The organism is Spirulina sp. LEGE 11439, from assembly GCF_059821285.1.
In genome coordinates this window covers 1-50,950 of the sequence record NZ_JCAMRX010000046.1, presented here as the reverse complement: position 1 = coordinate 50,950, position 50,950 = coordinate 1, and the positions used below count along the sequence as shown (strand labels likewise).

Here is a 50,950-nt window from a genome sequence, read left to right as displayed (position 1 = left end):
CGATGAAGTGCGAACCGCTCCTGAATGGATTCAGTTGGATTTGTTCGGGGAATCCTCGTCTCTTTAGAGCGGGGAGGATGTCAATGGCTTTTTCTCGTATCCTAACGTAAGTTCGGGATAAGGAAGGGAGGATGGAGTACGCTGAACACGCAATAGTCTATTTTCAAGATTGTTTGTTCCCTTCAAACACCATCTTTTCTAATATGAAAATCAGCCCAAAAAGAATCCTCGCGATTAATATCCCAAAATAGGCTGGGTTGCCGATTTTGAAATATTTTGTCGTAGTAATGACAAACTTCAACGATCTCCTGGAGAGTTTGCCACCGTCCGAGGGTTTCTTCACTCAAAGACCCCGAACTCCCAAAAGCAAACGTCCAATTTCTGGCCGGTGTTGTTGGTAAAATCAGCGAGTGCAACCGTCTCCGTATCCAGCGATCGATGTGAAACTTCTTCAAGGCTCTTGCGATGAGATGATTGCCACCGACAAAAATATTAGCCATTTCAAAGTATTTTTGTGCTGCGATCGGCTTTACTTCTAAAGCGAGGTAATTAAATTGACTAATTAACTTAAAATCTGTATATCCAAGCTCGTTTAAATTAGGTAAAAAAGCGAATGTTTCTTTCCCTTTTTCAACTGAGATGTATTGAGGTAAATTATCTTTGTTTAATGCTTCTAAACATAAGCGATCGTAGCCTTCAATATCAATTTTTAAATAGTAGGGCGTGCCATATTCTTCAAGAATCGAAATAAAAGGGCGACAGGTCACGTCGATCGCGTGGTGAGGGCTACCATGACGAGACGCTGACTCGCGGCTAAAAGAACTCCATTCAGAATGAGATTCACAAATCCAAAAGGGAAGAATTCCTTCCTCTCGGGCGATCGCAACATTGAGAATGGTTAATTGACCTGTCGCAATTTCTCGACTAAATCGTTCTTGGGCGCGATCGACAAGGTCGGGATCGGCCTCGATCGCCAATACTTTAAAATTCCGGCTGAGATAATAGGCGGTATCTTCGCCTTTATTCATCCCAACATCATAAATTAAATTGGAAACCATCTTGACAAGTGAGCTGAGAACCTATGTTGAAGAGTATAACACTAACCAACAGTAAGACCTTTGCCTTTTGTCAAGAACATTGGTTCTAAGTTCCCTCTGTTTCCATCCGCAATCGTACCGACTCGGCATGGGAGTGCAGTCCTTCCGCATTGGCAAGGGTTTGAATTGCCCGAGACATCTTACTCAGTGCCGTCTCGGAATATTGAATAAGACTTGAATGTTTCATAAATGTTTCTACGCCTAACGCAGAGGCATATCGTGCCGCTCCCGAGGTGGGTAAAGTATGATTGGGTCCGGCTAAATAATCTCCTACGGCTTCCGGGGTGGAATTGCCCAAGAAAATTGCCCCCGCGTGACGAATGCGATCGATTAAACTCCAAGGATCGGCAATTTCTAGCTCTAAATGTTCCGGTGCAAAGAGATTGGAATAATAAGCCGCCGTTTCCAGAGAATCGACAATGACAATTAACCCATAATGAGCGATCGCCTTTTCCGTTAAAATCCGGCGGGGATGGTTTTTTAGCTGCTCTTCAACGGCTGATTTTACCTGTTGCGCCAACCCTTCATTGGGAGTGAGTAAAATTGCCGCCGCAAGGGGATCGTGTTCCGCTTGGGCCAACAAGTCTGCTGCCACGTGAACGGGGTTGGCATGGCGATCGGCAATAATTAACACTTCCGAAGGACCGGCTAAAGAATCAATGCCCACGGTCCCATAAACCATTTTTTTCGCGAGGGTAACATAGATATTCCCCGGCCCCGTAATGACATCTACCTTGGGGAGAGTTTGCGTGCCGTAAGCCAAGGCTGCGATCGCTTGTGCGCCCCCTACGCGATAAATTTCCGAGATCCCTGCTTCTTGTGCGGCCACTAAAACGGCGGGGGTAATTTTCCCGGCTGCGGCTGGGGGCGTGACCATAACAATACGGGGAACCTTGGCCACTTTGGCCGGGATTGCGTTCATCAGTACCGTACTCGGATAGGCCGCCCGCCCTCCCGGAATATATAAACCCGCCCGATCGACCGGATTGTAGCGTTTACCTAACACCACCTCATCATCCCCAAAATGAACCCAAGATTTGGGGATGCGCTGGCGATGAAAGGCCTCAATTTGACGGCTTGCCAAAGCGATCGCATCGAGTAACTCCTTCGAGACCTGTTGGTAAGCCGCATCCAGTTCCGAGCCACTGACTCGCAGTTCCTCTACACCGATAATTTGCTTATCGAATTTTTCCGTATAATCGAGCAAGGCGCGATCGCCATCCCGCCTCACAGTTTGAATAATTTCCCGTACTGCTGCTTCTTGGGGCAGTGTTCCGCCGTCAGAGGTACGGCGGCTAATGCGCTCCAATTCGGTTTTAGCCTCAGTTGGTTCGGTGATGATTCGCAGCATAGAATCCCAATGCCCTTGCGATTTGGTAAATGGGAGTTTGGATTCCGACACTATTCTCAAGACGCAGCCTCAGATTTGCCGGATTCCTCTTCCTTATTCTCTAGCTTAGCTTGGATTCCTTGTCGGTTGCCCGCTCCTCCCGCTAGATATTGAAAAACTTTTCCCAAGCAGCTCAGGTCAGATTTCTTGGCAATTGCTTGCGCGAGTCTTGATAATAATGTTATATTAATATGTCCACAGTCCATACCCAGACTGAATTCCCAAACTCAATCGCAATTAGCAGAAATTTTTCTCTAGTTTTTCTAGATTTTTCTAGATTTCTCTAGATTTTTCTAGCATAACGCGATCGTTCCGCAAAGATCACTTTCTTCTAAAGTCTAAGACAACCGTGGCTAACTCTAAATCTGCAATCAAACGCATACAAATCGCCGAGCGCAATCGGCTGAGAAACAAAGCATACAAATCTGCTGTCAAAACCTTAATGAAGCGCTACTTTACGGCAGTAGAAACTTATGTTGCTTCCCCCACGACAGAAGGGAAAGAACAGGTAGATATGGCGCTCTCAAAAGCCTACAGCAAAATTGACAAGGCCATAAAACGCGGTGTTTTGCATCGAAATAACGGCGCGAGGAAAAAATCTCGCTTGGTCAGATTTTGGCAGCGAGTCGGTCAAAACGTGCAAGCTTCACCCGCATCATCAGAAGCCGTTTCTTAAGCCATTTCTGATGTCTTGCGATCGAATGGGGCAAAAATTATTTTCCCCACCCTCATATTTTGATACTCGAGCGAATTAATCTCAAAAAGCGGGTTTCAATGCAATTAATCGATACCCACGTTCATCTCAATTTTGATACGTTTCGAGAAGATTTAGATGCCCTGCAAACCCGTTGGCAAGAAGCTGGGGTCGTAAGGCTCATTCATTCTTGCGTAGAACCCAGTGAATTTCCCAAAACGCGATCGCTCGCCGATCGTTTTGGGAATCTTTCCTTTTCCGTTGGTTTGCATCCCTTAGATGCCCATAAATGGAAAGCAAACTCGCAAGATGAAATTCGCAGCCTCGCGATTTCCGATCCGCGAGTTGTGGCCATCGGCGAACTGGGTTTGGACTTTTTCAAAGCCGAAAACCAACAACAACAAAAAGAAGTTTGCCAAGCTCAACTCGAACTTGCCGTAGAACTGGATCTCCCAGCGATCATTCATTGTCGCGATGCGGCGGCATCATTGCGAGAATTAATTGAGCAAACAAACCGAAAAAAAGGCATCGTAGGAGGGGTAATGCACTGCTGGAGCGGTACGCCAGAAGAAACGCAATGGTTTCTGGAACTGGGATTTTATGTGAGCTTTAGCGGCATTGTTACCTTTAAAAAAGCAGAAAACGTCAAACAATCTGCTCGTATCGTTCCCAGCGATCGCCTATTAATTGAAACCGACTGTCCTTTTCTGTCCCCCATTCCCCAACGCGGAAAGCGCAACGAACCCGCCTTCGTTCGCCATGTCGCCGAAGAACTGGCCAAACTCCGCGAGTGCGACCTCGAAACCCTAGCTCGACAAACCACCGAAAATGCTTGTCGGCTGTTTAACCTAACCATCTAAACCAAATATTTAAACATCCAGAAGTTACCGAGAACGAAATAACCCAATCCCCCAACCCAAATCTCAAATCCCCATGAGCGAACTCACCCATCACCTCCTGCCCGACTTTATTGCCATTCAACGGTCGAGTTTTCGTTGGTTCTTAGAAACCGGACTGATTGAAGAACTCAACAGTTTCTCCCCCATCACCGACTATACGGGCAAACTCGAACTCCACTTTATCGGTCACGAATATAAACTGCACTCCCCCAAATACGACGTTGATGAAGCCAAGCGTCGGGATGCTAGTTATTCCGTACAGATGTACGTCCCGACCCGCTTGCTCGATAAAGAAAACGGCACGATGAAAGAGCAAGAAGTCTTCATCGGCGACTTACCCTTAATGACCGATCGCGGAACCTTTATCATTAACGGCGCAGAACGAGTCATCGTCAATCAGATCGTGCGCTCCCCTGGGGTTTATTACAAATCAGAAACCGATAAAAATGGTCGCCGTACCTACTCGGCCTCCCTCATTCCCAACCGAGGGGCATGGTTGAAATTCGAAACCGATAAAAATGGCTTGGTGTGGGTTCGCATCGACAAAACTCGCAAACTTTCCGCCCAAGTTCTCCTCAAAGCGATCGGTTTATCCACAGGGGAAATTCTCGATGCCCTGCGCCACCCGGATTACTATCAGAAAACCCTCGATAAAGAAGGAGACCCCAGCGAAGAAGAAGCCTTAATGGAACTCTATAAAAAACTGCGTCCCGGTGAACCCCCCACGGTTAACGGCGGTAAGCAGTTACTAGAGTCTCGTTTCTTTGATAATAAGCGTTACGATCTCGGCAAAGTCGGGCGTTACAAACTCAACAAAAAATTGCGCCTGAATATTGCCGACAACATTCGCGTGTTGACCTCCCGGGATATTATGACCGCCATTGATTACTTGATTAACCTCGAGTTCGATATCGGTCAAACCGACGACATCGATCACTTAGGCAACCGTCGGGTGCGATCGGTAGGAGAACTCTTACAAAATCAAGTCCGCGTCGGTCTCAACCGCCTCGAGCGCATCATTCGCGAACGAATGACCGTCAGCGAAGCCAACGCCCTCACCCCAGCCTCTTTGGTCAATCCCAAACCTTTAGTTGCGGCCATTAAAGAATTCTTTGGTTCCTCGCAACTGTCCCAGTTTATGGATCAAACCAATCCCCTCGCGGAATTGACCCACAAGCGTCGCCTCAGCGCCCTCGGACCCGGAGGATTGACGCGAGAACGGGCAGGCTTTGCCGTGCGAGACATTCACCCCTCTCACTACGGGCGGATTTGTCCGGTGGAAACCCCAGAAGGTCCCAATGCCGGTTTAATTGGCTCTCTCGCCACCTATGCCCGAGTCAACGAATACGGCTTCATCGAAACCCCTTACTATAAAGTTGAAGATGGGCGCGTGCTGCTCGATCGCTCCCCTGAATACCTCACCGCCGACCAAGAAGACGATTTGCGGGTCGCCCCGGGAGATGTGGCCACAGACGAAGAAGGCTACATCATCAACGATCGCATCCCCGTGCGCTATCGTCAGGAATTCTCCACCACCACCCCCAAACAAGTCGATTACGTAGCCGTTTCCCCAGTCCAAATCGTTTCGGTCGCTACCTCTCTCATTCCTTTCTTAGAGCATGACGATGCCAACCGCGCCCTCATGGGATCGAATATGCAGCGTCAAGCCGTGCCATTATTGCGTCCGGAACGTCCCTTAGTCGGAACGGGTTTAGAAGCCCAAGCCGCCCGAGACTCCGGCATGGTCGTCGTCTGCCGCACCCCCGGGGTAGCCGTTTACGTCGAAGCCACTCGCATCATCGTAAAATCAAACGTTTCCGCCAATATTGACGGCGGTATTGTCGGGTCGGAAGATTACAAATTTGATATTCGCGAATACGACGAATTCAAACGCAAAGATCGCGCTAAATTTCGGGCAAAATATGGCGATTGCATCGAATACGAAATCCAAAAATATCAGCGTTCCAACCAAGATACCTGCTTAAATCAACGTCCTTTGGTTTATCAAGGGGAAGATGTTGTCCCCGGTCAAGTTTTAGCAGATGGTTCCGCCACAGAAGGGGGAGAAATTGCCCTCGGTCAGAATATCGTCGTTGCTTATATGCCTTGGGAAGGCTACAACTACGAAGATGCCATTCTCATCAGCGAGCGACTGGTAATCGATGATGTTTATACCAGCATCCACATTGAGAAATACGAAATCGAGGCACGACAAACCAAACTCGGCCCCGAAGAAATTACGCGAGAAATTCCCAACGTCGGCGAAGATTCCTTGCGTCAACTGGACGAACGCGGCATTATTCGCATTGGAGCTTGGGTGGAAGCCGGAGATATTCTCGTGGGGAAAGTCACTCCAAAAGGGGAATCCGATCAACCTCCCGAAGAAAAATTGCTGCGGGCGATTTTTGGCGAAAAAGCGCGGGACGTAAGGGATAATTCCCTGCGAGTTCCCAACGGTGAAAAAGGCCGAGTCGTTGACGTGCGGGTGTTTACACGAGAACAAGGAGATGAACTCCCCCCCGGTGCAAATATGGTGGTACGGGTATATGTTGCCCAGAAACGCAAAATTCAGGTGGGGGACAAAATGGCCGGTCGCCACGGCAATAAAGGTATTATTTCTCGGATTTTACCCGCCGAAGATATGCCCTATCTCCCCGATGGTCGCCCGGTTGATATTGTCTTAAATCCCTTGGGGGTTCCCTCGCGGATGAACGTCGGGCAAGTCTTTGAGTGCTTGTTAGGCTGGGCTGGGGAAAATTTAGGGCTGCGCTTTAAAACCACTCCTTTTGACGAGATGTACGGCGAGGAAAAATCCCGAGAATCCGTTCATGAAAAACTAAAAGAAGCCAGTAAGAAGCAAGGCAAAAGTTGGGCATTCAATGAAGATAGTCCAGGTAAAATCCAAGTTTATGACGGACGCACGGGGGAACCCTTCGATCGCCCAGTCACCGTAGGTATTGCCTATATGTTGAAACTGGTTCACCTCGTTGATGACAAGATTCACGCCCGTTCCACCGGACCCTATAGTTTAGTCACCCAGCAACCCCTCGGTGGTAAAGCACAACAAGGGGGACAGCGCTTCGGAGAAATGGAAGTTTGGGCCTTGGAAGCCTACGGAGCCGCCTATATTTTGCAAGAGTTGCTCACGGTGAAATCCGACGATATGCAAGGGCGTAATGAAGCCTTAAACGCGATCGTTAAAGGCAAACCCATTCCTCGTCCCGGCACGCCAGAATCCTTCAAAGTGTTAATGCGAGAACTGCAATCCTTGGGCTTAGATATTGCCGTTCACAAAGTCGAGTCTTCTACGGATGGGACAAGCAACGATTCAGAAGTGGACTTGATGTCCGATGGCGATCGCCGTCGCGCCCCTTCGCGCCCCACCTATGAATCTCTCAGCAACGAAACACTACACGAAGAAGAAGTGTGAAACAGTCACCAGCGATGCGACCCTGGCGAATCGCATTCGCCCAAGGAACGCGCATCGAACCAGTCACCAGTTAAGAATGGGTAACAAATAACAAAAATGAGTAGAAATCAAAACGAACAGCGTTTCGACTATGTTAAAATCGGTCTGGCTTCCCCAGAGCGCATTCGCGTCTGGGGAGAGCGGACTTTACCGAATTCCCAGATTGTGGGAGAAGTGACCAAACCGGAAACGATTAACTATCGTACTCTCAAGCCGGAAATGGATGGCTTATTCTGCGAGCGGATCTTTGGTCCGGCGAAAGATTGGGAGTGTCATTGCGGCAAATACAAGCGGGTGCGACATCGCGGTATCGTGTGCGAGCGTTGCGGTGTTGAAGTCACCGAATCTCGAGTTCGCCGCCATCGCATGGGCTTTATTAAGTTAGCCGCTCCAGTTACTCACGTTTGGTATCTAAAAGGGATTCCGAGTTACTTGAGTATCCTCTTGGATATGGCATTAAGAGATGTAGAACAGATTGTCTATTTTAATGCTTACGTGGTCTTAGAACCCGGTAATGCCAGCAATTTATCCAAGCGCCAACTCCTAACGGAAGATCAGTGGTTGGAGTTGGAAGAACAACTCTACGCCGAAGATGCAGAATTGACAGGCATTGAGGTGGGCATTGGCGCAGAAGCGATTCAACGCTTGCTCGAGGAAATTGATCTTGAAGCAGAAGCCGAAAAACTGCGAGAAGACATTGCCGGCTCGAAAGGACAAAAGCGAGCCAAATTGATTAAGCGCTTGCGGGTAATCGATAATTTTATTGCCACGGGATCTCGACCCGAATGGATGGTTTTAACCGTGATTCCCGTCATTCCGCCAGATTTGCGACCGATGGTGCAGTTGGATGGGGGACGCTTTGCCACCTCCGATCTCAATGACTTGTATCGCCGAGTGATTAACCGCAATAATCGCTTGGCTCGCTTACAGGAGATTCTCGCCCCAGAAATTATCGTGCGGAATGAAAAGCGGATGTTGCAAGAAGCCGTCGATGCCCTCATTGATAACGGACGACGGGGACGGACGGTGGTGGGGGCAAATAACCGCGCTCTCAAGTCCCTGTCAGATATTATCGAAGGAAAACAAGGACGCTTCCGGCAAAACCTGCTCGGAAAACGGGTGGATTATTCCGGGCGATCGGTAATCGTAGTGGGACCGAAATTGAAAATCTATCAATGCGGCTTACCGAGGGAAATGGCGATCGAGCTATTTCAACCTTTTGTAATTCATCGCTTGATTAAAAGTGGTTTGGTGAACAATATTAAAGCTGCCAAGAAATTGATTCAGCGTGGAGAAGGTTCGGTGTGGGATGTCCTCGAGGAAGTCATTGCCGGACATCCCGTCATGCTCAATCGCGCCCCCACCTTACACCGTTTGGGAATCCAAGCCTTCGAGCCTATTTTGGTAGAGGGTCGAGCTATTCAGTTGCATCCTTTAGTCTGCCCGGCATTCAATGCGGATTTTGATGGCGACCAAATGGCGGTTCACGTTCCTCTTTCCTTGGAAGCTCAGGCAGAAGCGCGGTTGTTAATGCTGGCTTGTCATAATATTTTATCGCCAGCGACGGGTAAGCCCATTGTTGCACCGAGTCAGGATATGGTTTTGGGTTGCTATTATCTAACCGCAGAAAATCCAGCAGCGCAAATCCCCGAAAAGGGGGCAGGGCGATATTTTTCATCGATGGATGATGCACTGCAAGCCTTCGAGCAGGGTCAATTGGACATTCATGCTTATATCTGGCTGCGTTATAGCGGTGAAGTGGATATGAAAGAGGCAGACGAAGAGATTGAGGTGGAAGAAAAGTCCGATGGAAGCAAGGTACATCATTATCAATGGCGCAAGGTTCGCGAATTACCCAATGGGGATCGCTTTCAATATATCAAGACCACTCCGGGTCGCATTATCTATAACAAAACCATTCAGGATGTATTAGTCAGTTAAAAGACAACAGAGACTCATTACCCATTACCCATTACTTAACCCAACCATGTCAGAACAACCCATTTTTTACAATCGCATTGTTGATAAAGGTCAGTTAAAGAAGCTGATTGCTTGGGCATATCGACAATATGGGAGCTCTCGCTGCTCCGTGGTCGCGGACGAGTTGAAAAATATGGGCTTCCGCTATGCCACTCGTGCAGGAGTATCTATCAGCGTAGACGACTTGCAAATTCCACCTATTAAGAAAGCCTTGCTCGCCGAAGCTGAAGCAGAAATTACCAAGACCGAAGAACGCTATCGGACGGGGAAAATTACGGAGGTGGAGCGCTTTCAAAAAACAATTGATACGTGGAATAGTACTTCGGAAGCCCTTAAAGATGAGGTTGTTCACAATTTTCGGGCAACTAATCCCCTCAACTCCGTTTATATGATGGCGTTTAGCGGGGCGCGGGGGAATTTGTCTCAGGTGCGTCAGTTGGTGGGGATGCGGGGTTTGATGGCAGATCCTCAAGGACAAATTATCGATCAGCCGATTAAAACGAATTTTCGTGAAGGGCTGACGGTGACGGAATATATTATTTCTTCCTATGGGGCGCGGAAAGGTTTAGTCGATACAGCACTGCGAACGGCGGATTCGGGCTATTTGACCCGCCGTTTGGTGGATGTGAGCCAAGATACGATCGTGCGAGAGTTTGATTGTGGCACCGATCGCGGTTTGGTTTTGGGTTCGATGATGGATGGCGATCGCGTTCTCATTCCTCTCGAAACCCGCTTATTCGGGCGGGTATTGGGAGAAGATGTGGTGGATCCGAAAACCGGAGAGATTGTTGCCAAACGCAATCAAGATATTGATGGCGCTCTCGCTAAAAAGATTGCCGAAACGGTGGAAGAAGTGACCCTGCGATCGCCTTTGACCTGTGAAGCCGCACGGAGTTGCTGTCAACATTGTTACGGCTGGAGTTTAGCTCACGGCAAAATGGTCGATCTCGGAGAAGCGATCGGGATTATTGCAGCACAGTCCATCGGAGAACCCGGCACCCAATTAACCATGCGGACATTCCACACCGGGGGTGTTTTTACCGGGGAAGTGGCGCGGAGTTTTAAAGCCGATCGCAAAGGGACGATTGAATTCGACAAAAAACTGCGGACGCGGGGAGTGCGAACCCGTCACGGAGACGACCTCGAACAGGTAGAAGTGGGTGGAAAGGTATTGGTGGTGGGGGACAATGGCAAATCCAAGGGCTATGACCTTCTCCCCGGCACTCTCATTCACGTTCCCAAAGGGGTCACTGTCGAGAAAGGGCAGTTATTGGCCGAGGTTCCGTTGGTAAAGCGGCGATCGACAGAGAAGGCCACCAAAGATGTTGCCTCAGATTTGTCTGGAGAAGTCTTATTTGCGGGGTTGATCGCCGAAGAAAAACAAGATCGCCAAGGCAATATTACCCATATCGCCCAACGGGGGGGGCTGATGTGGGTGCTGTCGGGAGCCGTCTATAATTTGCTGCCTGGGGCGGAACCCGTGGTGAAGAATGGCGATCGCGTAACAGAAGGAGATGTTTTAGCGCAAACCTTGTTGCGAACCGCTCACGGCGGTGTCGTCCGCTTGCAAGAAAACAGTCGGGAAATTGAGATCGTTACGGCGGCAGTTTCTTTGGATCGGGCGATCGTCAAGCGAGAAACAACCGGAGGACGAGAGCAGTACATTATCGAGACGGCATCGGATCAAAGGTTTTTATTAAAAGCCACTCCGGGAACCAAAGTTCTGGAACATCAGGTAGTTGGTGAACTCCTCGACGATCGCTATCGCACGGAAATGGGCGGGCTAATCAAATATGCGGGAGTCGAAGTCGGTAAGAGTCGCGGCAAAAAACAAGGCTATGAAGTTTTAAAAGGCGGCACCCTCGTTTGGATTCCCGAAGAATGCCACGAAGTCAATAAGGATATTTCCCTGCTCATCGTGGAAGAAGGCCAGTATATCGATGCCGGCACTGAAGTTGTCAAAGATATTTTCTCCCAGTCGTCCGGCATTGTGGAGGTAGTGCAGAAGAATGATATTTTGCGCGAGATTGCCATTAAGCCGGGTGATTTGCACTTGCTCGAAGAACCCCCTCTGATTGAAGCTGATGGCGTATTACTCTCCCCCGGTACGGAAATCCTCCCCGGATTGATCCTCGATACCTTGAAGTATGGGGAATACGTGGATACTCCCGAAGGCATGGCGCTGCTCTTGCGTCCGGTGGTGGAATATACCGTAGAAGATTCTCCCTTGGTGCCGTCTCAATCTATTGATAAGGGAGGCGGACCAAAAATTTCCTTGCGAGCAGTACAGCGTCTTTTTTATAAAGATGGCGAACGGGTTAAATCCGTGGATGGCGTGGAGTTGTTGGGAACTCAATTGGTTTTCGAGATTGATGCTGCTGAAAGTGTTGGTGCCGACGGCGGTTTAAGCGCCGATATTGAATTGATTTCTCTGTCAACCCATGAAGAAGAAATCGCGCCAAACGAAGAAGAAACAACTCTTGACGAAGAAGGAGTCCAACCCACCATCATCAAGGAATATCAGTTACAGATCGTGATTTTGGAATCCCTGACCATTCGCCGAGATGTGGAAGGGGATGCAACCAGTGGCGGCATGAAAACGCGGCTGGAGGTTGCTGATGGCGATGAAATTGCCAAAGGGGCAGTGGTTGCCAAAACAGAGATTCAATGTAAGGAAACAGGGGAAGTGCGCGGGATTGCGACAGGAGTTGAAGCCGTTCGTCGGATTCTCGTGGTGCGGGAACGCGATCGCTTTGAGGTGTCTTACACGGGAGAACCATTGGTCTCTGTGGGAGATTTACTCGTGTCGGGTAGCGAGATTACCGACGGAGTGCCTCTGGATCGGTCGGGACAAGCGATCTCCGTAGAAGATGGCAAAATGATTTTCCGGGTGGCGCGTCCTTACCGCGTTTCCTCGGGGGCGCTCTTGCAAGTGGGGGATAGCGACTTGGTACAACGGGGGGATAATTTGGTGCTGCTGGTGTTCGAGCGATCGAAAACTGGGGACATCATTCAAGGTCTACCTCGGATTGAGGAACTCCTAGAAGCGCGACGACCGAAAGATGCTTGCGTTTTGGCCAAGCGATCGGGAACGGCACAGGTGATTTATGGAGCGGATGAAACCGTGGAAGTGAAGGTGATCGAACCCGATGGTACGATCTCAGAATACCCCTTGAATCCCGGGCAATCGGTGATGGTGGCTGACGAACAAAATGTGAAAGTTGCAGAACACCTGACCGATGGCTTGGCCAACCCTCACGAGATTTTAGAGTGCTTTTTCGAGTACTATCGCGACGAAAAGGGCATTTACGAAGCCGCACTCTATGCGTTGCAGCAAGTTCAGCGCTTTTTACTGGAAGGGGTACAAGGGGTGTATCAATCCCAAGGTATCGATATTTCCGATAAACATATCGAAACCATCGTGCGCCAGATGACTTCTAAAGTGCGGATCGATGACGGCGGCGATACCACCATGCTACCCGGAGAATTAATCGAGTTGCGTCAGGTGGAACAAGTGAATGATGCTATGGGCATTACCGGTGGCGCTCCGGCTCGCTATACTCCTGTTTTATTGGGGATTACCAAGGCTTCTCTCAATACCGATAGCTTTATTTCTGCAGCCAGTTTCCAAGAAACCACGCGGGTACTGACGGAAGCGGCGATCGAAGGGAAGTCAGATTGGCTGCGAGGATTGAAAGAGAACGTTATTATCGGGCGGCTGATTCCGGCAGGGACGGGATTTAATACCCATGAAGATTTACCTGTGGGGAATAACAACATGGATTGGGGTTCGTCGAACTTTAACGATCGCAGTTTCGACTCATCCCCCCACTCGGGACGGCAAGACCCGGGCAATGCAGAGATCAAAACGCCTCGAGGTGGACGGGGTAATGGCAGCGTATCGACCATTCAGAATGCTGCGGGGAATACTGCCATTGGGGATACTTCTGGCATTGTCTTAGAGGAAGAAATCTTAGCGGAAGCTCCGGAATCCTCCTCTCCTTCTGCAATTGACCCAGAGGCGACAAGTTTATCGGCAGAAATGAATGCTCCGACAACCGATGCCACATTGGATGCCGGCGATCGCTATGGAGATGATCCTTTGCGTTCGCGGCGCGGAGAATATGAAGACGATCTCCTCGACGACCAAACGGCTCGTTCCTACGGCTTAGATTACGCGATCCTCCCTGATGAAAACGCAGATGACGATTTAGCGAAGGGTAAAGCGGAGAGCGAGCCAACCTCGGAAGAGCTTGACGAAGCGAGCGAAGAAAATGAGGCTGAAGAACAGATCGATAATTCTTTTAATGAGGAGGAATAAAGTGCAAGAAGAAGAGCAGGAAAGAAAACGAGAGCAAACAGGGAAACCGAGCAATCGCTCTCTTGTTTCCTCATCTTCTGAATTCTCTAATGCTCGCGAGATCGCTAAGGTTGTTGAAGCAAGTCCCTCGACTTCCCTCAACAACCATCCCGAACGCCATCACGTTCACAATGCCGAGTCCCAACGTCGCATTCTCAACCGCCTATCCCGGATTGAGGGTCACGTGCGGGGAATTAAGACAATGGTACAAAATGATACGTATTGTCCCGAGGTTTTAATTCAAATTGCGGCAGTACGGGGCGCTCTCGATCGCGTGGCGAGATTAATTCTCGACGAGCATTTAAGCGAATGCGTGACGCGGGCGGCAAAAGCGGGCAATATCGAAGCGGAGTTGCAAGAACTCAAGGAAATTTTGGATCGTTTTTTGCCGTAGGGACGTTAAATTTAATGTCTGTATATATCCGTACAGAATTGTTATTGGTTATTTGGAGGCTCGAGCAGTTTGAAGCGATACGTCCTGCGAACGCAAAAAGCGCAGTTGAGGGATGCTGAATTTAATTCAGCATCCCTCGATCCAGAAAAGAGACATTTGCCTTTACGGTTAGCACGCCATCGGTTCAATGTCTTGAGCGAGATGGCTTTGGGATTGGCTTTGGCGATCGCCCTCTCGGCTTTATTTGCTAAGTCTGGCGGAACCCAAGAAGTAGGTACTGTAGGAACATTGCAGGCAACGTCCTTACAGTGGTGGCAGGCTTTGATCTTGGGCATGGTACAGGGGTTAACCGAGTTTATTCCTATTAGCAGTACGGCGCATTTGAAGGTTGTTCCTGTGATGCTGGGTTGGGGAGATCCGGGGGTAACTTTTGCCGCGACGATTCAGTTAGGCAGCATTGGGGCGGTGTTGTGGTACTTTTGGCAAGATATTGTCGAGTTAACTCGAGGCGCGATCGCGGCGATTCGCAAGAAAGATTATCAAGCAACAGAGTTTCGCATTGCTTTGGGAATTGCCGTGGGAACTTTGCCGATCGTTGCCTGCGGGTTGTTATTGAAAAAATTAGTCCCAGATTTGGATAATTCTCCCATACGCAGCCTGACAGCGATCGCGATCGCGTCTATTGTTATGGGAATTCTCTTGGGATTGGCAGAAAACTGGGGTCGCCGCTTGCGGGATTTTCAACATTTGAATGCGCGGGATGGCATTTTGATGGGGGTAGCGCAGGCTTTGGCACTCATGCCGGGGGTATCGCGATCGGGGTCTACAATTACGGCAGGGTTATTTATGGGGTTGGAACGAGCAACGGCGGCACGATTCTCGTTTTTGTTAGGAATTCCTGCGATTACTTTAGCGGGATTGGTTCAGTTCAAAACTGACGTTCTTGATGTGACGGTGAGTAATAGCGAACTCTGGGCGCTTTTGGTGGGAACGATTTCTGCAGCTATTTTTTCCTATGGCGCGATCGCTTGGTTGATCGAATACCTGCAAAAACAAAGCACATGGGTTTTTGTCTGGTATCGCCTCCTCTTTGGCGGTTTAATTTTAGGAGGGGTTGCTTTAAATTTGTTTTAAGCAAAGTTAAATTTGTAATTGCATCCTTAGCCAGATATGTTGTTCATTGTTCATTAACATGGAATCTCCCCAACCTAAGAAATCAAGTAATATTTGGAAATGGATCGCCCTCGGTTGTGGCGGAGTAACACTCGTAGGACTTATGGCGATCGCCGGCTTTATTTATGTTCTCAGTCGTAACATTAATTTTTCCCTCAATCCCGAACAAGCCCGAGAAAACGTACAAAGTTTGTTTGCTTATGAAATTCCGGGAGGCGATCGCGGAGTGCTTGCGCTCAATATGTTTGGTCTGGAAATGTCGCAAGTCTCCGATCTCAGCGATCCTCCCAGTGTATTCTTAACCGTAGGACAAGTTCCATTCGACTGGGGTGACGAAGAGCGAGCAGCATTTCAAGATGGTTTTGAAGAATCTTTCTTTAGTCAAGAAACCGTTGAATATAATATTACTTCCGAACGCAGCGAAGAGAAAAATCTCTGCGAGCAAACGGTTAATATATCTGTTTCTGAAGGAACGATGACTGTGGGAGAGAATGCAGTCACCCTGCCAGCGATCGCTTATACCGCAACTGTAAATTATAATGGCAGCGAGCGCTTTATTTCTTTGGTGACGAATGGCGAAACTGCTAGCGAAACGATTGAATCTATTTTTGATTCTTTAGACTGCCGATAATCATGTTTTCCTTGATGAGTTTATGGTGCTACTTCAACCTGCTCGTATTACGACTGTTCATCCTCATTCCATTGGCGAAGAAATCGGTTTTGAACCGGGAGATGCGATCGCGTCTATCAATGGTGTTAAACCCAGAGATTTAATTGATTATCGCTTTCTTTGCAGTGATGAAATTTTAGAATTAGAAGTTATTGATGCTTCAGGAAAATTGCATCAGATTGAAATTGAAAAAGATTATGATGACGATCTGGGATTGGAGTTTGAAACAGCGCTTTTTGATGGGTTAATCCAATGTAATAATAATTGTCCGTTTTGTTTTATCGATCAGCAGCCTTCCGGAAAACGAAAAAGTTTATATTTTAAAGATGATGATTATCGCCTCAGTTTTCTTTATGGCAGTTATTTAACGCTGACTAATTTACCTCCTAAAGAATGGGAACGCATTGAACAAATGCGCCTTTCTCCTTTATATGTTTCCGTTCATGCGACAGAACCCGATTTAAGAATTCGATTATTAAAAAATCCTCGTGCGGGACAAATTCTAGAACAATTTCGCTGGTTTCAAGAGCGACGCTTGCAAGTTCACGCTCAAGTTGTGGTTTGCCCCGGAATCAATGATGGAACTCATCTCGAACAAACTTTAACCGATCTCGCTGCTTTTCATCAAGGTGATATTCCTACGGTTATTTCTGCTGCGGTCGTTCCCGTGGGTTTAACTCGCTTTCGTCCCGATCGCGACGAATTGACCCCGGTAACTCCGGAAAAAGCGAGAGAAACTATCATATTAGTTCAGAAATTACAAGCGAAATTTAGACAATCTTTAGGAACGACTTTTGCATGGTTAGCTGATGAATGGTTTTTAATTGCTCGGGAAGAGCTACCCGAAGAAACTCATTACGAAGATTACCCGCAAATTGGTAATGGTGTCGGTTCTATTCGTCAATTTATTAAAGAATTTCAAGCCTTAGCTGGGGAAATTTTACCACAAAAACTATCCTCTGCGCGATCTTATACTTGGGTGGTCGGTAATGCGGTAGAATTAGCATTTCAACCTTTAGTCGAGCAATTAAACGCTGTTGAAGGATTGGCAATAAAACTTGCGGCTTTAAAGAGCGATTATTGGGGACAAGAAATCACGGTTACGGGATTATTGACGGGGCAAGATTTGATTGCGGGATTATCAGAAAAAGAGTTAGGAGAAGTAATTTTATTACCCTCTCTCATGCTCAAACATGATGACACGAGATTTCTCGACGATTTAACGGTACAAGAGGTATCAGAACAGTTAAATACGCCAATTATTCCCGTTACAGGCATTGAAAAATTATTGCAAATCTGTATATCAGGTTAGAACTCACGCAATTTTCAAGGAAAGAAATGTTATAGCGATCGCACTTTTTGATTTTCTGTTTGATTTAAAGTACACTTGTTCTTAGGTATTCTCTTTTCTTTTGCTCATGGTTCAGCTTCAACCGTCCTACCCCAAGCAGAAAAACTCGTCCTCAACCTCTCCAGAGGAAGGGAGTCTGCCGACAATGTACGACTTGCCCAGTGAAGACCCGGAGGAACCCGGTTTGCCAGACGAATTTCACGATTTTCAACCGGATTTGTTGAAAAAGACTTGTCAATCTCCTCACTATCCTCGAGAAGATTATTTTAGTGCTAGCGATCTCAATCTCTACTACGATCGCGAACATACTCAGTGGTATAAGAGACCGGATTGGTTTTTAGTTTTAGGTGCGAGACGTAGCAGCAATCAACAGGAATTGCGCTTGAGTTATGTTATTTGGCAAGAGCGGGTCAGTCCGTTTTTGGTGGTGGAATTGGCTTCTCCGGGTACGGAAAATGAAGATTTGGGCAGGACAGAACGGAAGGAGGAAACGAGACCGACGAAATGGGAGGTTTATGAGGAAATTTTGCAAGTTCCCTATTATGTTATCTATGACCGTTATGAAAATCAGTTTCGCGGCTTTGCTTTACAGTCGGGAAAATACGAGGCATTGGAGCTATCTGAGGGCAGATTATGGTTAGAAGAGTTAGGGTTGGGTTTGGGTTTGTGGCAGGGAAGTTATGAGGGAGTAGAAGGGCTATGGTTGCGCTTTTACGATCGCCTTGGTAATTGGATTCCTACACCCGACGAACGAGCCGATCGCGAACAACAACGAGCGATAATGGCTGAAGATGAACGCGATCGCGAACAACAACGAGCGATAATGGCTGAAGATGAACGCGATCGCGAACGACAACAGAGAGAACGTATCGAATCCGATTTGCAAAAGCTGCGGGAAAAACTCCGAGAGTTGAATATCGATCCCGATTCTATGTCTTAATGCGATCGCATTAGGACATGACGAGGTTCAGGCGATCGCCAGAGAATGAGAGAACCGAGACACTCTTCGGCTTACCTACCAAGCGCCCCAGTTCGGTTTTATTTTTGGTATGCCGTTACCAGCATCGCAGGATCGGGCTGGACTCTTCCAATACACCCTCGACAAATTCCCATCTGCCGACTCTGGTAGCGAAGAGTGCTCTCGACGACGCACGCAACACGAAAACCGATGTTATTGTTGTTGTCTTCGCGCCCGTTGTTGTTGCGAATGGCAGAGCGGCAGTTATTCGGGTTGTTGTTCCACGAACCGCCCCGCAGTCGGGTTCGCCAGACCCTTCTCTAGCTCCTCGCAAAAACGAGGTTACTAAATATCTGTTTTTTGAGTTGCCAAGTGTCGCCGCGATCTAAATGTGCGATCCAACTACTTAAAGATTGCTTGACCTCCGGCCAGTCAATTTTACCACTTGCATAGTCGGTTTGTAGCTTAACGAGTCGCCTCCTGCCTCGGTGCAAGTTGCTATTTCTAACGCGAATGCGATCGGGTAATACGCGAAATCCTAAGAAATTTGCGCCGAATTTTGTGGGCAATAATTGACTTTTTCGGGGATGGAGTTTTAATCTCAGATCGATTAAATATTCGGCAATTTTCTCTTTGGCTCGAGCGAGAAATTCGCGATCGTTGGAGAAGAGTGCAAAGTCATCAACATAGCGCACATATTGAGTTGCGTGTAAATTTTCTTGACAAAAATGGTCTAAGCCATTGAGATAAACATTAGCAAAGAATTGACTGGTTAAATTACCAATGGGCAATCCTCGCTTGCGTTCTAATGGCGTTAGCAATTCATCACCGGGAAAATACTCGATGACGGTTTCTTGTTCGTTGCTATTATTAATAATTGTCTCGATGAGCCAGAGGGTATCGGGACATTTTATTTTTCTGTGAATTAGGGTTTTGAGAATTTCGCGATCGATGGAGGGAAAATATTTCTTGATATCGCATTGGAGAATGTAGGGATTGGAACGACAAAAATAAATGAATTTTTTTAAGGCTTTATCTGTGCCGAATCCGGTTCGATTGGCGTAGGAATCATGGATAAAGGTACGTTCAAAAATAGGAGATATAATATTACAAAGGGCGTGATGGATGACTCTATCGCGGTAGGGTGCGGCGGAAATCAAGCGGCTTTTGGGGTCGTGAATGTGGAATGTGCGATACGCTCCGGGATGATAGGTTTTATCTTTAAGTTCTTGTTGGATTTGAAACAGTTCTTTTTCTAAATTAAAATTAAATTCGAGGACGCTATCGCGAAATCGCTTGCCTATTTGTGCGGCACGAGAGGCAAATAGGAGATTGTCGAATTCAAGGATTTTCGGGTAAAGATTGCCGTAACGTTTCATGGGAATTCTGGGTTTTCGGTTTGATCGGTTGATTTTCTCTCCCGCGTTGATTCTTAATCCAATTTCCCAATTCTTGACCGACTTCGTTAATGAGTTTGCTAGAATATTCGTAACGCTTGAGAGAAATTAAGTTGAAATCTAAGAGCAGTCGATTTTGATGTCGAAGAATGGCTAATTCGGTATTGACTTCTTCGAGTCGTGTGAGTTTTCTTTTGGCAAATTTAGCCCGAATTAATCCCTCTAAGATTTCGTAGAGTCGATCGATTATCCGATCTCCAAGGGTGAATTTATGGGTTTTGGGAAATCGGGTTATAATGGGGACATACCAAACAATCAGATCGTAACATTTTTGGATGACGGATAGCTCTTTCATTTCTCTTAATGAAAATTAACATTCGCAAAAATTAACATTAATCCAATTTTCTCTCAAAACTCGATCCGCCTGACGGCGGAAAAGAAAAGAAGAAAAAAAGAGAAGAAGGGAAAAAGGGTAACAAGGGTTAAGAGGGAAAAAGGTTAAAGAGTCCTCTCGACGACGCACGCAACACGAAAACCGATGCTATAGGTGTCGTCTTCGCGCCCGTTGTTGACGCGAATGGCAGAGCGGCAGTCATTCGGGTAGGTGTACCACGAACCGCCCCGCAGTACGATGCGATCGCTCTTTTTCCGCGTTTGAGAATGATTATCATTCTCATTTCCCCATATACTCCCATCAGTAGGAGCATTGATATAATTGTCATGCCAATCATCCGCACACCACTCCCAGACATTACCGTGCATATCGTACAACCCAAAGGCATTCGGGGGAAAACTTTCAACGGGAGTTGTTTCTTGTCGATATTTCCCTTTAGGTTCATTAGCATAGGTTTCACTGGCGCGATAATTTGCCAATTCTTCCGTCATCGTATCGCCAAAGGAAAACGGGGTCATTGTTCCCGCACGGCAAGCATACTCCCACTCTGCCTCACTCGGAAGCCGATATTCTCGCCCCGTCAGCCTTGATAGCCGATCGCAGAATTCCACTGCCTCATACCAGTTAATTTGCTCCACAGGACGGCGATCGCCCTTAAAATGCGAAGGATTGGGGTTGAGATCGAGATTGATTTTCTCGAGGGAGGCGATCTCTCGCCATTGCGCTTGAGTCACGGGAGTTTTACCCATCAAGAAAGGTTGTACGGTAACTTCATGTTGGGGTTTTTCCCGTCTATATCCCTCCCAACCAAACTTTTTAACCAGTCGCTCGATCTCCTCATCTTCCGTCCCCATGAGGAATTTACCCCCCAGAATAGGGATAGTTTCCAAAATGACATCTTTACTCAACTGTTCGGTAACAGGCTGACTGTAGCCCCGTTTTTGGCCGATAGTTTGCCCTTTGGCATCGACGGTAACGGTATCAAAGCTCAGCAAAGATCGAACAGGAGTTTTAACGACTTGAATTCCCCTATCTCGGTCAGCATTCGCACCAATATACCAACCGTCACGTTGTGAATTTACCGGATAACTTTTTGCCTCAGCAGCAGTGGGCAAGCGATAATACATCTCCGTCCCTTCCTCAATATTCACCCGCGCCACAAAACTCAACCAACCGCAAAATCCGATCGCATCCTGCCAACTGATACCCGTTGCGGGTTGCGCCACCTCGTAGCCTTCTCCCCGCTCATAATCCTCAGCATAAAGCCAATATTCGACGCGACTGATATACTGTTGCGAAATTTCGCGATCTTCGTCAATTCGCAGTAACTTGCTTAACTCCTGCGAGAGCTTCACTCGTGCCGCTAAGGAGGCGATTTCCGGTTCGGGAGACTCCAATCCCTTTTCTAGCTTATCTTCTAATTGTTTCCGAACTTCCGGCCGAACTCGCAAGCATTCCTCCTTACAATCAAGCGCCAGTTTTAACGCCTTAATATTGGCATTATCATCGCCTAACACTGCCAGAATGAGCGCCGTTGCATCGCTTTGTGCGGCGTAAAGGCGGATGGTTTCCTCCCACCATCCTTCCCCCATGCGTGCTGTTAAAATCTGCTCTTGGTTCGACTCCTTGATCTGTGCCGCCGCTAAATACTCCTGAAAACTCTTGTGAGCAAATTCATAAATCCCGCTCTCTCGTTCCACTAATAACCCGCTTTCCGTTTCAATGCTCTCCAAAAACGCCTCGGGAGTGATGCGATCGCCTGCCACCTGCAACAACTCATTTTCAATAAAATTACTGCCTTTCTCGAGGGTAAATTCGCGAGTATTGCCCTGCATCAACGCCAACGCCAGCACCTGTATTACCGCTTTCCGTTGTTCCGCCGTCAACTGTCCGGCGATCCCCTTCGCTTCTCGCCGTCGTCCCAACAAAACATCGCAGATTTCCCCATACAATTCTACCCGCCGCCCCGGTAAAGCACCGCGATAACAGTGAACCGTGGCGATCATCGTTAATAACAGAGGATTGAGTGCCATTGCTGCGAGAGAGGGGGTGTTGCGAATGCGCTGTATCAGATCCTCCGCTTGCTTTTGCGCTTTTTCTCGCACCCCGGGATCGTCTTTCCCTTGGCGACTCATGATTTCCCGTTGCAGGTACCAATTATGAATAAACTCCTGCATCTGGCGCAGATCGAAGGGTTGTACCTCTAAAACATTGACCTTCTCTATAGGACAATCCTTAAAACCAAAGGGACGCGAAGTCAGGATAAAACGTACCTCGGGATAGTCTCGAATTTGCTGAGAAACCCAACGACTCACATTCTGGCGTTGTTTTTTGTCCGCCACTTCATCGAGTCCGTCAAATAAAACCAAACATCCCCCACAGCGCAAGCAATCCTCAAACCATTGCGGCGGCGGGTTGAGTTTTTTGATAAAGTCCTGCTGTTCGATGAGAGTGGCTAAATTTGGCTCACCTGTCGCAATCTCCTCCCACACATCCCGCAGATATATCGGAATGGGAATCAATGCGGGGACGTTTTTATTTTTCTGCTTCTGCTTCCTTTGGGCATAAACGAGAGTGAGATGTTCTAAAAGCGTTGTTTTGCCCGATCCCGGCGCACCCAGTATCGCCATACTGGGAAAAACGGGTTCGCGATCGCGCATTGCTGCCAAAAAAGTCCAAATGCGATCGCCCGAGGCAACTGGATTTTTGCCAATCATAGTTGAAGAAATGCGATTGGCTTCCTTATTGGCAACTTTTAGAGGCACGAAAACTTTTTCTAAATCTAGAGTAAAAGGTCCTTTGGTTTTCAATCCTTGGGTTTGATAGTCGCGACAAAGATAAATTAAACTCTGATAATATTCATCTTTAAATCTTCGGCGCTCAGTATCAAGAGCGCTATCTACATTATCGGTCAGATTTTTGGCCAATCCTTCGCCTCTTTGATTTGCCCAGTCTTGGAAGTGTTTCATAAAACCTTCTCTAAAACTGCTCAGAATGGTAAATCCTCCGGTAAGCGCTCCTGCGATCGCGGCTTTAGAGATTTCATTATTAATCAGGAAAACAAGAGATGAAAAGCCACTCACTCCAGCCAACGCTTTAATTGCAAGATCGATCAATCGTTCTTCAAGCGGCTTTTTGGGAGGTTGCGGCGAAGGCTGAATCATGGAAGATTGTAAAAGGAGTCAATTTCCTTTCAATATTAACTCTATTCCACCAAGAAGTAATACCAAAATTCGAGGACAATTAGAGAAGCGCGATCGCTCATCTCACTTGATGCAATTACGGTATGCTATAGATAGCTTTTGAGAAAAATTGGCAGCAAATTATCGTGGCAACATCAATCAATCTCGATTCACTCATCATTACCGATCCCAAACTGCGATCGGGTCGTCCTATTATTGCAGGAACAGGAACATCTGTACGTCGAGTGGCAGCATTATACAATCAGGGGAATAGTGCAGAAGAAATTGCTCGCAGACTCGATCATTTAACGATCACTCATATCTATGCTGCTTTAACGTACTATCATGCTAATCGAGAAGAGATTGACGAAGATTTAGCAGAGGAAGAAAAGGCTTATAACGCATTAGCAGAACTTCACTACAAAAAGCAAAAACAATGACTATTATTCGTCTTTATCTCGATGAAGACACAATGGATTCTGCGTTAAGAGAAGCATTAAGACTGCGTAATGTGGATGTTTTGACTACTGCGGAAGCCGGAAATTTGTCCTGTAGCGATGAAGAGCAACTACAATGGGCGTTAGAAAATCAGCGAGTCATTTATAGTTTCAATGCAAGAGATTTTTATAGATTGGATGGCACTTTAATCGCACGAGAACAATCTCATGGGGGAATTATTTTAGGACAGCAAAGCTATTCCATTGGCGAGCAAATGCGCCGTCTCCTAAGATTGATTGCGACACGATCGCAAGCAGAAATGCAAAATCAAATTGAGTTTTTGAGTGCTTGGGGAGAAGAATAGCGATCGCACTTCCCCGGAAAATGAGAGAAATGCGATCGCTATTCATAATCCCAGCCATACTATAATGAGATGTAGGATTTCATGTGATTACTCTCTCGCCGAAAGTCGATAATGCCAGTTTTCACTATTCATGGAACCGACCCAAATTTTATAGATTCCAGCTTTCCAGTCTGTATCGCGAATGGCAGCATCTTCACCGGATCCGCCGTTATCGCCACAGCGAAATTGTTTGGCAGGATCGGGTCCTTGAATCACGAGAGTGGTATCTTCACCGCCACTATGAATACTGAGGGTTAATTCGGATATATCTTCTGTGAGTTCCATAATGTGATCCGGAAGTTGAGAACCAAACCCCATACAGGAATTGCCTTGATAGTCTCGGGCGGATAAATTACTGGCTAAATCGTAAATTCCCCCCGTATTGCCCGTAACGGTTGCATCGGTGCGATCGAACCCTCGGGCGAGATTCAAGGGATCGAAGTTGGCGTTTTGCGCTAAAACAGGAACGGCAGTTAAAGCGACAATAATGGGAATCAAAAAATGATAGCGATTAATGTGGAACATGAGAACTTCCCCTTTACAAACTCGGCAAGATCGAACCCGATCGCTGAAGTATTGCTTTTAATATTGGGGTGGTTGGGCGAGACTATTCTGATACCGAACTACCCGCGATCGCAATTCTGTTCGATCTTTATCCTTCTATTTTAATTTATTCCCAAAAATAAAATCAATCCTAGGGACAGTGCTGGTTTTGACACAGGTGAAACGATCGCAATTTCGTTAATTTTTATAACATTCCCCTCTGGTGAAAAGTAAAGTTTTATGTTAGAACGGGCAAAATAACGATTGAGTCCTATGCCTGCGATCGCGTTACTCGGTTTAATTCTTATCCTCAATTGGATTTTTGAATATTTGGGGATCTTTTTTCCTCTCGATGTTATCCACTTTCTCGGTTTTGCAGGGAAGTGGTGCGCGATCGCTGCGATCGCATTGGCTGTCGGGTGGTGTTTCGGCGATTAAATTGCAGCAATCGTATTGAAAGCTACTGACTTCCCTGAAAAATAATGATTAAAAGAGTGCAGTTCATTGAAACTCCCGAACAATATTTTACCCATCTTTAACAATGCCTGAATCTTCTCAATATTTGGACGTTTTTGCTCCCCGAGTTCGCCCTTTACTAGAGAAAATTTATCCAGAAGAAAATATAGAACAACTTATTGAGAAACTATTTGCTCTCATTCAACCTTATTGTTCTCAATCCATTGAAGAAAATCTCAATAAATGGAGTGAAAATACAGTGATGCTGATCGTTTACGGCGATAGTATCATCAATGCTCAGAAATCAGAAAGCCCTCTTGTTATCTTAAATCGATTCCTCAAAACCTATTTAATTGATGCAATTACAAGCGTTCATATTTTACCATTTTGTCCCTATAGTTCCGATGATGGCTTTTCTGTGATTGACTATCTCGCCGTGAATTCCGAACTGGGAACATGGAAAGATATCGCGCAAATTTCAGATAGTTTTGAGTTAATGTTTGATTTAGTTCTCAATCATATTTCGAGTGAAAGTGAATGGTTCAAACAATTTAAGCAAGGAAAAGAACCCGGATGTCACTATTTTATTGAAGCCGATCCAGCGACGGATATTTCCCAAGTTGTACGCCCTCGCACCAACCCGCTATTAATGAAAGTTGTAACAGTTTCTGGGGAAAAGTATGTTTGGGCAACCTTTAGTCACGATCAAATCGATCTAAATTTTGCTAATCCAGAAATTTTATTAGAATTTGTTAAAATTATTTTATTTTATATCAAAGTAGGGGCAAAATACTTACGTTTGGATGCAGTGGCTTATTTATGGAAACAACTTGAAACGCCCTGCATTCATCTTTTCCAAACTCATGCTTTAATTCGAGTGTTGCGAGAAGTCTTGCAAATGGTCGATCCTAATGTTGCTTTACTGACTGAAACAAATGTGCCAAACCGAGAAAATTTAAGCTATTTTGGCAATCGGAATGAGGCACACATGATTTATAACTTCAGCTTGCCTCCTTTAGTTCTTCATGCCCTTTTACAAGGCAAATCAGACTATTTAAAAACATGGATGATGAGTATGCCTCCAGCACCGTTGGGGTGTGCTTATTTTAACTTTCTTTCCTCTCATGATGGTATCGGCTTGCGTCCGGCGGAAGGCTTGCTTTCTGATGATGAATTTCAAGGGGTTGTCGAAACCATTAAGAAGTTTGGCGGCGAGATTGGTTATCGCACGAAATCCGATGGAAGTAAGGGTCCCTATGAGGCAAACATTACCTATTTTGATGCGTTAAAAGGGACGATCGCGGGAGAAGATGAATGGCAAATTCAGCGTTTTATCTGCGCTCATACGATTATGATGTCCTTAGAAGGAATTCCGGCGTTTTATATTCATAGTTTACTCGCCACTCCCAATGATTATGAAGGCATGAAACGCACGGGAAGGCGGCGATCGATTAATCGCCATCGTTGGGATGAAGAGAAATTAAAACAATTGCTGGAGAATCCTAATTCTGCGAATGCGATCGTGTTGGCAGAATTATCCCGACTCATTCAAATTCGTCGCCGTCAGTCGGCGTTTCATCCCAATGCAACTCAATATACCTTACATCCTCTCAATAAGGCTTTATTCGTCTTTTGGCGGCAAAGTATGGCACGAGATCAGAGTATTTTCTCTATTCATAATTTAAGCGATCGCAAACAAGTTCTCGAACTCTCGACTTTAAATTTAGTATTGATCGATCCGTGGTGCGATCTGATTAGCGATAAGCTTATTAATGATATTAGCGAAGAGTTCATTTTAGAACCCTATCAATCTGCATGGATTACTAATAAGTTTTAGCCCGTAGGGTGCAGTTAGCGAAGCGTAACGCACCTCAATTCGTCGATCCGTCAGGGATTAAAAATCCCTTCTTACTTGGTTGGATAAGCTGAGGAAACCTACTCCCTCCGGGAACGCTTCGCGAACAGCATCCCCCAAGCGCTGTCTCATACGAAAAATCCATTGAAATAGATTGGGGAATGCTGCGATCGCACTCTTCAAAAAATGCTAATATCTGAAGATAGCAATGGGAAATTCTGACAATGCGATCTTGATGCAATTCAGTTGCGAAAATGGTAGCCCTAAAAGAAAATTACCGCCTCACTCCAGAGGAATACTTAAAACTCGAAGAAACGAATCCTATCAAACACGAATACATTGATGGGAAAATCTACGCAATGGCAGGCACGACGGACAGTCATAATACTATTGCTTTAAACCTTGCCATTCTCATCCGCGATCGCCTTCGAGGTAACTCCTGTCGTGTTTATTTCGCCGATCTCAAGGTTAAAATTGAAACCAAAAATCGCTTTTATTATCCCGATCTACTCGTTACCTGCGATCCGCGCGATCGCAAAACTCCTAGCTATAAACACTTTCCCAAACTCATCATTGAAGTCCTTTCTCAGAGTACCGAAGCACGAGATCGCGGCGATAAATTCTACGATTATCAAAGTCTGGACACTCTCGAAGAATATATTCTCATTAATAGCCAAGATCGACGAGTCGAAATTTTTCAACGACAAGAACATGAGGGCTGGTATTTGACGACCCACAATAGTGAAAATCCTAGTTTTACTATAAGTAGTATCGATCTAGAAATAGATATTAATGATATTTATGAGGATGTTGAAATAGGAAATCTATAAAAGGCAATGCGATCGCTTTTCTTCTCTGTAACAAAAAGCGAAAGAAAGAAACTGTTTGAATTTAGAGTAAAGCGATCGCATAGCGTGGCTTTAGCCGTATCGCATTTCCTTTAAGACTGAGAGTAATCCCATTCTAAGGTAATACAAGAAATGGAAGCATTGCGATCGCAGTTGAAACGGATAAACAACAGAAGAGGTATTTGTGACAATACCTCTTCTGAAAATCTTATTTTGCGCGTTTGTGCTAGATTACCCCAATCTTAGCAGTAAGCGCTGATATCTTCGCCACATTCATCCGCCAAATAGCATAAAGCCCGAAACCGCAACCCTACCAATTGCTCGTAAAAGGGATTTAACTTGCACATAGGAGGAATATGGAAGAGCGTTTTCCCGAGAACCTGCACGTCCCGTTCAAATGGACACTGTGCGGGAATTAATTGGCACAGCAAGCGAGCAAAATCGGCATCTTTGACTTCCCAGTTATCAAGCCACATTTTAAGAGGTTGTAATGGGGCAAAGGTAATCTTAGGAAACTTGAATTTTGTGCGGATATTTTGTAGAGAAATTCCGGGCTTAGGGGTTGGAATGTATTCCGTACTCCAACTACTGAAAACAAATTGCTTGATTGTTGTTCTAGTTGCGTCAGTCATTGTTTTTTTCTGTTCTAACTAGGAGAACAGACTCGCTTAATTTTCACCTACAGACATCTAACTCGATATTCCGGATGTTGGCAGAATGGTTTTTGGAGAACTCCGAATACTCTGAAAGACAAGGTATCAGAAGAGTTTGCTCTCATTAATTAACATTTTGTTACAAAAATCTCAGTTAACACTTACAAAAAAGGAAGAAGTATGAGAAAAAGAGATTTCGAGCAAAATTTGCTTGGTTTCAGTATTTGTGCTTAGGCTAAATCTATAAGTCAAAAATACCGTTTTGAGCCAACTTTATTAATTATATTCTGCTCCGTCTTTTCTGGATGTAGTGCAGATAACATCACCCTCAATTGCGATCGCGATCGCACCCACAAAGACAATTAAAATATTGTTTTTGTCAGTTATTTTCCTGTAAAAAAATATTAGGAATAGAAAGACGATTGGATTGAGGAGAACTTTGTCCTTCTTTCTCAGTTTTGGTATCATCTGTTACAGAAAAAGCATTCTTAACCTTTTTTTTTGTGGTAGAAAAATCATCTGCTGAGGGAGATGTTTCCGATACTGGGCGATCGCTATTATTCCCCGAAGAATCAATTAACCAACTCGTCGATGCGGGCATCTGTTGGCGACGGATTTTTGCAGGAATTAAGGCAGCCGGGACATTGCGTGTAACGTCTAGAGTTGGGGGCGATTTGACTCGAGTTTTGGCTTCCCAGATAAGTTTTCCTCGGGCTGGCGTTTTATGAGAAAGAGACAAAACCTGTGCAGAAACCGTCAGTCGTCGTTTGAGAGAATGGGCAACAAGGAAAACACTGCCAAAAATCAGCGTATCTTTGGGAACTCGTTCTAAACATAACGTGACCTCATTGGCCCCGGGTTGCAAGTGACGGGGAAAGAAGTCTAACCCGGCAATTTCATCAATAATTTGGCAAGGAAGCGGGACGACAATGCGGATTTTAAATTGATGTTCGCAACCGTGGGGGAGTTGTCCGAGATTTAACGCTTCGGGATAGTCCCAAATCCCCGTTTCTGTGGGAATTCCTACAACCATACCTTTGACCTCCACATTTTCAAAAGTAATATTTTTGCTGGATGCAACGCGGATCGCAGGTTGAGTATTTTGAGGATCCGTCGCTTCGATCCGGAGATTTTTCAAATTGACGCGATCGCTTTCGATCGCCATGACTGTCCCAGTTTTCCCCCAGATCGTCGCCCCTGCACCATCTAATGTGACAGGTTGACGAATGGTCACGGGGGCTTCATATTCTCCATTGGGTGGGAAAAGCGTAAAGTGTTCGTGAGGCGATCGCGCGTCGAGTTGTCCTTGTAAGGTCGAGGAAACTGGATTCTCTGACGATTTCTGTTTCCGTACCACAAATAAAGATTTCTTTAAATCTTCAGTGGTGGGTAATGGGTAATGGGTAATGGGTAATGGATTTTCAGAAACCGCAGTGCAATTTTCCGATCGACTGGTGACTGGTGACTGAAAAAACCGTTTAATTGCGTTGATTAGTCCAGACATAACATTTCTACCTCCACAATACGACCGTGGGGACTTTGAGAGAGTTGGAACCATTGACCGTGTTTGAGGGCGATCGCGTTACCGAGAGGGACGCTTTGTCCATTAGAAGCCGTGAGAGAAGTTAACTGCTGATTGGCCAGCCACCAACGGCCTTGGTGGACGGTACAGTAGGCTTGAGGGATGCAATCGCACTTCTCCCCCGGGGAAATATTGTCAAAAACGTGCCATTTAAAAAGAGAGAGGCGATCGTAAGCCATCACCTCACTGTCCCGCAGCCATTGACCCGGACGGCGTTGCGATCGCAAAATCAAATGAGGAATTGTTCCGGTTTGTTTCGTGTTGCAAAAAGGACATCTCGCCTGATTTTGCTGTTCTAAAACAAACCATTTACCAGAACATTGAGGATTTTGACAGGGGACGAGAGAATCCCAAGTTTTAGTTAATCCTCTCTCCCATTCCATCGCTGTCGGGCGCTTTTCAGGAGCATGAAGTCCCTCAATAAAGGCTTTTTCAAACAACCGACTCAAATAGGATCCAAATGCCGTATAAGGCAATTTAATCATCTTCGGGCGATTGGAAAAATCTCGGGGATGTTCGCCAAACAATGCCTTTTCTCCCATGCTTAAGCGATCGTCTTCTTCTGCGGAAACTGTCGAATGTATTTTCGGACCTTCTAAGGGATGGCGCTGAAATAAATATTGATAGATTAAGACAGCTAAAGCATGAAGATCGGTTCGAGTCGAAACGTGCTTGCGCTGGGGATGATCGACCGGTAAATGAACTGTAGTTAAAACTTCCGGAGCAATGTAGCCTCTTGTCCCTAAAACATCGGGAGGAAATAATCCCGGCACGACTAAAGAATCGATATCAATAATCAAGCATTTGCCTTGATCGGGATTCACCAACACATTTTTATTAGATAAATCTGAATGCGCTAATCCGGCTTGATGTAAGCGACGAATTGCTCTTGCTAAAAGAATGCAAATATTGAGATAATCAATCCATGTTCCTCGTTCTTCTGGAGATAACATTCCTCGCAATTTTTCACGAATAAACCAAGTACTTTCTTTTTCTTTCCCTTGGCAAAATCCCGAACTAAAGAAAAAATCTTGAGGATACGTTGGCGTGATAATTCCTAATTGAGGGCGGGTAACAATTCCCGTTGACCAGCAAAAAAGGTTTTGCCAATAATCTCCTGTCTCGCGATCTATGGTGGGATTATATCGCCCTAAAATTGCCTCGAGTCGGTTGATGCGATTGGGATCGGCGGCGAGGGCTTCGTCTTTATACAAACAGAGGACAGAAGCGCGATCGCTGGTAAAATAGACTTTTTTCATTGCCCCTTCTGCGATCGCATTGGGAATATACTCAATTATGCGCCCATCGGCTAAAGTTGCGGTTTTCATGTTGTTGGTTATTGGTTGTTGAAAATAACGAGAGTGCGATCGTCAAATGAGCCTTTCACGTGATAGGAATCTAACCAAAGTCTCAGATTTTTGGCGGGACATTTTTGAGGCTCGCTGTTTTGCCAATGTACTGCGGCTAATAAGGCTGGAGATGTTATTAAATCTTGCCAGCTAATCCCAAGGACTTCAGCATAGCGATCGCAAGAATAAAGAGATATCGTTTGCGGATTTTCTTCAGGAGAAATCAGGCGATCGATTTGGCTGTAAAATCGATCTTTTTCTGCATCTAAATCTGCTAGATTGCCGAGCTTAGTTGTGCTTAAGCGATCGATGATTTCTCCAGAATTTACATTGGGCTGAGAAATGATTTGATTGAGAACTAAATCTCCATACAAGCGGAACATTTCTGCGGCGGCGGGAAAATAATCATCAGCAACCCCATCGGTCATCACGAACAATGTTTTTAAAGGACTGAAAAAGGGAAAAGTTTTCCGCATTAAATTATCTCGATCGACCTTCCCCGGAGTCGTTAAAAACTCAGTTTGTCCGGAAAATTCACCGCGATCGGGCATTCCCAGTAAATGCAAATTATGATTGCGATCGAAAGCGACCGTTACACCATCTCCCACCTGACAAGTTAAAACCAAACTATATTCAGTATTTTTATAGTTAACTGTCCGATGAACGGCTAATAAGAGTGTTGCCGAGAGATCGTCATTATTAATATCTCGATGTCCGAGTATTTTGTAATATTTGGTATACTCAACTCGTTCTTTGACAGCATCTTCTACTGCCGCAAAAGCGACCTTCATCGCCTCATGCAAAGCAATTTGAATTTGTTCCAAATCTTCTTCTGCAAATGCACCACTCTCCTCATCTCTCTTAAACGTATCAACAGACCAATTTTGACGTTTTTGCAGTTTAACCCCCTCTAGAGCCTCTTCTAGATACTGTACAGCCGCCAAACAAGAGACCTTTGCACCCACGCGAGAAAACTTTTTCGATCCCGCCCCATCGGAAACGGCGACGATCTGCCAATCTCCACGGGTACTGAATTCAAACCAATCATCGCAATTCGTGCCGTCGTGCTTGTGTTTTTTCCCTCGTACCCTTGCCCCGATCGCTTGTAAACCGCCTGTCATTTCTGCAAATTGGCAAAAGGATTCTGAATGTAAATCCGGTTCGTGTTTGGGTAAAGGTTGATATTGCCAGATTGCCCGCGATCGCTGTGGAGGTGTTGGTTTCTCCCTCGCGATCTCATCTGCCATCACCATAATGAGCGGCGATCGTTCTGAAAACAATTTCCCCTCAACTGCAACTAAAGGATCGGCTGGAAAAACGAGAATAAGCGGCGAGATCGCCTCTGTCACCACCTTTTGCATCGTCCCGAGACTCACTTGACGCATTTGTTGCTCTCGGGAAAGAAATGCGATCGCATCCTGCCAAGCTAAATCGAGAATTTGCTCGCGATCGCTCAACGGCCTGCCCGGAAGATCGAGGTAATAGGCGAAAATATTTTGATAAAGTTGCGCCAAAACTTTGGGAACTTCGGCTGCTTGTTGAGGATGACAGCGCAGAAACTCAGCCCAAATCTCCTCATATTGAGATTTTGCTCGGCATCCGGACATGAGATTGAGTTTCTTTAAAATGGCACGTACTAATTCTTCTTGGCGCAGTTTCATGGAATACTCCCGATAAATACGCAACGATGGTAAAAGATTGTTGAAATTCTCTTCCCATTCATCAATTTTTATCGAGGCCTGCTCTATCTTCCAGATAGATAAAAGCAGGTTAAAGCAGGCGATCGAGCAGGTTTCAATTCCAGACACGATCGAGATCGCGATCGATTGTTGAGATAAATCATCAGAAAAGTCGATATAGATCGCTTTCTTAGAGGAGAACGATCGCTCTTTTTGCAGATAACGATCGTCACTTTATCCGATTCTTATCAGTGCATAATCTCTCATAAAGCGAGATGATGAAACTGTAAGCCATTACGAGGGAGACTGAGCGCCGCCGGGAAAATTCCGAACTTTTGCTGAGAAAATTTAGTGTTTTCCTCTAGAGACGGAATAAAATTAAGATGTGCTACCTTAGTAGGGGAGAGAAATTTAAAAATTTTTCTAAGAGCGAACAACAAACCTTCTCATATTTTTATTATCGAGGTTGTAGAAATGAATCGACTTATGAATGGATTAGCAATAACTTCAGCAGCGATCGCCGCTAGCTTTCTGGCAATATCTCCCGCTCTCTCGCAAACATTCGTTAGAACCGAATTAGTGCTTTCGGTAGATGTCTCGGGAAGTATTGATAACAATGAATTCAATATGCAGCGTCAAGGCTATGCCAATGCTTTTCGCAATACTGACTTGATTGAAAAAATTACTGGTTTAGACGGCGGAATCGCTGTAACTCTGCAATATTGGTCGAGTAATACTGCAGATGCTCTAGATTGGTTTCATATTACTGATGCGGCTAGCGCAGAGAGCTTTGCTCAAGCGATTGAAAATGCAACTAGACCTTTAGAGGCTACCGTGGGGAACGGTACGAATATTGCCGCTGCCATCACTTCCGCCACAGATTTATTAGCCAGTAATGACTTTGAAGGTCGACAAGTCATCGACGTATCTGCGGATGGTCGCCAAAATACAATGCTTAATGGTATTGGCCTTTGTGACCCTCAAGGGAATCTCCAAAGTCTCGATCCAGCCTGCACCAGTTTAGTAGAAGCGGCTCGCGATTATGCTGAGGGCAATAGTGCAACCATTAACGGTTTGCCCATTCTCAACGATGTGGTGGATCTCGATGCCTATTTTAATGATTTTGTGGTTGGCGGATCGGCATCTTTTCTGGAAGCCGCCTCTGATTTTGATGATTTTGAACGAGCCGTTGTTGCCAAAATCAAGCGCGAAATTTCCGTTCCCGAACCTTCTATTACTTTAGGCTTGTTAGCTTTGGGACTTTTTGGCGGCAGTTCTTTGCTGAAAAAGAAAGATGTTGCCTAATATCGAGGGAAAGCGATCGCCAAGCGCAAAAATAGATTGCTGTTAATGCGATCTCAACCGAAAAAGGGAGTTAAAGATTAACTCCCTTTTTCGCTATTTTTATATTTTCTGGATCTTCTCGCGATCGCTCTCTCCTTATGCTGGTAAAACTTAACTTTTTATAGTTTTGCTCTTGTCAAATTAAATTGTATCTTCGATACTAAAGGCAGCGCTGAAATTTAAGACAGCTATCTGTTGAAGTATTTTGAGGATTGCAGAGGATGAATAGAAGTTTTGCCAGACTGGGAGCCGGACTGGGGACAACAATGACAGCGATCGCAATTGGTATGCTTGCTTCCTCTCCTTCTCTTGCCGGTACTTTAGTTAGTACGGAATTAGTGCTGTCGGTCGATGTCTCGGGAAGCGTCAATCCTAGAGAATTCGATCTTCAACGCCAAGGCTATGTCAACGCTTTTCGCGATGCCGAACTCATTAGCCTGATTGCTGGGTTAGAACATGGCATTGCCGTAACCATGCAGTATTGGTCAACGACTCCCGCCGCCCCTCTCAACTGGTATCACATCACCGATGCTGCCAGTGCCAACGCTTTCGCCGATGCGATCGCCGCCGCCCCTCGCCCGGCGGGAAATTTCACGAATGTTGCTGCCGCGATCGATTCCGCCGCGAATTTGCTTTTAAGCAACGATTTTGAAGGCGATCGCAAGGTTATCGATGTTTCCGGGGATGGCGGTCAAAATAGAACGTTTGCAGGAACGAGCTATTGTTCTCCTCTTGATGGCGGTCGCACAAATCTCAATCCGGCTTGTACGGGTTTAGTGACTTCTGCTCGCGATGCCGCAGTTGCGGCGGGGATTACCATTAACGGGCTGCCTATTCTCACAGATATTCCCAATTTAGACGACTATTTTCTCAACACTGTCATTGGTGGAGATAACGCATTTGTTCAGGCTGCCGCAACCTTTAGCGATTTTGAGACGGCAGTGAAAACTAAAATCAAACGCGAAATTATCCCCGACCCCAAGCCAGAAACCGTTCCCGAACCGTCCCTAACTTTAGGGTTACTATTGGGATTATTGGGAGGAAAATCTCTGCTGAAAAACCGACGCGATCGCGCCTAACTTTTTCTGCATCACCATCAGAAAAAAAGCGTGCTTGGGCGATCGCGATTAACCAATCATTGAGATTAAGAAGCGATCGAAAGAAACGGACTCATCTCTTCTCAATCTTTTAAAGTATTTCCTCTCATCAGAGTTATTAATTTTTTTAAGATTTTCTTGTCAAGGTACTCAATTTTTGTTAATTTTTTGACTGAAATTAAAAAATCGTGCATTCCACCCTTAAAAGTCTAGACTATCTGCAAACAAAAGAGTAGACGTGTTTCTTACCTTTTATTTTCCTACTAAAAATAAGAGTCAGCCTCATAATTGTTACTTTTCCCAGCCCGAGAGGTTATAAGCTAAAAAGAATACGCCGCAGATTTGGGTTAAAGTCTACTGATGACTGAATACAAAACTAAGAAAAAACGCCGTTTCGTGATGTCAATCGCGACGGTACTCGGTTTAACAACTGGAATTGGGAAAATTGCTCCAGTTGAAGCCAATATTATTACTCTACCTGACGGAACGGAATGTACGGGAGATTTTCAAGGCGGGCAGCTGAATGGTCGCGGTCGTTGTAGCTACGGCAATGGCAATGTTTACGAAGGGGAATTTCGCGACGGGGAGGAAAATGGACAGGGTTTATTTATCTATACCAATAGCGATCGCTATGAAGGACAGTTTCGCGACGGTTCTCGCAATGGTTTTGGCGTGTTTTATTTTGTCAATGGCGATCGCTACGAAGGACAATTTCGCGACAATAAACGCAATGGCATCGGTCGCTTGGTTTTTGCCAATGGCGATCGTTATGAAGGTGAATTCCGCGATGACAAACGCAACGGTCGCGGTATTTTTTACTTTGTCAACGGCGATCGCTATGAAGGTGAATTTCGCGATAATAAACGCAGTGGAGAAGGTCAATTTATTTTTGCCAATGGCGATCGCTATGAAGGTGAATTTCGCAGCGATCGCCGCAACGGTCGCGGCGTTTTGGTCTTTGCCAATGGCGATCGTCAAGAAGGAATTTGGGTTAACGATGAATTAACGAATGAGGTGGTTGATTATATCGAACAAAGCCGCCGTAAATCCTTTGAAGATTACTTTGGCAATCGTATTAATACAGAAGAAAAGAACATTTCTCTAACGGCAATACAGAAGCATTTAGAAGCGATCGAACGTCAAACCGGACAAAAATTGGCGTTAATTTATACGACAAGTCATAGCGATCGCTTAGAACTCATTGCCATTACCGCTCGAAGTTATCCTCTAATCGAACGAGTCGATAATTTAGACCCCGAACAGATCCTCAGTGTTGCCACAGAATTTCGCCGTCAGATTACAAGCGGTAAAACTCGAACGCATCGCAGCTATTTACCTCATTCTCAACAACTCTATCAATGGTTAATTGCCCCGATCGCAACTCATTTAGAAACTCAAGAAGTTGATACCCTGCTCTTTTCTCTCGATACGGGTTTGCGAGGCCTTCCTCTTGCTGCTTTACATGACGGCGAGCAATTTTTAGTTGAAAAATATAGCTTTAGCGTTATTCCCAGTTTTAGTCTAACCAATACCCTCTATAGTTCGTTGGATAATGCTCGAGTTTTAGCAATGGGAGCCTCTCAGTTTCGCGAAAATATCCCTCTGCCTGCCATTCCTTTAGAATTAGCCCTCACCCAGCGATCGGGAGAAGAGAATAAAACATTTCTCAATGAAGAATTTACCCTCGAAAATTTACAATTACAGCGCCATCTTTTTCCCTTTCAAGTTATTCATCTTGCCACCCATGCCGAATTTAAACCGGGACATCCGGGAAATTCTTACATTCAATTATGGGATCGCAAACTTACCCTCCCGGAATTAGGTCAACTAAGTTGGAACAATCCTCCGGTGGACTTATTGGTATTGAGTGCCTGTCGTACTGCTTTTGGAGACGAGGAAGCTGAGTTAGGATTTGCTGGACTGGCCTTGCAAACGGGAGCAAAATCCGTTCTAGCTAGCCTTTGGTACGTTAGCGATCGCGGAACCCTCGCACTGATGGGCGAATTTTACGACAATTTAGCCGCTCTTGCTTTGAAGTCGGAAGCCTTGCGACAAACTCAACTCGCTATGTTACGCGGAGAAGTTATCTTAAGCGAGACGCTTTGGAAAGAGTTAGAAAGAAATCCGGGTTTGGCTCCCGAGGCGATCGCCATGCGAAACGCCAGACTTTCCCATCCTTATTATTGGTCGGGATTTACACTCATTGGCAGTCCGTTATAGTTTTTGGTGATGGGTTATTGGTTATGACGGCAAAAAAACCACAATCATTCACTATGAATCTTTATTCTCTCGAACTAAGCGGAATCCAAAGAGAATATGACGGGAAGTAATAGGACGAGTATGTCGATAAGCACCGCGACAAAAACCCGGGAGATCGTCCCAAGAACACCCTTTCAGAATAGAGCGAGTTTGCAAACCTCGTTGAATGAGGGTTTCCGTCCATTCAAAAACATTGCCCGACATATCTTCCACTCCGTAAGGACTTTGACTTAGGGGATAGGCTGCGATCGCACTGGTATGCCAAAGCTCGCTTCCTCCAAAGTTGGTTGCGTCGTTTTGCCAGCGATCGCCCCAAGGAAAATAACGTCCGTCTGGCGATCGAGCCGCTTTTTCCCATTCTTTTGCTGTAGGTAAGCGATAAATATATCTGTCTTTTTGACTTTTCCAATTCGCAAAAGCGCGAGCATCTTCATAAGAAATCAAAACAACGGGGTGTTTATTTTCTCCTTCGGGATAGTTATTATTTTTCCATAAATAGGGTTGAACTTCTGTATACGGATGGACGAGAAATCCTTGTTCTTGATATTCGGCTTCGGATATTCCGGGAGAATGATATTCAGTTTCTTTGACAAAGATTTGATACTCTTCATTGGTTATTAAATTACGACCAATACAAAAGTCGGGGAGAAAGGTTGTTTGGCGAGAAGGTTCGCCCGCAAACCAACGTTTTTGGCGTAATGCTTTCTCTTCTTGGGGAATATCGGCGGGATTTTTTGCCGCAGCGATCGCAGAAATTTGGTAAGCATAATCTCGTTCTGTGCGATCGCTTCCTGAAATAAATTCGCTTGCAGGAATGAGAATAAATTCGCCATCATCACCACAATTGGCAATCTCCTTTTTCTTCGTTTTGGGAGACTGACAACTCATTAAAAGAAGTATGACAAGCGTAATCCCGATGAACTTGTTCAACGACACAAAAAATATCAAGAAATGACAGAATTTAGAGAATCTTCAAGCGTTAGGGGTGCGAGAAATTTTCCCGACACCCTTTTATCAATTATCAATTGTTTGGAGAAGAAAAAAGAGGATCGCGATGAGGGCGATCTCCAAGCAGAACATAAGGAAGTTCGTGTTCTCCTTGATAAACTTGTGTGGGACGGAAGATGCGATTTTCACCAATTTGTTCTCGCCAATGTGCCAGCCATCCTGCCACCCGAGCGATCGCAAAAATAGGGGTAAACAAATCCGTAGGAATGCCTAATTTGCGGTAGACCAAACCGGAATAAAAATCCACATTGGCATAAATTCCTTTATGTGCCAATTTTTCCTCGACAACTTTTTCTAATTCCACCGCAATATCGTAAATGCGATCGCGCCCGCGTTGCTCGAACAAGCGTTCTGCTAAACTCTGTAAAATCGTCGCTCGCGGATCTTTGACTTTATAAACCCGATGTCCGAAACCCATAATTTTCTTCTTGTTGGTCACGCAATCTTCAACATAAGCGCGGACATTTTCGATCGAACCAATTTTATGTAACATGGCAATCACTTCTTCATTGGCCCCCCCATGTAAAGGTCCTGCCAATGTTCCCACCGCCGAAGCGATTACGGCATAAGGATCGGTCAGGGTTGAAGATGTCACCATCGCCGAAAATGTAGACGCATTGATCGTATGTTCGGCATGAAGAACCAAACAAACATCAAAAATTCGCGCCGCGACGGGATCGGGAATTTGCTCGGTGAGCATATATAAAAAGTTGGTGGCGTAATCGAGTTCGTCTCGAGGTTGAACGGGATCGCTGCCTTTCCGCATCAATTTAAATGCGGCAACCATTGTGGGAATTTTCGCCAGCAAGCGAACCACGGCTCCCCAAATATAGGCGGGATCGTTAAGGGCGCGACGAGCGTAAAACAGCCCTAACGCTGCCGCCGATGTTTGTAAGGCATCCATCGGATGTCCCGTTTCTGGAAAACATTTCATCATGTCGCGAATACGGTACTTGATGCGACGATGATTGTAAATATCTGCTTCAAAGGTGGCAAGTTCTTCTTTTGAGGGTAGATGACCCCAAATTAAAAGATAGGCGGTTTCGAGAGAGGTACTTTTCTGTGCCAACTCTTCAATCCGAATACCGCGATATTCGAGAATTCCCTGCTTTCCATCTACATAGCTGATCCCCGAACGTGCGGCGGGGATATTTTCTAAGCCCGGAATATATTCACAAACTGTCATATCTCTACCAATAAATCGCGAAAATTTGCTAATAATCTTTTAAATTAACCGAAAAAATAATAATAATCCTGTTTTCTCCCAAAGTCTTTGGATTTGCTCATTTAAACTCAACAATTCTTTAAACTAATTTACAATTATTGATACTCAAAATAAATTTCAAATAAACCATTTAGGTGAAGTCAATAAGAATAACTCACTATTGCCAATAGGCGTTCCGTTTTCAAAAATTCTCACGCCCATGATTCCTGCTTTTTTGACAATTAATTTTTCTTGAGTGTTACCCCAAGTTAAAATTTCTGCCCAATTGCCCAAATCGGGCTGATGTCCGACCAGAGCGACGCTATGATAGTCTTTTTTCAACACATACCAATTGACCCAAATATTGATATCGCCGTTGGGGGCAAGAGATTCAAAGGGTTCTACTTTCTTGCTTAATTTTGCTTCTTGGAGAATTTGTGCTGTTTGCATTGCCCTCACTAAAGGACTGGTGAGAATGAGGTCAAAACGAATATCGAGATCGAATAAGCGTTTGGCAACTTTCCTTGTTTTTTTGCGCCCGATATCGGTGAGGGGACGTTCTGCATCAAGGGAATATTCGGTGCGATCGCTGGCAATCCCGTGGCGGATTAAATAAACATTCATAAAGATGAATAAAGATGAATTAAAATGAATTAAAATTTAGTCTCAGAGATTTAATTCTAGCTCGGGATTGGCGATCGCATCGAAGGTTATCTGACTTAATATTTTAAGTTTATTGAAGAAATAACTATTGGTTTTGTCTGGTGTAAAGGTGACAATATTACTCCGAAAGAAATAGAATTTTTCTGGGTCTGGATTGGGTAAAATCGGGGATTTTGCTTTTTTGACTGCTTGGGTTTGAATTTGAGTATCTTGTTTTTTAGGGTCTTGTTTGTCAATCTCGCTTTTTTCTAATTCATCTAAGAGATCGAGAGTTTCGAGTTCGTCTAAGGAGAGTTCTGTTGGTTGGCGATCGGGTTTTGTCGGGGAGATTTTTGAGCGATCGCTTTCTTCTTCTGGAACTACTGATAATCGATCGGGTTCGTCAAGTTCGAAAATCCACTCATTTTCCGGGGTTTCTGCCTCGAGTAACAATGCCATTTCTGCGGAGAGGACGGGAGGGAGGGCTAATTGAGGAGGAACGACAAATAAATCGGATTCAAGAATGGAAAAAATGCGACTCAATCCAGCATGAGCGCGAATAATGCTCAGGGCGGAGGTTGTAAAATGAAGTGTCGAGGCTAAAGATGGACGTTGGCTCAAACGTTTCATTTTCTCTGGAACGGTTTCTCGTTCGATCTGCCAACTGCGAATACCTGCATTTTTCCGCAATTCAATGCGGGAAAATAGGCCAAAAGGCTGAATGGGGGATTGTTTCTCTCTCTCGGCGATCGCATTTTCTTCCAGACGTTCGAGGTGGGTATAAGCGGGAAAATAATCTGGTAATTTGCGAGAAATCAGGCGCTCGAAATCGCTGCTAAAATGAGGGGCAGGCTGGCCGCGACGTTCCCAAAGGGTGAGAATTTGTTCGACAGAAATGACCTTGTAGCGACCTTGATAGAGGGCTTCGATAGCAGCTAAGCGAATCCAGTGAGGTTCGTACTTTTCCAACCATCGCGCCACGAGTTCCGTACTCATATATCCCTTGGTATCGAATCCATAGCGATCGAGGAGGGCTAAAGAGCGAGCGATATCTGATTGGCGAGAAAATTCCGGACTGGTCATACTTTGAGTGATCGCGATCGCTAGAGTTGCTCAAGGAAAATAGCCAGAAATTGAGCGATCGGGCATTTCCTTCAGCCTACAATCTTTTTACCACAAAAAATCTAACAAATTCTTTGGACAACAGATTTACGAATGTTCCCATCAGTTTATGAGTGCGAGGCTTGTCCGCTCGGTCTTTCATCCTTTCATTGCTCATCGCGAGTATCGGCCGGGGTTTTCGCCGCTTCGGGAGTTGAGAATCGTTTTCCTCAATGCGATCGTCGTACATTCTCAAAATGCCGTGAGGAAGACACTCCGTTGACTTTGTTAGCATAGATCCAGAGATTATCCCTCTTTTATATTTTTCCCGCAAATGGGAAGAGCGATCGAGGTAGGGTGCAAGGATGAAGCATTTAATACTTAATATTTGCAATGAGAATTGGATTTTTACATCATTTTTTGACAGCGATCGCCGCTTTTTCTAAACGTTGGGGATGGGGTGGCAAGCCTACTCCTGTTTTACCTCCAGTGGTGGTTCCGGCTCCTCTACCCAACAATGAAGCCGATCGCCTGAAAGCCTTAGAACAATACCAAATTCTCGATACCCTGCCAGAGCAAGATTTTGACGATTTAACGACGATTGCAGCGCAAATCTGCGGGACTCCCATTGCGCTGATTAGTTTGGTCGATCGCGATCGCCAATGGTTTAAATCTAAAGTAGGATTGGATGCGGAGGAAACCCCCAGAGATGCCGCATTTTGCGCTCATGCCATCCTCGAACCACAAAAGGTGATGGTGGTTGCCAATGCCCTAGAAGACGAGCGATTTCAGCGCAATCCTTTGGTTTTACAATATCCCGATATTCGCTTTTATGCCGGTGCGCCTCTGGTGACTCCAGAAGGACTGCCCTTGGGGACGTTATGCACGATCGATCGCCAACCTCGGGAATTAACTTCAGAGCAGTTGGATGCCCTACAAGCCCTCAGTCGTCAAGCGATCGGGCAAATGGAACTTCGGCGCAATAATTTCAATTTAAAGGGAGAAATTCAGCAACGGAAACAGGTAGAAATCGCATTGCGGGAGGAAAAAGCAAAATCAGAACGATTGTTATTAAATATTCTGCCTCAAGCGATCGCGGAACAACTCAAAGATAAACATGAATTAATTGCTGAAAAATATGAAAATGTCACCATTCTTTTTGCTGATTTGGTAGATTTTACTCGCTTTTCGACGCAAGTGCCGCCTCAAGAGGTGGTTACGCTTCTCAATGAAATTTTTTCCCGTTTCGATCGCCTGACGGATCGTTACGGTATGGAGAAAATTAAAACCGTGGGAGATGCTTATATGGCAGTTGCTGGCTTGCCTCAACTCAGCCAAAATCCGGCTGAGCAAGCGGCAAATTTAGCCCTCGCCATGTTAACCGCGATGGAGGAATTGAATGCGGAGAAGCCTTATCAGTTCGATCTGCGAATTGGTTTGAATTCGGGAGAAGCGATCGCGGGAGTGATTGGCGAGAAAAAGTTTGTCTATGATATTTGGGGGGATGCCGTTAATACCGCAAGTCGCATGGAATCCCTCGGTATTCCGGGAAAAATTCAGGTGTCCCAAAGGGTTTGCGAACAATTAAAAGATCGGTTTAATTTTGAAGAACGAGGGGCGATCGAAGTCAAGGGCAAAGGCATGATGAAGGTGTATTTTCTGAATGGCCTATCATCTATCTAGATTCGGCTTCATCCATTAAAATAATGCGCCGTTGGTTGGGAGCTAACATTGCACTTTGTTCCTGCATCACGGTTAAGGCTTGAGAAGGGTCAAAACTGCGATTGAGATTGGCACGCAGGCGGGTTACTTTGTACTCAGTATCGCGGACTTCCATGCGAATCGCTTGTACTTTTTCTCGTTGTCCCCAATAGTAGGGAAATAAATTGCTTAAAGCTGCGATCGCTACCACCGACAAGCCGCCGTTAATCGCAATTTTGATTATTGTTTCCATAGCAAGAGCGGCATGGTTGCGGCTCTTGGGTTTTGGACGAGAGGAATAAGCACGAGAAGAATAGACACGAGACTCTCGGTAACGAGACTTCGATACTTTGGGGGGCGTACCGGGATGTCTGAGTTTTTGGGCTGTTTTCATTGAAGTTAACGTCTCGTGCTAACGGTACAGATACAAGTTGAGATAGGAAAAATCCTATTTTGAGGCTTTTTTGATTCTATACAAAAACTTCTCAATTGACCAATATTGAGACAATTCTAGAACCCATGTACTTTTTATCATCGCCATTGCAACGAACAGCGAACAATATCTCTACTTTCAAAATCATAAAAATTATTCTGTTCCCAACATTTGTAATTGATACAAACTGGCATATATTCCGCCTTGTGCTAAAAGCTCATCATGGTTGCCAGATTCAACTAATTGACCGCGTTTTAAGACTAAAATGCGATCGACATTGCGAATAGTGGACAGACGATGAGCGATAATAATAGCCGTGCGTTCTTCTAATAATCGGTCTAAGGCTTCTTGGATGAGTCTTTCTGTTCCCACATCCAAACTCGCTGTCGCTTCATCTAAAACTAAAATGCGAGGATCGCGAATGGCAACTCGCGCAAAGGCAAGGAGTTGTTTTTGTCCGCCAGATAGATTAGTGCCTCGCTCTCTTAATTGCGTATCATAACTTTGAGGGAGTTGGTCGATAAAGTCTTCAATGTTGGTCGCGATGGCGGCTTGTTGGATCTCTTCAAAAGAATAACTTTCTCCTAAAGTAATATTGCGTTTGACATCCCCAGCAAATAGGAAACTTTCTTGCAGAATCACTCCAATATAACGTCGTAATTGCGCTTGACGTAAATCGCGAATATCGATTCCATCGACGATAATTCTACCTTTACTGGGTTCGTAAAGGCGACAGAGAAGGCGAATGATCGAACTTTTTCCGGCTCCTGTCGGTCCGACTAATGCGACTTTTTCCCCCGGACGAATGGTAAAGTTTAAATCTTGGAGAACGTATTCGTCGGGCTTGTAGCCAAACCAAACATTTTCAAAGCGAATTTCTCCCGGTTTGTTCTGCGATCGCCATGCAGATCCTTCTAAAAATTGACTCTCGGTATTTTCGCTCGGATCGCGAATTTCGACAGGTTCATCCATTAATTCGCCGATGCGTTCGATCGCGGTAAATCCCGATTGAATCATGGTGAATTTTTCTGCAAATCGCCGCAGGGGATCGAACAAGCGTTGCGCGTATAAAATGAAGGCGGAAAGGGTACCAAAGGTTAAAGTATCTTGTAAAACGAACAGTCCTCCCATCCATAAAACTCCTGCTACGGCAATAAAAGAAATAAATTCCAAGGTTGCAGAAACTGCGGAATCGTGAAAGATTGTTTTATCGATTTCTTGACGATATTTTTGATTGATGGAGCGAAACATCTCGGAATTAAAGCGTTCTCGGCGAAAAAGTTGCACGATATTAATCCCGGAAATGTTCTCCGCTAACATAGAATTAAGTTTAGAAAGCTCTTCTCGGGCGAGATAGTTGGCTTTGCGATATTGTTGTTGAAAAAAGACGATCAAGGCGGAAACGGGAATGAGCAACAACAGTAACATTGTGGCTAATTTCCATTCCAAGGCAAAAATGGTAAAAACGATGACAACAATGTAAATAATATCGCTGAGAATTCCGATCGCTCCCGTGGCAAAAACATCCCCCAAGGCTTCTACATCACTGGTAATTCGCGTGACTAATCGTCCAACGGGAGAGCGATCGTAAAAGCGAGAGGCAAGGGATAAAACATGAGCAAATAAATCTTCTCGCACTCCTGCCGTAATTTCTTGCCCTACCCGTTGCACGAGATATCCTTGTAGGGAGACAAAGGCAAGGCGAATGGCGATTGTTACCAGTAAAATTTTAATTAAGGTGCTGATGCCAGTCGATAAAGAGACTCCTTTTAAGATGCTCCAAGTAGGTTCGTCTTGCAAAAGAGAGATTGCCTGTCCGACAATTAAGGGTTGAATGACTCCAGCGATCGAAACGGGGAGCAAGAGCAACATGGAAACGAGAAAGATTTTACCATTGCGGCGAGCGTAGGGGATCAGTCGCAGAAATAGCCGCCAATCGTTGGGACGCGAGGATGAGGAAGGCTTATCTTCAAGGGAGGTGGGAGAAGTTGTCATGGAGAAACGAGAGGCGATCGCAAAAGTAGAGGATAAAAAGGTTAATCAGATTGTATCGAATCCCCAGTAAAAATAATTAATGGCATAAAAAGCATTTGCCATTGTCTGCGATCGCATTGATGGTTTTTCCTGTGATATCAAATTGGAGAGAAGGAGCGCGATCGCTTCTCAATTTTTGTTATGATGCAAAAGTATTACCTATAATGATGGGACAGATGCTCGTTACGAGTTAGAAGATGGGAGACTATATATTAATGACGACTTCCTCAGACCTCTCCCGTAAGCTCCGCCTGCCTAGCAAGTTCAGTGAATTTTTACGGGAGTTGACACGCTCTCAGGCTTAGTTTTGCAAGGATTTAGGGTTTTAGCTTAACCCGAACTCAAGTTACACTATTATCCCAATTTTGAATTGCTGCTTGTTTTTGTACACGATCTAAGCTATACCTAGAGAGGTATAATTTCAAGAGTAAAATTTCATCAAGATTTTTTTACGAGAAGATATGACAGTTAAAACTCTAATTCAAACTCGAAACAAAACCTTAGCCAGTCTTCTGCAAGATACAGGAGTTGAACCAGAATATACCATCGATCCCAAATTACTCACTGATGAATTACTGAAGTTGGCTACAGGTAAGACTGGCAAGCCAGAAGCTTATGAAGAAGATACGGGTTTAATTCTTTACCCAGACTCCATTTTGGCAGTCAAATATTACGAGCGAGATGGTCTGGCTTTACCAGATACTGAAGACGAAGTATATACTTATCTAGGAGGATACGAATCGACAATTGCAGGTTTAACTAATGCCGATCTTCTCATTACTTTTCAAGCCATTCAAGCTAATGCAGGTGAGTGGTCAGCCTTAGAAACCTCTATCATTGACATTTCAATTAAGTTAGATGCCTTTTCTCGTGAGATGACTAGCGACGGAAGGAGAATTTGTGATTTTTTAGAAGATATTATTCTGGCTCACATAGAAATTGGCGATCTCGATCCCGAGCAATTAGAAGACCCAGAATACGTACAGGGAATTCTTGAAGACCTTGGCGAAAGTCCCGAAATAGCTGAAGAAGAAGCCTCAAGACTAGAAATCTCCAAAAGGATGATCGATGACTTAACAGAAAAAGCCCAAGGTTACTATGACGTAGCCAATGTCTTATTAGGTAATCTCCAAACTTTCAAAGAGGGATTAATTGCCTGTTCTAGTGATGTCAACTCAAAAGAAGAGCTTTGCGATCAATTAGACATTGAAGGAGAGCTAGAAGATGCTAAAGCTGAACTAGATGAAATGAATGCTCGTCTTCAAGATTTACAAGCTCAATACGATAAATACGTTGGTCTGTGTTTTACTGGCGTTGTCGGTGGTGTCATCGGGATCACTATTACAGGTAGTATTTACGGCAAAAAAGCAGCAGACACAAAAAAAGAAATTAATGCTCTCAAGGCAGAAATTGAAGCACTAGAAAATACTATCGACGGACTGAATAAACTATTGGGAGCAATTACAACTCTTGATACTTCTTTAGAGAGTCTTTTTACAGTCATGATTGAAGCAGAAGTAGGCCTCAATCAAATAGTTTTAGCATGGCAGGTTATTGTGGAAGACCTCAAGATTTCCGCAGATGCTTGTGAAGCTGTAGAAAACTCGACAGATGTTTTCGATCTTTGGCTCAACTTCTTGGATACTGTCGATCCTTGGGAAAACATTGGTGGCAACGCAGTAATGGTCACAAATGCCTTTAATGATGCCTTAGAAGAATGGGCTTCACAACAAAATAATTAATCCCCAAGCTGACAGTTTTTGCTACGACAAAATGCAATTAGTTTAGCAGATTCATCAACAACTAGCTTTAATTTAAGAGAGGATAGTGAAAAGTAGCCAAATAATTAAACTTTTAGTTCTCTCTTAATTCATTAACTAAAAATTCTCAAGTTCATTAAATCTTAAAGGAATAGAATCAAAATGACTGCTCAAATCTCTATCAAAAATTCCCTGCTTGAAGTTAGTATCAGTGCGATGGAAGATAGTTCAAGAAAAATAAGAGATGCTTACGATCACTTAGGCGAGACTCAATACGATGACTTTAAAAGAATTTGTGGAAACATCAAAGACGATGTCATAGAGACTCTTGATCTGGCAAAAGATACCATTATCGAAACTAGAGCACTATTGAATAATACAGCTTCTATCGAACAAGTCAATGAATTAATTCATGTCAAAGAAGAAGAGTTAGCAGCAGCAACAGACCCAGGGGAGCAGGCAGAAATTCAAGAAGATATAGATAAATTTCGCGAAAAAGGAGACCCTCAAATTACAGAAAAGCTAGGCCCCATTGACGAAAAAGCAAATAGTTTAAATTATAAAGCTGGCGAAGTTGAGCTATCTGATTTCAAATCTCAGGTAGAGGAAGAAATTGCCGAAATCAACCAAGAATTAGCTGAAACAATTGAGCCTAATATTGAAAAATACGAACAATTAATTCAAGAAACTCAGGAAGACTATGACGAAATTTCCGAGCTAATGCACATTATGGAAGAAGAAGGATTTCTCGATTTTGTTTCTGACACTATACCTACACCAGAAGAAGTCGCAGCGATGATTGAAGGAGGAGCAGCTAATCCTTACTATGCTGCCATAATTGCGGGACTCCAAGTTTGTACAGAATTAATTGATGAAATTGGTGATGGCTTCAACTATGCTCAATTAGAACAAACAAGAGATTATCTTTATCAAAAATTACAAAACTATCAAACCGAACTTCAAAATTGGCAAAACAAAAAACAGCAAGCAGAAATAGATTTAAACGATTTAGCCAATATCAATATCATTGAAAGTGAAAGATTTGTCTTTACCGCACAAGTCAGAAATTTGGCAGAATCTTATACTACGTTTACTCAAACAATTCGTAATCTTCTGGAAACTGAAGTTAATTACGACAAAATCTTGCAAGACATGGCAGATATGATTGTTTATCTTGATAATGTTTTAGCTTCTTAATTGATGCTGTTTTTGTTACAGAATATTTCAATTCAATTTAGTACAAAAAATAGAAACAATTGAAATCATTGGGCATTAAGGTAGGCATTGCCCACCTTGCCAAAAATCATGTTTTTTCGTGTTGTGTCTTTACCAAAATTCTCAATAAAGATAATGAGTGAAACAAAAACTAAAACAACTAATACTTTTACAGTTGAAGACCTTTTAAGAATCAAAGAATATTCACGCATAGCGTCTCAAATGCCTTACTACTTAGAAGATGTTATTACTTGTTTGGGCTATGAAAATTCACCTTATGAATCTTTAAGTCCTGAAAGCTTCCAAGAATTATTCCAAAACATTAATAACAATGGTAGATATTGGAATAGCCAAGTGGAAAAAATCTTTGAAGAGCGTCTGACTGCTATGATGAATTTATATCATCAGCATATTGATAGCCTAAATAATGCTTTGCAACTACTTAACGAAATGATAGATAACAATGAACTAGGAGATATGACTCCTGTTAGTAAAGCTATCAGGGATTGCTGGTACGATATGATTTATGAAGTCGAGAAAAATGATACAACTTGTCAAAAATTAGAACAGTTTAAAAATCAAGCAATGCAAACTAGCAGCGATATTCAAACAAAGTTAGACTTGGCAGACAATATTGACGATAGCGATATCAAAAAATTTCTCTTCGATCTTAATGATGAATTACGACTCATAATTAATTTTTCAACTGAAGCAGAAATAAGTGCTAATAATCTCTGGACTGAATGGAGAACCATATCAGAGCAACTGGAAATTGCCAAAAACGCTGCTGATAGCATTTCCGAACAAAGTGATGTAGCAGATCTATATATAGCTTTACTAGATATTGTCGATGGATTAAATGTTACCTACGAAGAGACACAATATATGCTGGATTGTTTTACTACTGCCGATAGTCGTTATGAGAGTGAGTATCCAGGCAAAATTGCTCCTTTAGGTAGCTACATTGATAATAGTCAAAATATTACTTTGCTGCTTAAGGCAGAATGTCAAACCGCAAGTGGCTCTTGGCAACACTCACAAATTGACATCACTAATCTCGATCCTATAATGGATTTGATTGCCAATGAAAATGGACAATTAACTTTACAAGAAGATGGTAGCAATCCTTATGAAGGCTACTGTTATTATCCAGCAGGAAGCTATAGACAAAGTTCTAGAAATATGGAGATCATTTTAACTGCAGAATGTGCAGTAAGTTCTAGTTCTTTTAATGAGAGTACATTTTCTTTGACAGATGAGTTTATCATTACCTTAATGAATAATAATGGTGTTTTAAGTAAAGAAAACTAAATTCGCTGACTAATAACCAACATAGGAATTTTTGTACCAGAAATACAAGCATTTTCTCTTATCCACAACTTGGAAGGTTAGTTCAGGGGCTTTTTTGCTAAGGATTGCTTCTTCTAAGGTTTTGGAGGGACTTCTGCCTGCTTGATTTTTATAAATCTTCCAAGTCATGTTATTGAGATGTTTTCTTTCAGTCCTCAAGGGATGACAAGGAGGCTGAAAGGCTGACAGGGAAAGCAGTTGGATAAATGTCCCCAAAAAAGAATAGAGTTGTCTAGACAGACAACTCAAAAACAAAAATGTTCCCCGAATTATACCAGAAAGTCATCAATATTCACCTGAATGAAAGTCAAAGGTTAACTTTGCAATTGTTGATAATGCTCTTACAAAGCTATAGAAATGTGAGGTTGTCACGATTAAAGGATTGCATGCTCTTTCCCTTATCCAATCTGCTTTATAGCTTGCTTGTCACCCCTCAAGGTCATGACGCGATCGAGGTTAAATCGTCGCTTAGCTTGTCCAAATTTTCCTTCTATTCCATTGTGAATACTCTCATCTTCTCTGGCTTGTTCTTTTACAGATCAAATAAAAAAGTCAAAAGCTCTCGTATACACTACGAGAGCTTTTGTA

The 50,950-nt window shown here is 44.6% G+C and carries 37 protein-coding genes and 4 pseudogenes; 22 read left to right on the top strand and 19 right to left on the bottom strand.

From position 1 onward, the window contains the following. Nucleotides 1-182 precede the first annotated feature (182 nt). The gene (locus tag AC6RV6_RS23345) at nt 183-1,058 is read right to left on the bottom strand and encodes an FkbM family methyltransferase (RefSeq protein WP_500243281.1); all 876 of its coding nucleotides are present in this window, start codon (nt 1,056-1,058) and stop codon (nt 183-185) included. An 85-nt stretch (nt 1,059-1,143) separates the two neighbouring features. Beyond that, entirely contained in the window at nt 1,144-2,448 is a 1,305-nt protein-coding gene (gene hisD, locus AC6RV6_RS23340; RefSeq protein WP_500243280.1) for a histidinol dehydrogenase, read from the bottom strand. A 388-nt stretch (nt 2,449-2,836) separates the two neighbouring features. Between hisD and rpsT the strand changes: the two genes are divergently transcribed. The 10 genes and pseudogenes from rpsT to AC6RV6_RS23290 all read left to right on the top strand — a co-directional run bounded on the left by rpsT (nt 2,837) and on the right by AC6RV6_RS23290 (nt 18,417). Continuing rightward, nucleotides 2,837-3,163, top strand: a complete 327-nt coding sequence (gene rpsT / locus AC6RV6_RS23335; RefSeq protein ID WP_500243279.1) for a 30S ribosomal protein S20 — start codon at nt 2,837-2,839, stop codon at nt 3,161-3,163. Nucleotides 3,164-3,261: 98 nt separating this feature from the next. After that, entirely contained in the window at nt 3,262-4,041 is a 780-nt protein-coding gene (locus tag AC6RV6_RS23330; RefSeq protein ID WP_500243278.1) for a TatD family hydrolase, read from the top strand. 73 nt (nt 4,042-4,114) lie between these two features. Continuing rightward, nucleotides 4,115-7,510, top strand: coding sequence for a DNA-directed RNA polymerase subunit beta (gene rpoB / locus AC6RV6_RS23325; protein WP_500243277.1), 3,396 nt, complete (start codon nt 4,115-4,117; stop codon nt 7,508-7,510). A gap of 96 nt (nt 7,511-7,606) precedes the next feature. After that, nucleotides 7,607-9,490, top strand: coding sequence for a DNA-directed RNA polymerase subunit gamma (locus AC6RV6_RS23320; protein ID WP_500243276.1), 1,884 nt, complete (start codon nt 7,607-7,609; stop codon nt 9,488-9,490). A 46-nt stretch (nt 9,491-9,536) separates the two neighbouring features. Continuing rightward, nucleotides 9,537-13,403, top strand: a pseudogene (locus AC6RV6_RS23315) (DNA-directed RNA polymerase subunit beta'); the annotation flags it as partial. Between the two features lie 547 nt (nt 13,404-13,950). Then, entirely contained in the window at nt 13,951-14,283 is a 333-nt protein-coding gene (locus AC6RV6_RS23310) for a metal-sensitive transcriptional regulator (RefSeq protein WP_500243284.1), read from the top strand. 201 nt (nt 14,284-14,484) lie between these two features. Continuing rightward, nucleotides 14,485-15,417 (top strand): undecaprenyl-diphosphate phosphatase, encoded by a 933-nt coding sequence (locus tag AC6RV6_RS23305; protein ID WP_500243283.1) that lies wholly within the window; start codon nt 14,485-14,487, stop codon nt 15,415-15,417. A gap of 58 nt (nt 15,418-15,475) precedes the next feature. Continuing rightward, nucleotides 15,476-16,087 carry a hypothetical protein gene (locus AC6RV6_RS23300; protein WP_500243275.1) on the top strand — a complete coding sequence of 204 codons (612 nt, stop codon included), beginning with the start codon at nt 15,476-15,478 and terminating at the stop codon, nt 16,085-16,087. Nucleotides 16,088-16,109: 22 nt separating this feature from the next. Next, nucleotides 16,110-17,438, top strand: a complete 1,329-nt coding sequence (locus AC6RV6_RS23295; protein WP_500243274.1) for a TIGR03279 family radical SAM protein — start codon at nt 16,110-16,112, stop codon at nt 17,436-17,438. Nucleotides 17,439-17,544: 106 nt separating this feature from the next. Next, nucleotides 17,545-18,417 carry a Uma2 family endonuclease gene (locus AC6RV6_RS23290; RefSeq protein WP_500243273.1) on the top strand — a complete coding sequence of 291 codons (873 nt, stop codon included), beginning with the start codon at nt 17,545-17,547 and terminating at the stop codon, nt 18,415-18,417. Between the two features lie 98 nt (nt 18,418-18,515). On the opposite strand, the gene AC6RV6_RS23285 is transcribed toward AC6RV6_RS23290, so the two are convergent. From AC6RV6_RS23285 to AC6RV6_RS23265, 5 genes and pseudogenes are all read right to left on the bottom strand, one after another. Next, nucleotides 18,516-18,734 carry an SUMF1/EgtB/PvdO family nonheme iron enzyme gene (locus AC6RV6_RS23285; RefSeq protein WP_500243282.1) on the bottom strand — a complete coding sequence of 73 codons (219 nt, stop codon included), beginning with the start codon at nt 18,732-18,734 and terminating at the stop codon, nt 18,516-18,518. A 21-nt stretch (nt 18,735-18,755) separates the two neighbouring features. Beyond that, nucleotides 18,756-19,814, bottom strand: coding sequence for a reverse transcriptase domain-containing protein (locus AC6RV6_RS23280; protein ID WP_500243272.1), 1,059 nt, complete (start codon nt 19,812-19,814; stop codon nt 18,756-18,758). Then, complete coding sequence (gene avd, locus AC6RV6_RS23275; RefSeq protein ID WP_500243271.1) at nt 19,777-20,187, bottom strand: diversity-generating retroelement protein Avd; 411 nt, start codon at nt 20,185-20,187, stop codon at nt 19,777-19,779. Before avd ends, AC6RV6_RS23280 begins: the two co-directional genes overlap by 38 nt. A gap of 143 nt (nt 20,188-20,330) precedes the next feature. Next, nucleotides 20,331-21,224 (bottom strand): annotated as a pseudogene (locus AC6RV6_RS23270) (formylglycine-generating enzyme family protein); the annotation flags it as partial. Between the two features lie 645 nt (nt 21,225-21,869). Further along, nucleotides 21,870-22,856: pseudogene (locus AC6RV6_RS23265) on the bottom strand (NACHT domain-containing protein); the annotation flags it as partial. A 698-nt stretch (nt 22,857-23,554) separates the two neighbouring features. Between AC6RV6_RS23265 and AC6RV6_RS23260 the strand changes: the two are divergent. Together AC6RV6_RS23260 and AC6RV6_RS23255 are read left to right on the top strand one after the other, a co-directional pair. Further along, a complete protein-coding gene (locus tag AC6RV6_RS23260; RefSeq protein WP_500243270.1) occupies nt 23,555-23,848 on the top strand; it encodes a DUF433 domain-containing protein in 294 nt (97 codons plus the stop codon). Beyond that, nucleotides 23,845-24,210: a DUF5615 family PIN-like protein gene (locus tag AC6RV6_RS23255; RefSeq protein ID WP_500243269.1), complete on the top strand. Its 366-nt coding sequence runs from the start codon at nt 23,845-23,847 to the stop codon at nt 24,208-24,210. Before AC6RV6_RS23260 ends, AC6RV6_RS23255 begins: the two co-directional genes overlap by 4 nt. 87 nt (nt 24,211-24,297) lie before the next feature. Here the strand turns inward: AC6RV6_RS23255 and AC6RV6_RS23250 are convergent, their stop codons facing one another. Then, on the bottom strand, nt 24,298-24,774 hold the full coding sequence (locus AC6RV6_RS23250) for a hypothetical protein (RefSeq protein WP_500243268.1): 477 nt from the start codon (nt 24,772-24,774) through the stop codon (nt 24,298-24,300). A 282-nt stretch (nt 24,775-25,056) separates the two neighbouring features. Between AC6RV6_RS23250 and AC6RV6_RS23245 the strand changes: the two genes are divergently transcribed. The 3 genes from AC6RV6_RS23245 to AC6RV6_RS23235 all read left to right on the top strand — a co-directional run bounded on the left by AC6RV6_RS23245 (nt 25,057) and on the right by AC6RV6_RS23235 (nt 27,933). Then, nucleotides 25,057-25,230: a hypothetical protein gene (locus AC6RV6_RS23245; protein ID WP_500243267.1), complete on the top strand. Its 174-nt coding sequence runs from the start codon at nt 25,057-25,059 to the stop codon at nt 25,228-25,230. A gap of 103 nt (nt 25,231-25,333) precedes the next feature. Then, nucleotides 25,334-27,085 carry a sugar phosphorylase gene (locus AC6RV6_RS23240; protein ID WP_500243266.1) on the top strand — a complete coding sequence of 584 codons (1,752 nt, stop codon included), beginning with the start codon at nt 25,334-25,336 and terminating at the stop codon, nt 27,083-27,085. Between the two features lie 272 nt (nt 27,086-27,357). Continuing rightward, a complete protein-coding gene (locus AC6RV6_RS23235; RefSeq protein WP_500243265.1) occupies nt 27,358-27,933 on the top strand; it encodes a Uma2 family endonuclease in 576 nt (191 codons plus the stop codon). Between the two features lie 260 nt (nt 27,934-28,193). Here AC6RV6_RS23235 and AC6RV6_RS23230 read toward each other — a convergent pair whose 3' ends face one another. The 4 genes from AC6RV6_RS23230 to AC6RV6_RS23215 form a co-directional block, all read right to left on the bottom strand. Further along, nucleotides 28,194-28,583 carry a Mo-dependent nitrogenase C-terminal domain-containing protein gene (locus AC6RV6_RS23230; RefSeq protein WP_500243264.1) on the bottom strand — a complete coding sequence of 130 codons (390 nt, stop codon included), beginning with the start codon at nt 28,581-28,583 and terminating at the stop codon, nt 28,194-28,196. Between the two features lie 400 nt (nt 28,584-28,983). Further along, nucleotides 28,984-30,108 (bottom strand): hypothetical protein, encoded by a 1,125-nt coding sequence (locus tag AC6RV6_RS23225; protein WP_500243263.1) that lies wholly within the window; start codon nt 30,106-30,108, stop codon nt 28,984-28,986. Continuing rightward, nucleotides 30,096-31,514: a protein kinase domain-containing protein gene (locus AC6RV6_RS23220; RefSeq protein ID WP_500243262.1), complete on the bottom strand. Its 1,419-nt coding sequence runs from the start codon at nt 31,512-31,514 to the stop codon at nt 30,096-30,098. Before AC6RV6_RS23220 ends, AC6RV6_RS23225 begins: the two co-directional genes overlap by 13 nt. Before the next feature lie 8 nt (nt 31,515-31,522). Beyond that, a complete protein-coding gene (locus AC6RV6_RS23215) occupies nt 31,523-33,196 on the bottom strand; it encodes a PP2C family serine/threonine-protein phosphatase (protein ID WP_500243261.1) in 1,674 nt (557 codons plus the stop codon). A gap of 492 nt (nt 33,197-33,688) precedes the next feature. Between AC6RV6_RS23215 and AC6RV6_RS23210 the strand changes: the two genes are divergently transcribed. The 3 genes from AC6RV6_RS23210 (at nt 33,689) to AC6RV6_RS23200 (ending at nt 37,875) form a co-directional block, all read left to right on the top strand. Next, the gene (locus AC6RV6_RS23210; protein WP_500243260.1) at nt 33,689-34,519 is read left to right on the top strand and encodes a DUF1194 domain-containing protein; all 831 of its coding nucleotides are present in this window, start codon (nt 33,689-33,691) and stop codon (nt 34,517-34,519) included. A 260-nt stretch (nt 34,520-34,779) separates the two neighbouring features. Beyond that, the gene (locus tag AC6RV6_RS23205; RefSeq protein WP_500243259.1) at nt 34,780-35,637 is read left to right on the top strand and encodes a DUF1194 domain-containing protein; all 858 of its coding nucleotides are present in this window, start codon (nt 34,780-34,782) and stop codon (nt 35,635-35,637) included. Nucleotides 35,638-36,015: 378 nt separating this feature from the next. Continuing rightward, entirely contained in the window at nt 36,016-37,875 is a 1,860-nt protein-coding gene (locus AC6RV6_RS23200) for a CHAT domain-containing protein (protein ID WP_500243258.1), read from the top strand. Between the two features lie 51 nt (nt 37,876-37,926). Here AC6RV6_RS23200 and AC6RV6_RS23195 read toward each other — a convergent pair whose 3' ends face one another. The 4 genes from AC6RV6_RS23195 to AC6RV6_RS23180 all read right to left on the bottom strand — a co-directional run bounded on the left by AC6RV6_RS23195 (nt 37,927) and on the right by AC6RV6_RS23180 (nt 41,851). Continuing rightward, nucleotides 37,927-38,802 (bottom strand): formylglycine-generating enzyme family protein, encoded by an 876-nt coding sequence (locus tag AC6RV6_RS23195; protein ID WP_500243257.1) that lies wholly within the window; start codon nt 38,800-38,802, stop codon nt 37,927-37,929. 133 nt (nt 38,803-38,935) lie between these two features. After that, nucleotides 38,936-40,108: a citrate synthase gene (locus tag AC6RV6_RS23190; protein WP_500243256.1), complete on the bottom strand. Its 1,173-nt coding sequence runs from the start codon at nt 40,106-40,108 to the stop codon at nt 38,936-38,938. A gap of 156 nt (nt 40,109-40,264) precedes the next feature. Further along, nucleotides 40,265-40,750, bottom strand: coding sequence for a phosphohistidine phosphatase SixA (gene sixA / locus AC6RV6_RS23185; protein ID WP_500243255.1), 486 nt, complete (start codon nt 40,748-40,750; stop codon nt 40,265-40,267). A gap of 42 nt (nt 40,751-40,792) precedes the next feature. Beyond that, nucleotides 40,793-41,851, bottom strand: a complete 1,059-nt coding sequence (locus AC6RV6_RS23180) for a hypothetical protein (protein ID WP_500243254.1) — start codon at nt 41,849-41,851, stop codon at nt 40,793-40,795. Nucleotides 41,852-42,262: 411 nt separating this feature from the next. Here AC6RV6_RS23180 and AC6RV6_RS23175 point away from each other — a divergent pair, with 411 nt between their 5' ends. Continuing rightward, entirely contained in the window at nt 42,263-43,552 is a 1,290-nt protein-coding gene (locus AC6RV6_RS23175) for an adenylate/guanylate cyclase domain-containing protein (protein ID WP_500243253.1), read from the top strand. On the opposite strand, the gene AC6RV6_RS23170 is transcribed toward AC6RV6_RS23175, so the two are convergent. After that, nucleotides 43,545-43,964 carry a slr1601 family putative cell division protein gene (locus AC6RV6_RS23170; protein ID WP_500243252.1) on the bottom strand — a complete coding sequence of 140 codons (420 nt, stop codon included), beginning with the start codon at nt 43,962-43,964 and terminating at the stop codon, nt 43,545-43,547. The genes AC6RV6_RS23175 and AC6RV6_RS23170 overlap by 8 nt on opposite strands. A 192-nt stretch (nt 43,965-44,156) precedes the next feature. Next, nucleotides 44,157-45,998: an ABC transporter ATP-binding protein gene (locus AC6RV6_RS23165; RefSeq protein ID WP_500243251.1), complete on the bottom strand. Its 1,842-nt coding sequence runs from the start codon at nt 45,996-45,998 to the stop codon at nt 44,157-44,159. 500 nt (nt 45,999-46,498) lie between these two features. Here AC6RV6_RS23165 and AC6RV6_RS23160 point away from each other — a divergent pair, with 500 nt between their 5' ends. The 3 genes from AC6RV6_RS23160 (at nt 46,499) to AC6RV6_RS23150 (ending at nt 50,323) form a co-directional block, all read left to right on the top strand. After that, entirely contained in the window at nt 46,499-47,779 is a 1,281-nt protein-coding gene (locus AC6RV6_RS23160) for an alpha-xenorhabdolysin family binary toxin subunit A (protein WP_500243250.1), read from the top strand. A 180-nt stretch (nt 47,780-47,959) separates the two neighbouring features. Next, nucleotides 47,960-48,994 (top strand): alpha-xenorhabdolysin family binary toxin subunit B, encoded by a 1,035-nt coding sequence (locus tag AC6RV6_RS23155; RefSeq protein ID WP_500243249.1) that lies wholly within the window; start codon nt 47,960-47,962, stop codon nt 48,992-48,994. A 153-nt stretch (nt 48,995-49,147) separates the two neighbouring features. After that, nucleotides 49,148-50,323: a CVNH domain-containing protein gene (locus tag AC6RV6_RS23150; RefSeq protein WP_500243248.1), complete on the top strand. Its 1,176-nt coding sequence runs from the start codon at nt 49,148-49,150 to the stop codon at nt 50,321-50,323. Between the two features lie 476 nt (nt 50,324-50,799). On the opposite strand, the pseudogene AC6RV6_RS23145 reads toward AC6RV6_RS23150, so the two are convergent. After that, nucleotides 50,800-50,895, bottom strand: a pseudogene (locus tag AC6RV6_RS23145) (transposase); the annotation flags it as partial. Between the last annotated feature and the right edge of the window lie 55 nt (nt 50,896-50,950).

Bases quoted from the DNA above. Each gene is read 5' to 3' on its own strand.
- AC6RV6_RS23345 (WP_500243281.1), bottom strand. From the start codon at position 1,058: ATGGTTTCCAATTTAATTTATGATGTTGGGATGAATAAAGGCGAAGAT.
- hisD (WP_500243280.1), bottom strand. From the start codon at position 2,448: ATGCTGCGAATCATCACCGAACCAACTGAGGCTAAAACCGAATTGGAG.
- AC6RV6_RS23330 (WP_500243278.1), top strand. From the start codon at position 3,262: ATGCAATTAATCGATACCCACGTTCATCTCAATTTTGATACGTTTCGA.
- rpoB (WP_500243277.1), top strand. From the start codon at position 4,115: ATGAGCGAACTCACCCATCACCTCCTGCCCGACTTTATTGCCATTCAA.
- AC6RV6_RS23320 (WP_500243276.1), top strand. From the start codon at position 7,607: ATGAGTAGAAATCAAAACGAACAGCGTTTCGACTATGTTAAAATCGGT.
- AC6RV6_RS23305 (WP_500243283.1), top strand. From the start codon at position 14,485: ATGGCTTTGGGATTGGCTTTGGCGATCGCCCTCTCGGCTTTATTTGCT.
- AC6RV6_RS23300 (WP_500243275.1), top strand. From the start codon at position 15,476: ATGGAATCTCCCCAACCTAAGAAATCAAGTAATATTTGGAAATGGATC.
- AC6RV6_RS23295 (WP_500243274.1), top strand. From the start codon at position 16,110: ATGGTGCTACTTCAACCTGCTCGTATTACGACTGTTCATCCTCATTCC.
- AC6RV6_RS23290 (WP_500243273.1), top strand. From the start codon at position 17,545: ATGGTTCAGCTTCAACCGTCCTACCCCAAGCAGAAAAACTCGTCCTCA.
- AC6RV6_RS23280 (WP_500243272.1), bottom strand. From the start codon at position 19,814: ATGAAACGTTACGGCAATCTTTACCCGAAAATCCTTGAATTCGACAAT.
- avd (WP_500243271.1), bottom strand. From the start codon at position 20,187: ATGAAAGAGCTATCCGTCATCCAAAAATGTTACGATCTGATTGTTTGG.
- AC6RV6_RS23255 (WP_500243269.1), top strand. From the start codon at position 23,845: ATGACTATTATTCGTCTTTATCTCGATGAAGACACAATGGATTCTGCG.
- AC6RV6_RS23250 (WP_500243268.1), bottom strand. From the start codon at position 24,774: ATGTTCCACATTAATCGCTATCATTTTTTGATTCCCATTATTGTCGCT.
- AC6RV6_RS23240 (WP_500243266.1), top strand. From the start codon at position 25,334: ATGCCTGAATCTTCTCAATATTTGGACGTTTTTGCTCCCCGAGTTCGC.
- AC6RV6_RS23235 (WP_500243265.1), top strand. From the start codon at position 27,358: ATGGTAGCCCTAAAAGAAAATTACCGCCTCACTCCAGAGGAATACTTA.
- AC6RV6_RS23230 (WP_500243264.1), bottom strand. From the start codon at position 28,583: ATGACTGACGCAACTAGAACAACAATCAAGCAATTTGTTTTCAGTAGT.
- AC6RV6_RS23225 (WP_500243263.1), bottom strand. From the start codon at position 30,108: ATGTCTGGACTAATCAACGCAATTAAACGGTTTTTTCAGTCACCAGTC.
- AC6RV6_RS23220 (WP_500243262.1), bottom strand. From the start codon at position 31,514: ATGAAAACCGCAACTTTAGCCGATGGGCGCATAATTGAGTATATTCCC.
- AC6RV6_RS23215 (WP_500243261.1), bottom strand. From the start codon at position 33,196: ATGAAACTGCGCCAAGAAGAATTAGTACGTGCCATTTTAAAGAAACTC.
- AC6RV6_RS23210 (WP_500243260.1), top strand. From the start codon at position 33,689: ATGAATCGACTTATGAATGGATTAGCAATAACTTCAGCAGCGATCGCC.
- AC6RV6_RS23205 (WP_500243259.1), top strand. From the start codon at position 34,780: ATGAATAGAAGTTTTGCCAGACTGGGAGCCGGACTGGGGACAACAATG.
- AC6RV6_RS23200 (WP_500243258.1), top strand. From the start codon at position 36,016: ATGACTGAATACAAAACTAAGAAAAAACGCCGTTTCGTGATGTCAATC.
- AC6RV6_RS23195 (WP_500243257.1), bottom strand. From the start codon at position 38,802: ATGAGTTGTCAGTCTCCCAAAACGAAGAAAAAGGAGATTGCCAATTGT.
- AC6RV6_RS23190 (WP_500243256.1), bottom strand. From the start codon at position 40,108: ATGACAGTTTGTGAATATATTCCGGGCTTAGAAAATATCCCCGCCGCA.
- sixA (WP_500243255.1), bottom strand. From the start codon at position 40,750: ATGAATGTTTATTTAATCCGCCACGGGATTGCCAGCGATCGCACCGAA.
- AC6RV6_RS23180 (WP_500243254.1), bottom strand. From the start codon at position 41,851: ATGACCAGTCCGGAATTTTCTCGCCAATCAGATATCGCTCGCTCTTTA.
- AC6RV6_RS23175 (WP_500243253.1), top strand. From the start codon at position 42,263: ATGAGAATTGGATTTTTACATCATTTTTTGACAGCGATCGCCGCTTTT.
- AC6RV6_RS23170 (WP_500243252.1), bottom strand. From the start codon at position 43,964: ATGAAAACAGCCCAAAAACTCAGACATCCCGGTACGCCCCCCAAAGTA.
- AC6RV6_RS23165 (WP_500243251.1), bottom strand. From the start codon at position 45,998: ATGACAACTTCTCCCACCTCCCTTGAAGATAAGCCTTCCTCATCCTCG.
- AC6RV6_RS23160 (WP_500243250.1), top strand. From the start codon at position 46,499: ATGACAGTTAAAACTCTAATTCAAACTCGAAACAAAACCTTAGCCAGT.
- AC6RV6_RS23155 (WP_500243249.1), top strand. From the start codon at position 47,960: ATGACTGCTCAAATCTCTATCAAAAATTCCCTGCTTGAAGTTAGTATC.
- AC6RV6_RS23150 (WP_500243248.1), top strand. From the start codon at position 49,148: ATGAGTGAAACAAAAACTAAAACAACTAATACTTTTACAGTTGAAGAC.